Annotated in this window: 51 protein-coding genes and 1 pseudogene (1 of these 52 running past the window's edge); 20 read left to right on the top strand and 32 right to left on the bottom strand. The window is 71.5% G+C overall.

Translation table 11 applies throughout. The features are described from left to right. The 12 genes from shc to ACIRJR_RS34335 form a co-directional block, all read right to left on the bottom strand. Positions 1–713, bottom strand: partial view of a squalene--hopene cyclase gene (gene shc, locus ACIRJR_RS34390; protein ID WP_403788207.1) — the 5' end (the start) only. The gene continues 1,300 nt to the left of window position 1, outside the view; 713 of the gene's 2,013 nt are visible here — the first part of the coding sequence; the start codon lies at positions 711–713; its stop codon lies off the left edge, out of view. Between the two features lie 104 nt (positions 714–817). Continuing rightward, the gene (locus ACIRJR_RS34385; RefSeq protein WP_403788205.1) at positions 818–1,921 is read right to left on the bottom strand and encodes a polyprenyl synthetase family protein; all 1,104 of its coding nucleotides are present in this window, start codon (positions 1,919–1,921) and stop codon (positions 818–820) included. Further along, positions 1,918–3,306 carry a hydroxysqualene dehydroxylase HpnE gene (gene hpnE, locus ACIRJR_RS34380; RefSeq protein WP_403788203.1) on the bottom strand — a complete coding sequence of 463 codons (1,389 nt, stop codon included), beginning with the start codon at positions 3,304–3,306 and terminating at the stop codon, positions 1,918–1,920. The genes ACIRJR_RS34385 and hpnE overlap by 4 nt, the downstream gene beginning before the upstream one ends. A gap of 112 nt (positions 3,307–3,418) precedes the next feature. Next, entirely contained in the window at positions 3,419–4,339 is a 921-nt protein-coding gene (hpnD, locus tag ACIRJR_RS34375) for a presqualene diphosphate synthase HpnD (protein ID WP_403788201.1), read from the bottom strand. 29 nt (positions 4,340–4,368) lie between these two features. Then, positions 4,369–5,289 carry a squalene synthase HpnC gene (gene hpnC / locus ACIRJR_RS34370; RefSeq protein WP_403788199.1) on the bottom strand — a complete coding sequence of 307 codons (921 nt, stop codon included), beginning with the start codon at positions 5,287–5,289 and terminating at the stop codon, positions 4,369–4,371. Positions 5,290–5,709: 420 nt separating this feature from the next. Next, positions 5,710–6,495: an ABC transporter ATP-binding protein gene (locus ACIRJR_RS34365; protein ID WP_403788197.1), complete on the bottom strand. Its 786-nt coding sequence runs from the start codon at positions 6,493–6,495 to the stop codon at positions 5,710–5,712. Further along, positions 6,488–7,417, bottom strand: coding sequence for an ABC transporter permease (locus ACIRJR_RS34360; protein ID WP_403788195.1), 930 nt, complete (start codon positions 7,415–7,417; stop codon positions 6,488–6,490). The genes ACIRJR_RS34365 and ACIRJR_RS34360 overlap by 8 nt, the downstream gene beginning before the upstream one ends. 108 nt (positions 7,418–7,525) lie before the next feature. After that, positions 7,526–8,398, bottom strand: coding sequence for a glycosyltransferase family 2 protein (locus tag ACIRJR_RS34355; protein ID WP_403788193.1), 873 nt, complete (start codon positions 8,396–8,398; stop codon positions 7,526–7,528). Between the two features lie 8 nt (positions 8,399–8,406). Further along, positions 8,407–9,186 (bottom strand): CDP-alcohol phosphatidyltransferase family protein, encoded by a 780-nt coding sequence (locus tag ACIRJR_RS34350; RefSeq protein ID WP_403788191.1) that lies wholly within the window; start codon positions 9,184–9,186, stop codon positions 8,407–8,409. Next, the gene (locus ACIRJR_RS34345) at positions 9,164–10,225 is read right to left on the bottom strand and encodes an iron-containing alcohol dehydrogenase family protein (protein ID WP_403788189.1); all 1,062 of its coding nucleotides are present in this window, start codon (positions 10,223–10,225) and stop codon (positions 9,164–9,166) included. Before ACIRJR_RS34345 ends, ACIRJR_RS34350 begins: the two co-directional genes overlap by 23 nt. After that, positions 10,213–10,950 carry a sugar phosphate nucleotidyltransferase gene (locus tag ACIRJR_RS34340; protein WP_383574014.1) on the bottom strand — a complete coding sequence of 246 codons (738 nt, stop codon included), beginning with the start codon at positions 10,948–10,950 and terminating at the stop codon, positions 10,213–10,215. Before ACIRJR_RS34340 ends, ACIRJR_RS34345 begins: the two co-directional genes overlap by 13 nt. Beyond that, a complete protein-coding gene (locus ACIRJR_RS34335) occupies positions 10,947–12,701 on the bottom strand; it encodes a DUF5941 domain-containing protein (protein ID WP_403788187.1) in 1,755 nt (584 codons plus the stop codon). Before ACIRJR_RS34335 ends, ACIRJR_RS34340 begins: the two co-directional genes overlap by 4 nt. A gap of 303 nt (positions 12,702–13,004) precedes the next feature. On the opposite strand from ACIRJR_RS34335, the gene galE reads away from it, so the two are divergent. From galE to idi, 4 genes are all read left to right on the top strand, one after another. Beyond that, a complete protein-coding gene (gene galE / locus ACIRJR_RS34330) occupies positions 13,005–13,991 on the top strand; it encodes a UDP-glucose 4-epimerase GalE (RefSeq protein WP_403788185.1) in 987 nt (328 codons plus the stop codon). A 164-nt stretch (positions 13,992–14,155) separates the two neighbouring features. After that, the gene (locus tag ACIRJR_RS34325) at positions 14,156–15,097 is read left to right on the top strand and encodes a cation diffusion facilitator family transporter (RefSeq protein WP_403788182.1); all 942 of its coding nucleotides are present in this window, start codon (positions 14,156–14,158) and stop codon (positions 15,095–15,097) included. A 207-nt stretch (positions 15,098–15,304) separates the two neighbouring features. Beyond that, a complete protein-coding gene (locus ACIRJR_RS34320) occupies positions 15,305–16,549 on the top strand; it encodes a GNAT family N-acetyltransferase (RefSeq protein WP_403788180.1) in 1,245 nt (414 codons plus the stop codon). A 148-nt stretch (positions 16,550–16,697) separates the two neighbouring features. Then, positions 16,698–17,291, top strand: a complete 594-nt coding sequence (gene idi / locus ACIRJR_RS34315) for an isopentenyl-diphosphate Delta-isomerase (RefSeq protein WP_403788178.1) — start codon at positions 16,698–16,700, stop codon at positions 17,289–17,291. 24 nt (positions 17,292–17,315) lie between these two features. Here idi and ACIRJR_RS34310 read toward each other — a convergent pair whose 3' ends face one another. Further along, positions 17,316–17,771 carry an ATP-binding protein gene (locus ACIRJR_RS34310; protein WP_403788176.1) on the bottom strand — a complete coding sequence of 152 codons (456 nt, stop codon included), beginning with the start codon at positions 17,769–17,771 and terminating at the stop codon, positions 17,316–17,318. A gap of 148 nt (positions 17,772–17,919) precedes the next feature. Continuing rightward, complete coding sequence (locus ACIRJR_RS34305; RefSeq protein ID WP_403788174.1) at positions 17,920–18,534, bottom strand: HdeD family acid-resistance protein; 615 nt, start codon at positions 18,532–18,534, stop codon at positions 17,920–17,922. A 79-nt stretch (positions 18,535–18,613) separates the two neighbouring features. On the opposite strand from ACIRJR_RS34305, the gene ACIRJR_RS34300 reads away from it, so the two are divergent. After that, positions 18,614–19,414, top strand: coding sequence for an enoyl-CoA hydratase/isomerase family protein (locus ACIRJR_RS34300; protein WP_403788172.1), 801 nt, complete (start codon positions 18,614–18,616; stop codon positions 19,412–19,414). Here the strand turns inward: ACIRJR_RS34300 and ACIRJR_RS34295 are convergent. Further along, the gene (locus ACIRJR_RS34295) at positions 19,401–20,036 is read right to left on the bottom strand and encodes a DJ-1/PfpI family protein (protein ID WP_403788235.1); all 636 of its coding nucleotides are present in this window, start codon (positions 20,034–20,036) and stop codon (positions 19,401–19,403) included. The genes ACIRJR_RS34300 and ACIRJR_RS34295 overlap by 14 nt on opposite strands. A gap of 52 nt (positions 20,037–20,088) precedes the next feature. After that, the gene (locus ACIRJR_RS34290) at positions 20,089–21,045 is read right to left on the bottom strand and encodes a GlxA family transcriptional regulator (RefSeq protein WP_403788170.1); all 957 of its coding nucleotides are present in this window, start codon (positions 21,043–21,045) and stop codon (positions 20,089–20,091) included. 133 nt (positions 21,046–21,178) lie between these two features. On the opposite strand from ACIRJR_RS34290, the gene ACIRJR_RS34285 reads away from it, so the two are divergent. From ACIRJR_RS34285 to ACIRJR_RS34265, 5 genes and pseudogenes are all read left to right on the top strand, one after another. Further along, entirely contained in the window at positions 21,179–22,042 is an 864-nt protein-coding gene (locus tag ACIRJR_RS34285; RefSeq protein WP_403788168.1) for a hypothetical protein, read from the top strand. A 226-nt stretch (positions 22,043–22,268) separates the two neighbouring features. Then, positions 22,269–24,698: a helix-hairpin-helix domain-containing protein gene (locus ACIRJR_RS34280; RefSeq protein WP_403788166.1), complete on the top strand. Its 2,430-nt coding sequence runs from the start codon at positions 22,269–22,271 to the stop codon at positions 24,696–24,698. A gap of 537 nt (positions 24,699–25,235) precedes the next feature. Next, a complete protein-coding gene (locus ACIRJR_RS34275) occupies positions 25,236–26,228 on the top strand; it encodes a LacI family DNA-binding transcriptional regulator (protein ID WP_403788233.1) in 993 nt (330 codons plus the stop codon). A 180-nt stretch (positions 26,229–26,408) separates the two neighbouring features. After that, a pseudogene (locus ACIRJR_RS34270) lies at positions 26,409–26,951 on the top strand (RICIN domain-containing protein); the annotation flags it as partial. Then, complete coding sequence (locus ACIRJR_RS34265) at positions 26,925–27,722, top strand: pectate lyase (protein WP_403788231.1); 798 nt, start codon at positions 26,925–26,927, stop codon at positions 27,720–27,722. The pseudogene ACIRJR_RS34270 and the gene ACIRJR_RS34265, both read left to right, overlap by 27 nt. Positions 27,723–27,779: 57 nt before the next feature. Here ACIRJR_RS34265 and ACIRJR_RS34260 read toward each other — a convergent pair whose 3' ends face one another. Continuing rightward, positions 27,780–29,420, bottom strand: a complete 1,641-nt coding sequence (locus tag ACIRJR_RS34260) for an ABC-F family ATP-binding cassette domain-containing protein (protein ID WP_403788164.1) — start codon at positions 29,418–29,420, stop codon at positions 27,780–27,782. A 115-nt stretch (positions 29,421–29,535) separates the two neighbouring features. Between ACIRJR_RS34260 and ACIRJR_RS34255 the strand changes: the two genes are divergently transcribed. Next, entirely contained in the window at positions 29,536–30,459 is a 924-nt protein-coding gene (locus tag ACIRJR_RS34255; RefSeq protein ID WP_403788229.1) for an FAD-dependent oxidoreductase, read from the top strand. A 13-nt stretch (positions 30,460–30,472) separates the two neighbouring features. Here ACIRJR_RS34255 and ACIRJR_RS34250 read toward each other — a convergent pair whose 3' ends face one another. Continuing rightward, a complete protein-coding gene (locus ACIRJR_RS34250; protein ID WP_403788162.1) occupies positions 30,473–32,212 on the bottom strand; it encodes a BCCT family transporter in 1,740 nt (579 codons plus the stop codon). Positions 32,213–32,477: 265 nt separating this feature from the next. Between ACIRJR_RS34250 and ACIRJR_RS34245 the strand changes: the two genes are divergently transcribed. Next, positions 32,478–33,530, top strand: coding sequence for a LacI family DNA-binding transcriptional regulator (locus tag ACIRJR_RS34245; RefSeq protein WP_403788160.1), 1,053 nt, complete (start codon positions 32,478–32,480; stop codon positions 33,528–33,530). A gap of 54 nt (positions 33,531–33,584) precedes the next feature. Here the strand turns inward: ACIRJR_RS34245 and ACIRJR_RS34240 are convergent, their stop codons facing one another. After that, on the bottom strand, positions 33,585–34,469 hold the full coding sequence (locus tag ACIRJR_RS34240) for an oxygenase MpaB family protein (protein WP_403788158.1): 885 nt from the start codon (positions 34,467–34,469) through the stop codon (positions 33,585–33,587). A gap of 472 nt (positions 34,470–34,941) precedes the next feature. Between ACIRJR_RS34240 and ACIRJR_RS34235 the strand changes: the two genes are divergently transcribed. Then, positions 34,942–35,820 (top strand): oxygenase MpaB family protein, encoded by an 879-nt coding sequence (locus ACIRJR_RS34235; protein ID WP_403788156.1) that lies wholly within the window; start codon positions 34,942–34,944, stop codon positions 35,818–35,820. Next, complete coding sequence (locus ACIRJR_RS34230; RefSeq protein WP_403788154.1) at positions 35,817–37,256, top strand: aldehyde dehydrogenase family protein; 1,440 nt, start codon at positions 35,817–35,819, stop codon at positions 37,254–37,256. Before ACIRJR_RS34235 ends, ACIRJR_RS34230 begins: the two co-directional genes overlap by 4 nt. Before the next feature lie 6 nt (positions 37,257–37,262). On the opposite strand, the gene ACIRJR_RS34225 is transcribed toward ACIRJR_RS34230, so the two are convergent. Beyond that, positions 37,263–37,895 carry a TetR/AcrR family transcriptional regulator gene (locus ACIRJR_RS34225; protein WP_403788152.1) on the bottom strand — a complete coding sequence of 211 codons (633 nt, stop codon included), beginning with the start codon at positions 37,893–37,895 and terminating at the stop codon, positions 37,263–37,265. 107 nt (positions 37,896–38,002) lie between these two features. On the opposite strand from ACIRJR_RS34225, the gene ACIRJR_RS34220 reads away from it, so the two are divergent. After that, the gene (locus ACIRJR_RS34220; RefSeq protein WP_403788150.1) at positions 38,003–39,166 is read left to right on the top strand and encodes an acyl-CoA dehydrogenase family protein; all 1,164 of its coding nucleotides are present in this window, start codon (positions 38,003–38,005) and stop codon (positions 39,164–39,166) included. Between the two features lie 44 nt (positions 39,167–39,210). Here ACIRJR_RS34220 and ACIRJR_RS34215 read toward each other — a convergent pair whose 3' ends face one another. Both ACIRJR_RS34215 and ACIRJR_RS34210 read right to left on the bottom strand, forming a co-directional pair. After that, the gene (locus ACIRJR_RS34215; protein WP_403788148.1) at positions 39,211–39,687 is read right to left on the bottom strand and encodes a macro domain-containing protein; all 477 of its coding nucleotides are present in this window, start codon (positions 39,685–39,687) and stop codon (positions 39,211–39,213) included. A gap of 41 nt (positions 39,688–39,728) precedes the next feature. Continuing rightward, positions 39,729–41,549, bottom strand: a complete 1,821-nt coding sequence (locus ACIRJR_RS34210; RefSeq protein ID WP_403788146.1) for an AMP-dependent synthetase/ligase — start codon at positions 41,547–41,549, stop codon at positions 39,729–39,731. A gap of 176 nt (positions 41,550–41,725) precedes the next feature. On the opposite strand from ACIRJR_RS34210, the gene ACIRJR_RS34205 reads away from it, so the two are divergent. Next, entirely contained in the window at positions 41,726–42,466 is a 741-nt protein-coding gene (locus ACIRJR_RS34205; protein WP_403788144.1) for a MerR family transcriptional regulator, read from the top strand. Between the two features lie 21 nt (positions 42,467–42,487). On the opposite strand, the gene ACIRJR_RS34200 is transcribed toward ACIRJR_RS34205, so the two are convergent. Genes ACIRJR_RS34200 through ACIRJR_RS34180 form a run of 5 tightly spaced genes read right to left on the bottom strand, consistent with a single transcriptional unit; the run spans position 42,488 to position 49,271 of the window. Next, complete coding sequence (locus ACIRJR_RS34200) at positions 42,488–44,659, bottom strand: 3-hydroxyacyl-CoA dehydrogenase NAD-binding domain-containing protein (RefSeq protein WP_403788142.1); 2,172 nt, start codon at positions 44,657–44,659, stop codon at positions 42,488–42,490. Between the two features lie 31 nt (positions 44,660–44,690). Continuing rightward, positions 44,691–45,905, bottom strand: a complete 1,215-nt coding sequence (locus ACIRJR_RS34195) for an acetyl-CoA C-acetyltransferase (RefSeq protein WP_403788140.1) — start codon at positions 45,903–45,905, stop codon at positions 44,691–44,693. A 36-nt stretch (positions 45,906–45,941) separates the two neighbouring features. After that, positions 45,942–47,084, bottom strand: coding sequence for an acyl-CoA dehydrogenase family protein (locus ACIRJR_RS34190; protein WP_403788138.1), 1,143 nt, complete (start codon positions 47,082–47,084; stop codon positions 45,942–45,944). 1 nt (position 47,085) lies between these two features. After that, positions 47,086–48,120 carry an LLM class F420-dependent oxidoreductase gene (locus ACIRJR_RS34185; RefSeq protein ID WP_403788136.1) on the bottom strand — a complete coding sequence of 345 codons (1,035 nt, stop codon included), beginning with the start codon at positions 48,118–48,120 and terminating at the stop codon, positions 47,086–47,088. After that, positions 48,120–49,271 carry a CaiB/BaiF CoA transferase family protein gene (locus tag ACIRJR_RS34180; protein ID WP_403788134.1) on the bottom strand — a complete coding sequence of 384 codons (1,152 nt, stop codon included), beginning with the start codon at positions 49,269–49,271 and terminating at the stop codon, positions 48,120–48,122. The genes ACIRJR_RS34185 and ACIRJR_RS34180 overlap by 1 nt, the downstream gene beginning before the upstream one ends. 205 nt (positions 49,272–49,476) lie before the next feature. On the opposite strand from ACIRJR_RS34180, the gene ACIRJR_RS34175 reads away from it, so the two are divergent. Next, a complete protein-coding gene (locus tag ACIRJR_RS34175; protein ID WP_403788132.1) occupies positions 49,477–50,667 on the top strand; it encodes a saccharopine dehydrogenase family protein in 1,191 nt (396 codons plus the stop codon). Positions 50,668–50,694: 27 nt separating this feature from the next. Here the strand turns inward: ACIRJR_RS34175 and mmpA are convergent, their stop codons facing one another. Both mmpA and ACIRJR_RS34165 read right to left on the bottom strand, forming a co-directional pair. Continuing rightward, a complete protein-coding gene (mmpA, locus tag ACIRJR_RS34170; protein WP_403788130.1) occupies positions 50,695–50,841 on the bottom strand; it encodes a morphogenic membrane protein MmpA in 147 nt (48 codons plus the stop codon). A 158-nt stretch (positions 50,842–50,999) separates the two neighbouring features. Beyond that, on the bottom strand, positions 51,000–51,677 hold the full coding sequence (locus ACIRJR_RS34165) for an endonuclease V (protein ID WP_403788128.1): 678 nt from the start codon (positions 51,675–51,677) through the stop codon (positions 51,000–51,002). A 39-nt stretch (positions 51,678–51,716) separates the two neighbouring features. Between ACIRJR_RS34165 and ACIRJR_RS34160 the strand changes: the two genes are divergently transcribed. After that, positions 51,717–52,019 carry a YciI family protein gene (locus ACIRJR_RS34160; RefSeq protein WP_403788126.1) on the top strand — a complete coding sequence of 101 codons (303 nt, stop codon included), beginning with the start codon at positions 51,717–51,719 and terminating at the stop codon, positions 52,017–52,019. Positions 52,020–52,119: 100 nt separating this feature from the next. Here the strand turns inward: ACIRJR_RS34160 and ACIRJR_RS34155 are convergent, their stop codons facing one another. The 3 genes from ACIRJR_RS34155 to ACIRJR_RS34145 all read right to left on the bottom strand — a co-directional run bounded on the left by ACIRJR_RS34155 (position 52,120) and on the right by ACIRJR_RS34145 (position 54,276). Beyond that, the gene (locus ACIRJR_RS34155; RefSeq protein ID WP_403788124.1) at positions 52,120–52,407 is read right to left on the bottom strand and encodes a hypothetical protein; all 288 of its coding nucleotides are present in this window, start codon (positions 52,405–52,407) and stop codon (positions 52,120–52,122) included. A 65-nt stretch (positions 52,408–52,472) separates the two neighbouring features. Then, positions 52,473–53,093 (bottom strand): sugar O-acetyltransferase, encoded by a 621-nt coding sequence (locus ACIRJR_RS34150; RefSeq protein ID WP_403788122.1) that lies wholly within the window; start codon positions 53,091–53,093, stop codon positions 52,473–52,475. A gap of 97 nt (positions 53,094–53,190) precedes the next feature. Continuing rightward, positions 53,191–54,276, bottom strand: a complete 1,086-nt coding sequence (locus ACIRJR_RS34145) for a WD40/YVTN/BNR-like repeat-containing protein (RefSeq protein ID WP_403788120.1) — start codon at positions 54,274–54,276, stop codon at positions 53,191–53,193. A gap of 183 nt (positions 54,277–54,459) precedes the next feature. Here ACIRJR_RS34145 and ACIRJR_RS34140 point away from each other — a divergent pair, with 183 nt between their 5' ends. Both ACIRJR_RS34140 and ACIRJR_RS34135 read left to right on the top strand, forming a co-directional pair. Next, positions 54,460–54,876 (top strand): SsgA family sporulation/cell division regulator, encoded by a 417-nt coding sequence (locus tag ACIRJR_RS34140; protein WP_403788118.1) that lies wholly within the window; start codon positions 54,460–54,462, stop codon positions 54,874–54,876. Positions 54,877–55,279: 403 nt separating this feature from the next. Next, positions 55,280–56,257 carry an acyl-ACP desaturase gene (locus ACIRJR_RS34135; RefSeq protein ID WP_403788116.1) on the top strand — a complete coding sequence of 326 codons (978 nt, stop codon included), beginning with the start codon at positions 55,280–55,282 and terminating at the stop codon, positions 56,255–56,257. Positions 56,258–56,434: the final 177 nt, after the last annotated feature.

Raw genomic sequence — 56,434 nt, 5'->3', positions numbered from 1 at the left:
GCCGCGGGAGCGGTGGGCCTGGGCGGGTTGGGACAGGACGGGTCGGTGTGCAGTTCATCGAGGGCGAAGGGCGCCGGGCGCACGGGCCGCTTCGCGGACACGATGGTGAGCGGCACGATCGTCTGGCGTGCCCAGCATCCGAAGTCGTAGATGTTGAGAGGGACCCACTTCGGGAAGAACATCAGCTCGGGCGGGAGTTCCGGCAGGTCGGCCCACTTCCACCAGCCGAAGAGGGCCAGCCAGATGCGGGTGAAGACCCTGGACTCCGCGATGCCGCCCTGTTCTCTGACCCAGCCCGCGGCGCGGATCATGTGGGGGTCGTCGGGCCGGTCTCCGGCCAGCCGCAGGGCGACGTACGCCTCGATCGTGGCGGAGAGGTCGGGCGGCCCCTCGTAGAAGGTGTTCCAGGTGCCGTCGCCGAGCTGTTCGCCCCGGATGAAGCGGGCGGCGGCCTTGACGGTGTCCGGATCCTGGATGCCCAGGAACTGACGGAGGAGCAGGTCCTCCGCGTCCATGGTGACGTTGGTGGCGAGGTCGCCCTTCCACCAGCCCTGTTCGTCCTGTCTGCCGAGGAGGTGCTCCACCGAGCGCTCCGCGGCCAGCCGCGCGACGGCGAACATGTCGTCCGCGGTGGTGGTCGATTCGGTCGGATCGCTGGCCGAGGCTGCGCGGAGGTTCGCGGCCCCGGTGCTTCCGTCGGTCGTCGCTGTCATGGCTTCCCCTTCGTGCAGTTTGGTCCTCTGCTGTGCTGGGGTCTCCGTCGGCGGGCGCCCCGTGGGGCGCCCGCCGGCGACTGCGAGTCATATCTGGATGGTGATCATCTCTTTCGTACGACCACGAAGTCGGCGAGCTCGGTGAGCTGCGCCCGCACTCGTTCCGGCATGTCGACGCCGTGCAGCGCCTCGATGGCTACCGCGTGCTGACGGCGGGCTTCCTGGGCGGTCCACTCACGACCGCCCGCCTCCTCGATGAGCGCCGCACGCGCGGCGAACTCCTCTTCGGAGAAGCTGTCGAAGTCGCTGCTCCTGGCGTCGGCGGCGAGCAGTTCGCCCAGACGCTCCGAGGCCGGCCCGCCCGCGGCGAGCGCGGCCACGACGGGCAGTGACTTCTTGCGCTGGCGCAGGTCGCTCCAGGTCTGCTTGCCCGTGGACTCCGGGTCGCCCCAGATCCCGAGCAGGTCGTCGACCGCCTGGAAGGCGAGGCCGAGGTGGTAGCCGTACGCCTCCAGGACGTCGGCGGTACGGTCGTCGGCGCCGCCGAGGACGGCTCCGATGGAGACGGCGCAGGCGAGCAGGGCACCCGTCTTGTTGCCCTCCATCTCCAGGCACTCCTCGACGGTGACCCGCTCGCGGTGCTCGTAGGAGATGTCCTGGGCCTGACCGTCGATCAGCTTCCGGCTGGCCGTGGTCAGCCGGCGGGCCGCCCGGCCGGCCTCGACGGTGCCGAGCTCCAGCAGGATCTCGTTGGCCAGCGCGAAGAGCGCGTCGCCGACGAGGATCGCCTGGGCCGGTCCGTGCACCTTCCATACGGTGTCGCGGTGGCGGCGCTGCTCGTCGCCGTCCATCAGGTCGTCGTGCAGCAGCGAGAAGTTGTGCACGAGTTCGACAGCCACGGCGCCGGGGATCCCCGCCTCTGCCGGGGCTCCCGCCGCTTCCGCGGACAGCAGGGCGAGCGCGGGGCGGACGGCCTTGCCGCCGTCGCCGTCGGCGGGCCGGCCCTGGGCGTCGATCCAGCCGAAGTGGTAGGCCGCGACGGTGTCCATGGGCGGCGCGAGCCGTCCCACGGCAGCTCGCAGCACCGGCGCTGACAGGGCCCTTCCGCGCTCCAGAAGCGCGGTGACGTCCGCGGTGTCCACCACGGTGTCGTAAGCCGGATTCGCCGGGGTCACAGACTCTCCTCTTGTTCCGGTGGTACTGCTCATGCCGCCTCCTGCAGCGGATGTTCGTGGGGCCGGCCGAGGGCCTGGAGCGCGGCGTCCGCGGCGGTGAAGCCACTGCGGACGGCACCCTCCATCGTGGCGGGCCAGCCGGTGGCGGTCCATGCTCCCGCCAGGTTCAGCCCGGGGACGCGGGTGTGGGTGCCCGGCCTCAGGCGTCCCACGCCGGGCGTGGGGGCGAAGGTCGCGGTGCGTTCCCGGGTGACGAAGAAGTCGCGGATCCCGGCCCCTCGCGCCGCCGGGAGGAGCCGTTCGAGTTCGGGCACGTAGCGCTTGCGCAGCTCGGCGACGGGGAGGTCGATCTCGTCCTGTGCGGCGGACTGGGAGACCGCGAGGTACTGGCCGCCTCCCTGGAGACCGGAGGACTCCGTGCGGTCGAAGACCCACTGCACGGGCGACCCGAGCGCCGCGAAGAAGGGCCTGCGCAGCACCGTGCGGTCGTAGACGACATGGACGTTCAGGATCGGCGCGTCGGTGAGGTCGAGCAGCCGGCCGGGGTCGTCGAGCGCGCCTTCGGGGAGCAGCCGGTGGGTCTCGCCCTGGGGCACGGCGAGGACGACGGTGTCCGCCTCGATCGTCTCCCCGTCGGTCCCGACCGCCCAGCGGCCGTCCTCGGCGCGGGCGAGGGAGGTGACCCGGGTGCGCAGGTGGATCCCCACGCCCGCCGATTCGAGCGCCTTGCGGGCCAGGGTGTCGTGGAGGTCACCGAGGGGTACGGCGGCCCAGCCGATGTCGGCGGCACCGGGTTCGGAGAGGAGGCCCGTCTTGAAGACCTTCGCGGCCAGCGCCATGGAGGCGTTCGGTGCGGTGGCGTTGAGGGTGGCCACTCCGACGAGGTCCCAGAGGGCCTCGATGGTGCGGCGCGACTGCCCGTGGCGGCGTAGCCAGGTGGCGAAGTCGACGCCGTCCAGCGCGGGGTCGGCCGGGTCGAGACGGCCCAGCGCCAGGGCGGCGCGGGCCACACCGGCCTTCTCCGCGAGCGAGAGGTGCGGGTAGGCGGCGAGTCCGCCGGCCAGGTGCAGGGGTACGGGCAGCGCGGTGCGGCGCAGCCGTCCCAGCCTCGGCCCGGCGGGCCGGCCGACGTCGAGCACGGGCACGTCGAGGCGGTCCTGGAGAGGGGCGAGGTGAGCGCCCTCGATCCGGTCCAGGAACCAGCGGTAGCCCGTACAGCAGCGCAGGTAGACGTGCTGGCCGTTGTCGACGGAGAGGTCGCCGCGCCGGAAGGAGAAGGCGAGCCCGCCGAGCCGGGGGCGGCCTTCGAGCAGGGTCACGCCGAGCCCCGCGTCGGCGAGCCGCAGCGCAGCGGTGACACCCGCGAGGCCGCCGCCGACGACCACGGCACGGGAGGACCGAGGGCTCCGGCCGGTCATGCCTGCTCCCTTCGCCTTGTCGCCGCGGTCTTCTCTTCACGCCGCGACGTCGCAGACAGGGACGCACCGGGACGGCCGGAGGTTGCCCGCCCCGCGTGGATCGGACGCGTCATCAGACCCTCCCCCTGGCAGTCCGGCGGGAGATGTACCGCGCGTCGAGCCCCGACAGCCCCCGCACGGCAACGTACGCCTTCTCGTGGCCGGGCAGCGAGACCCTGCCGCGCAGGACCGCCTCGGGATCCCGTTCGATCCGGTCGAGGAGCCGCCGGTAGATGCCGGCCATGGCCGCCACGCAGGCACCGCTGCGCCGGTCCAGCATGGGAAGCAGCCGGTAGCCCTCGGCGAAGAGTGCCCGGGCGCGCCGGACCTCGAAGTGCACCAGGCCGGCGAAGTCCGCCCCGGGAGGCGGAGTGGCCCGCTGGAAACCGGCGGAGCAGCCGAACTTCGCGAGGTCGTCGGCGGGCAGGTAGGTGCGCCCGTTCCCCGCGTCCTCGCGGACGTCGCGCAGGATGTTGGTGAGCTGGAGTGCGAGGCCGAGCGTGTCGGCGTACTCCGCGGCCCGCTCCGCGCCGGGGGCGCCCGCCTCGGCCCCGAAGACGCCCAGGCTGAGGCGCCCGATGGCACCCGCGACACAGCGGCAGTACGTCTTCAGGTCGTCCCAGGTCTCGTACGTCGCGCCGCGGACGTCCATCAGCACGCCGTCGATGAGCTCGTCCAGGCCGCCGAGCGGGAGCGGGAAGCGGTGGGCGGCGTCGGTCAGCGCGACCGCGACCGGGTCGGTGTCGTCCTCGTCGACCTTGCCGTCCCGGATCCGGCCGAGCAGCTGCCGGGTGTCCTCCAGCCGGGCGTGCTTGGTCCCCGGATCCAGCTCGCCGTCGCCGATGTCGTCGACCCGACGGGAGAAGGCGTACAACGCCGACATGGCCTGCCGCTTCTCGTACGGCAGCAGTCGGATGCCGTACGCGAAGTTGCGGGCCTGCTGTCCGGTGACGGCCTCGCAGTAGCTGTACGCGGCCTGTACCGGTGCCGACATGTACGTCGTCTGTCCCTCCACGGTCCGGCTCACCCCTCTCTGTGCGCTCTTCGCAGGACGTCTCCCACTTCGCGCAGCAGTCTGGGCGCGGTGGGCTTGGGCGGTCCGGGCAGTACGTCGAAACCGGCGGCCGAGACGGCGCCGAGGGCGGCTCGCCCTCCGCCGACGAATCCGGCGAGCAGCAGCTTGAGCCGGCCGTGGACACTGCCCACAAGGGGGATGCCCTCGTCCAGCAGTTCGCGGGCGCGTTCCGCCTCGAACGCGATCAGTGCCCGTACCGCCGCGCCCGCGGACGGGGCGGCCAGGTCGGATTCGCCGACATGGAGACGGGCCATGTCCTCGGCGGGGAGATAGATCCGGTCGCGGCCGAGGTCCTCGGCGACGTCCTGGAGGTGTTCGGCGATCTGGAGCGCGGTGCAGACCGCGTCGGAACGGCGGATGCGTTCGGGGCTCGCGGTGCCGGTGATCTGCAGGACGAGCCGGCCGACCGGGTTGGCGGAGAGCTCGCAGTAGGCCAGCAGCTCGGCGTAGGTCCCGTAGCGACGGACCTTCTGGTCCTGCCGGTTGGCTTCGACGAGCCCGAGGAAGGGCTCGGGGGTGAGTGCGCAGCGCCGCACGGTGGGGCGCAGTACACGCATCAGGGGGTGGCGGGGGCCGTCACCCGTGGACGAGAAGACGCGGTGCAGGTCGGCTTCGAGGGCGTCCAGCAGGGCGAGCCGGTCCTCGGTCTGCCCGAGCTCGAGGCCGAGGTGGCGGGCGTCCCCGCCACCGGGGGCGAGGTCGCCGTCACCGATGTCGTCGACGAGGCGGGCGAAGCCGTAGACGGCCATCAGGTCGTCACGCCAGGCGCGGGGCAGGAAGAAGGGCGCCACGGGGAAATTCTCGTCGGCGGCCTTGCCGAGCGTGGCGGTCGTGGCGGCGTCGGCGGACACCTGCTGGGAACGGGTCACTGCGTACCGCCCGACGTGGGGACGGCGAAACCACGTCGGAGCTGGAGATTTTCCATCATTGCCGTCATATCTCCCGTTCTACACTGCCGACCCAAAACATCCCTTTTCGGACACGCCGCCCGTCCGGCCGAGTGCGGTATGCACACAACAGGCGATATGTCGGGGCGTATCGCCCCACAGTGCCGCGAATCAGTACCGTGCCAGCTTACGTTGTACAGCTCACAGCGCCGCGCCGGGGTGCGGCACGCGTCGACGCGACGTTCCGGCCGCCGTCAACCTTCCCCGGACTCGGGGCAATTGACGTCATCCGCCGGGAGGAGATCCCCCCTGGAGGCCCTGCGGGCCGTTCCCTCCGGCCGGCCCCGCACGCCGCAGGGCCCCCGCCACCGGGCTCCGGCGGGGGCCACACGCGCACGACGGCTACTTGCCGGTCTCCCTCTCGTAGGCCTTCAGCACCTCTTCGGTGGGCCCGTCCATCAGGAGCTCGCCCTTCTCCAGCCACAGCACCCGGTCGCAGGTGTCCCGGATGGTCTTGTTGTTGTGGCTGACCAGGAAGACGGTGCCTGCCTCCTTGCGCAGCTCGCGGATCCGCTCCTCGGAGCGGACCCGGAACTTGCGGTCGCCGGTGGCCAGCGCCTCGTCGATCATGAGGACGTCATGGTTCTTGGCGGCCGCGATCGAGAAGCGCAGACGGGCCGCCATGCCGGACGAGTACGTCCGCATCGGCAGCGTGATGAAGTCGCCCTTCTCGTTGATCCCGGAGAAGTCCACGATGTCCTGGTAGCGCGCCCGGATCTCCTCCCGGCTCATGCCCATCGCGAGTCCGCCGAGCACGACGTTGCGCTCACCCGTCAGGTCACTCATCAGCGCGGCGTTGACGCCGAGCAGCGACGGCTGGCCGTCCGTGTACACCTTGCCGTGCTCGGTCGGCAGCAGGCCGGCGATGGCCCGCAGCAGGGTCGACTTGCCCGAACCGTTGGTACCGATGAGGCCGATCGCCTGCCCGCGGTAGGCGGTGAAGGAGACGCCCCGCACCGCGTGCACCTTGCGCACACCGCGGGGCTCCCCCTTGCCGCGGCGCATGATCCGGCTCAGGGCAGCTGTGGCGCTGCCCTTCCCCCCGCCCGTGCCGTTGACCCGGTACACGATGTGCACGTCGTCCGCGATCACGGTGGGAATGTGTCCCTGGGACGTTTCCTCAGCCACGGCCGTACCGTTCCTCTGCCTTCCAGAAGTACACGAAGCCCAGCACGCCCACCACGAGCGACCAGGCGAGTCCGACGGCCCAGACGTGCTGCGGCAGGTTCTCCGAGCCGTAGCCGTCGATCAGGGCGAAGCGGACCAGGTCCATGTAGATGGCCGCCGGGTTGTACTGCAGCACGTCGGCGATCCACTGCGGCTTGTCCTCCAGCATCACGGGGATGGAGAACATGACGCCCGAGGCGTACATCCAGGTACGCATGACGAACGGCATCAGCTGGGCGAGGTCCGGGGTCTTGCTGCCCAGCCGGGCCATGACGAGCGCCAGGCCGGTGTTGAAGAGGAACTGCATGGCCAGCGCCGGGATCACGAGCAGCCAGGAGAGTCCCGGATAGCTGCCGAAGCCGATGGCCACGGCCACCAGCACGATCATCGAGAACAACAGCTGCTGGAGCTGCTGCAGCGAGAACGAGATGGGCAGCGAGGCCCGGGGGAAGTGCAGCGCGCGGACCAGACCGAGGTTGCCCGCGATCGAGCGGACCCCTGCCATGACCGAGCTCTGGGTGAAGGTGAAGACGAAGACCCCGGTCACCAGGAACGGGATGTAGACCTCATGGCTCATGCCCCGGCTGGTGCCGAGGATCACGCCGAAGATCAGGAAGTAGACGAAGGCGTTCAGCAGCGGTGTGGCCACCTGCCACAGCTGGCCGAGCTTCGCCTGGCTGTACTGCGCGGTCAGCTTGGCCCGCGAGAACGCCAGGATGAAATGCCGGCGGCCCCAGAGCTGCCGGATGTACGCGAACAGCCCGGGCCGGGCGCCGCTCACCGTAAGGCCGTACTTGTCGGCCAGCCGGGACGCGCTCAGTCCCTCGTCGGCGGACGGCGGGCTGCTCAGCGCAATCCCGCCGTCGTGGGTCGTGTCACTCACAGGTAAGAACTCTCGTCTTCACGATGCGCAGCCGGTCGCGGGCGCGGCCGAGGCGGACAGGATCCCCGTACGAAACGAATACGGCTCATGGTCTCAGAGGTGAGCCTCTCAGATCACCGGCGGCCGGCCCAGTCTGGTCAGCCGCCATACCGTACGCCACCTCATGGGGCGCCGGGGTCCGCAGGGCTTGGTCCAGCCTTCCCGGAAACCTCCGAACCATGCCCTGAGCGCGGGCAGCGAGGGCCTGCGGACCAGGGTGAGGAGCAGCCAGACCCCGACGTAGAGGGGCACCAGCGGCGTGGGCAGGTTGCGGCGGGCGAGCCAGACGCGGTTGCGGGCCACCATGCGGTGGTAGACCGCGTGGCGCGAGGGCGCGGTGGTGGGGTGGTTGAGCACCATGTCCGCGCGGTAGTCGATCATCCAGCCCGCGTCCAGGGCACGCCACGCGAGGTCGGTCTCCTCGTGCGCGTAGAAGAACTCGCCGGGGAGCGGGCCGGCCTCGGCGATCACCTGGCTGCGCACCGCGTTCGCGCCGCCGAGGAACGTCGTGACACGGGACGAGCGCATCGGGTCGGAGGCACGCAGCCGCGGCACGTGCCGTCGCTGGGTGACGCCGGTGTCCGGGTCCGCGATGCGGAAGGTGATGATCCCGAGCGCCGGGTCCGCGTCGAACGCCTGTCGGCAGAGCTCGGCGGTGTCGGTGTTCGGCAGGTACCCGTCGTCGTCGAGGAAGAGCAGGGCGTCCACGTCGGCCCCGGACGGACCGAACGCCTCGATGCCGACGTTGCGGCCGCCCGGGATGCCCAGGTTCTCGGGCAGCTCGACGGTCCGTACGCCAGGCGGGACGTCGGGGACCGGGGCGCCGTTGCCGACGACGACCACCTCGATGCGGTCGCCCTCCTGCCTGGCGACCGAGTCGAGAAGGGCACGCAGTTCTTCGGGGCGGTTGCCCATGGTGATGATGACCGCGCCGAGTTTCATGGGAGAGCTCACTTCAGCCTGCTGGACGCCAGGATCGACACCAGGTGCAGGACGGTCTGGAGAAGGGCGATGCCGGCCATGACCGCGACCGCGAGCCGGCTGAAGAAGAGGTCGTCCCTGACCACGTCGAGCACGGCCACCACCAGGATCACGAACGACGCCTCGATACCGAGGATGAGCCGGTGGAACTTGAGCGCACCGGCAGCACGGCGGGCGAACGCCATCCCGGAGGAACGGGGCTCGGACGCGGCCTCCTTGACGGGCGGCAGCCCGCCCTGGTGGCGCGCGACGCCGACGAGGTCGGTCTCCGACTTGATCAGGATGGCGCCCAGCGCGGCGAGCGTTCCCAGGAACGCCCACAGCCAGTCGATCCGGCCCGTGCCCCACAGGTCCGCGGCACGCAGGCCGAAGCCGACCAGCACCGCCGCGTCACACAGATAGGCGGCCACCCGGTCCAGATAGACCCCGGCCAGCGAGTACTGCTTCTTCCAGCGGGCGACCTCACCGTCGACGCAGTCGAACAGCAGGTAGAGCTGGACGGCGAGGACCCCGAGCAGGGCGCCCGGGATGCCCGGCACGAGGAGGGCCGGGGCCGCGAGCACACCCGCGACGGTCATCACGTAGGTCAGCTGGTTGGGCGTGACCTTGGTGGTCACCAGGCGCCGGGTGATGCGCAGCGAGATCTCGCGCATGTAGAGCCGACCCGCCCAGTGCTCGCCGCTGCGCCGGTCCTTCACACCCGGGGGGTGCACGACCGGGCGGAGTTCAGCTATGGATGGCTTTTGCATAGTCGGCGTACGCGTCCCTGATCTGGTCGGTGGACAGGTTGAGGTGTTCCAGGATCGTGAAGCGTCCCGGGCGCGTCTGCGGGGCGTACTCGACGGCCCGCACGAATTCCTCGGCGGTGAAGCCGATCTCGTCGGGCAGCACCGGCAGCCCGTGGCGCCGCAGTACGGAGGCCATGAGAAGCGACTCCTCGCGGGCCCCCCGCAGGTGCATGGCGAAGCAGGCGCCGAGGCCGACCTGCTCGCCGTGGCTGGCCGCGCGCTTCGGGTACAGCAGGTCGAAGGCGTGGTTGATCTCGTGGCATCCGCCCGAGGCCGGCCGTGAGTCCCCCGCGATCGACATGGAGATGCCGGTCAGGACGAGGCCTTCCGCGAGCACCTTGAGGAAGGCGTCGTCGCCGATCCCGCCGGGGTGGCGCAGGACCGCCTCGCCCGCCTGCCGGGCCATGGCCGCCGCGAGACCGTCGATGTCCTCGCCGCGCACCTCGTGCGCGAGCTCCCAGTCGGCGACGCAGGAGATGTTGGAGACCGCGTCGCCGATGCCCGAGCGCACGTAGCGTGCGGGCGCCTCGCGGATCACATCGAGGTCGATGACCACGGCGATCGGGGTGGGGACCCCGTAGGAGCCCCGCCCGTTGTCGTTGTCCAGCGTCGCGACCGGGGAGCAGAGCCCGTCGTGGGACAGGTTCGTCGCGACGGCGACCAGGGGCATGCCCACACGCGCCGCGGCGTACTTCGCCACGTCGATGATCTTGCCGCCGCCGAGGCCGACCACGGCGTCGTAGCGGTTGCCCTTGATGCCGTCGGCGAGCCGCACCGCGGAGTCGATCGTGCCGTCGGTGACCGGGTACCAGTCGGCACCCGGCAGCACCGGGGCGAGCCGCTCGCGCAGGGCGCGCCCGGACCCCCCGCTGATCGCGACGGCGAGCTTGCCCGACGCGGAGATCCGCTGGTCGGCCAGGAGGCCGGCCAGATCGTCCATCGCGCCACGCCGGATGTCCACGACGACCGGGGACGGGATGAGCCGGGTCAGTACAGGCACGCGATCTCCCTGCCCCTGGCGAGGTCGTCGTGGTTGTCGATCTCGACCCACGTCACCTCGCCGATGGGGGCGACGTCGACCGTGAATCCGCGGTTGACGAGCTCCTGGTAGCCGTCCTCGTAGTAGAGGTCGGGGTCGCGCTCGAAGGTGGTCCTCAGGGCGTCGGCGAGCTCTTCGGCGGCCTCGGGCTCGATCAGCGTGACGCCGATGTACTCGCCGGTCGCGGTGGCCGGGTCCATCAGCTTGGTGATCCGGCGGACGCCCTTGCCGTCCTCGGTGATGACCTTCATCTCCTCGTCGGCGAGGGTCTTCACCGTGTCGAGGGCGAGGATGATCTTCTGGCCCTTGCCACGCGCGTCCAGGAGGGTCTTCTCGACGGAGACCGGGTGCACGGTGTCGCCGTTGGCGAGGATGACGCCCTTCTTCAGGACCTCACGCGCGCACCAGAGGGAGTAGGCGTTGTTCCACTCCTCGGCCTTGTCGTTGTCGATCAGCGTCAGCGTCACGCCGTACGTGGCCTCGAACTCCGCCTTGCGGGCGTAGACCGCCTCCTTGCGGTAGCCGACGACGACCGCGACCTCGGTGAGCCCGACCTCGGCGAAGTTGGCCAGCGTCAGGTCCAGGACCGTCTTCTCGCCGTCCACCGGCACCAGGGCCTTGGGCAGCGTGTCCGTGTAGGGACGCAGACGGCGTCCGGCACCGGCAGCCAGTACGAGGCCGATCATGCGAGTTCTCCTTCGTCGTGTACGGCGGGGGCCGAGGAGGACACCCAGAAGCGGATGGACTCCACGAGCACCACCAGAGCCACGGCGGCCGCGAGCGCGGTCAGAGCCGTGGTGAAACCTGAACCATGGATCAGTACGGCGGCGAGAACGGCGACGACCAGGGTCCGGCCCTCGTGCCCGCCGATGGTGCGGACCAGCCACTGGGGCGGCGCCCCGGTGCCGCCCCGGATGCGGTACACCGTGTCGTAGTGATGGTAGGCGACAGCCGAAACCAGGCCGAATGCCGCGGGAACGGCATGCGGTATGTCACTGCGGGCCGCCAGCACCAGGACCGTGCAGTACTCCGCGGCACGGAAGACCGGAGGGACGAGCCAGTCGAGCGCGCCCTTGAGCGGCCGCGACACGGCGAGGCCGGAGACGGCCGCGTACACCACCGCCGCTCCCACGGTCAGCCAGCCGCCGTAGGGGGCGAACAGTGCCGCAGCGACCATCACCAGAGCACCGGCGAGTGCCAGGAGCGGCGCCGTGAAGCCTCCGCCGGGGCGCCGGAGCACACCGGCGACGGCCTGGGCGAGCGGACCGGAGTCGGCCAGGTCGGCCAGTGCCCGGGCGGCGCGGTCGGTGCGCTGCGCCTTGCGGGTCAGCGAGCGCAGCAGCCGGCCGGCCGTCGTGTAGCAGGCGGCCAGCGCGCAGCCGACGAGCAGGGCGTAGAAGACGATCCGAGGCGTGGTCACGGCGGTGAGCACGGCGATCATGGCCCAGCGCTCGCCGATGGGCAGGACTATCATCCGGCGCAGCCAGACCGTCCAGCCGACACTGTCGAGCTTGTCGGAGAGCGCGGCGGTGGGGCTCGTGTTGGACACCGCGTCGTGGTTCGCCTCGTTGAACGAGAAGTCGATGACATGGCGGCACGCCTGCAGCACCATCGCGCCGAGCGCGAGGACCCATACGTCATCACCGCCGCGGGCGGCGCCGAGGGCGAGGCCCGCGTAGTACGCGTACTCCTTGGCCCGGTCGAACGTGGCGTCCAGCCAGGCGCCCATCGTCGAGTACTGGAGCGAGTACCGGGCGAGCTGCCCGTCGGTGCAGTCCAGGACGAAGGAGAGGAGCAGGAGCACCCCGGCCGCGACATAGCCGCCGCGGGTACCGGTCGCCGCGCTGCCGGCCGCGATCAGCGCGGTGATCAGCGAGGCGGTGGTCACCTGGTTCGGGGTGAGCCCCCGGCGGGCGCACCAGCGGGCGATGTAGCGGGAGTAGGGGCTGATGAAGTACGTGGTGAAGAAGCCGTCGTGGGCCTTCACCGCGCTGCGCAGGCGCACGGCCTCGTCGTCGACGGCGGCCACGGCCGCCAGGGCGGCGGTCCGCTCCTCCGGCCCCGTGGGCACGGAAGCCGCGAGCGAACCGAGCACGGGGCGCTGCACCGGGGTGCCCTCCGCGTCCAGTGCCACGGCCAGCCGGCCGGGCACCGTGCGTTCCTCGGTGACGGGTCCGGCACCATGAGGCGCGACAGGGCTCCCCGTGCCGACGGCGGCCACGGCCCGCCGCAGGGCACGGAGCAGGGCGGGACGCGCCTCGGGCTGCGCGGTGAGCGCCCCGGGGATCGAGGCGGCGGCGAAGCGGGGGTCGGTGAGTCCTAGCCTGAGGGCATGGACGTGGCCGACGAAGCGGGGGTCCACGAGCGCGACGCGTCTGCTCGCGGGGACTGCCGCGAGCAGCTCGGCGGCCTCGGTGGCGTCAGCTGCGGCAGTCACCTCGAAGCCGAGTGACCGCAGATCGTCCTCGAGCGACGATCCGGGTACCGGCGCACCGGTGAGGATGGCGGTCGACAGACGAACTCACTCCTTGGTGCTGACGGGAACGGCGCGCGGACATGAGGCCGGAAGTGGACCGGCGGCGCGTCGGCTGAGGCTATCGGATGAACGGAAGACCGAGTTCACCGCCCGTTTGTGCTCCGTTCGGGCGAATAAGCCATCATGCGGCGCCGTTCGCGATCATCATCGTCGATCAACACCTCGACCCACAAACCGCGTCCGGACTGCGCATAAGCTGGCGGGATGACGTGGTTGATCACAGGCGGGGCCGGATACATCGGGGCACATGTGGCGAAGGCCATGACGGCTGCCGGGGAGCGGGTCGTCGTCCTCGACGACCTCTCGACGGGTATCGAGGAGCGGCTGCCCGCGGGCATCACCCTGGTGCGGGGCTCGGCCTCCGACCGCGGGGTGGTGGACCGGGTCCTGGCGGAGCACTCCGTTTCGGGTGTGGTGCATCTCGCGGCGAAGAAGCAGGTCGGCGAGTCCGTCGAGAAGCCGCTGCTCTACTACCGGGAGAACGTGGCCGGGCTCGCGGCACTGCTGGAGGCCGTGGTCGCGGCCGGGGTCAAGCGCTTCCTCCTCTCCTCGTCGGCAGCGGTCTACGGCGTCCCCGACGTGGAACTCATCACGGAGGAGACCCCGTGCGCGCCGATCAGCCCGTACGGCGAGACCAAGCTCGCCGGGGAGTGGATGGTCCGCGCGACGGGCCGGGCGCACGGCATCTCGACGGCCTGTCTGCGGTACTTCAACGTGGCGGGGGCGGCCGAGCCGGAACTGGCCGACACGGGTGTCTTCAACGTCGTCCCGATGTTCTTCGACCGGCTGACACGGGGGGAGGCCCCGCGGATCTTCGGTGACGACTACCCGACACCGGACGGCACCTGCGTACGCGACTACATCCATGTCGCCGACCTGGCGGACGCGCACCTCGCCGTAGCCCGGAGGATGAGCGAGGGAGCGGGCGGCGGCGACCTCACCGTGAACATCGGCCGCGGCGAGGGCGTCTCCGTACGGCGGATCGCCGAGCTGGTGGCCGAGGTCACCGGTCTTCCCGCGGAGCCGGTGATCGAGCCGCGCAGGCCGGGGGACGCCGCCCGGGCGGTCGCGTCGGCCTCCCGGATGACCGACGAGCTGGGCTGGAAGGCCCGCCGCGGGATGCGCGAGATGGTGCGCTCGGCATGGGACGGCTGGTGCCTGCGCCACCCCGGAGCTCGCGTCGAGCAGTGAGGGACCACCCCCGGCAGCGTTCTGACCTGCGATCGTTTCCGCAGGTCAGAGCACATGACAACGGTGTTCAGTGCCGTGTTGCCCGCTACCCCTCCCCCGTAGTTCACTGGCCGCACCGGGCGAGGTGCGTCCGAGCCTGAACCACACGTATCGGAGGCGTTCTCATGGGGGCTGGCCACGATCACGGGCACACGCACGGAGGGCCTCCCCCGACGGGGACGGCCGCCGCCGCGTACCGGGGGCGGCTCCGGGTCGCCCTGGGCATCACGCTCGGCGTCATGGTCATGGAGATCGTCGGCGGACTCCTCGCCGACTCGCTCGCCCTGATCGCGGACGCGGCCCACATGGCGACCGACGCCCTGGGTCTGGGCATGGCCCTGCTGGCCATCCACTTCGCCAACAGGCCGGCGGGTCCCAACCGCACCTTCGGTTACGCCCGGGCCGAGATCCTCGCCGCGCTGGCCAACTGCCTGCTGCTGCTCGGCGTCGGCGGCTACCTGGTGTTCGAGGCCGTCGAACGCTTCATCACTCCCGCCGAGACCAGGGGCGGCCTGGCCATCGCGTTCGCCGCCGTCGGGCTGGTGGCCAACGTGGTCTCGCTCTCCCTGCTGATGCGCGGGCAGCGGGACAGCCTCAACGTGCGGGGCGCCTATCTCGAGGTCGTCGCGGACACGCTCGGCTCGATGACCGTCCTCGTCTCCGCGGGCATCATCATGGCCACCGGCTGGCAGGCCGCCGACCCCATCGCCTCGCTGCTGATCGGCCTGATGATCGTCCCCCGCACGGTGAAGCTCCTGCGGGAGACGCTCGACGTGCTGCTGGAGTCGGCCCCGAAGGGCGTCGACATGGACGACGTACGCGCCCACATCACGGCCCTGCCGGGCGTGCTGGACGTCCACGACCTGCACGCCTGGACGATCACCTCCGGCATGCCGGTCCTCTCCGCCCATGTGGTCGTGCACCAGGAGATGCTGGACTCGATCGGCCACGAGAAGCTCCTGCACGATCTGCAGGGCTGCCTGGGCCACCACTTCGACGTCGAGCACTGCACCTTCCAGCTGGAGCCCAGCGGGCACGCGGAACACGAGGCGCGGCTCTGCCACTGAGGGCCCGGGAGCCCGGTGCTAGGGTCTGGTCGTGTCTCCGGTCCGGAGCCCGTCGAAGTGAGAAGGAGCTGAGGGTGATGACTGTCCAGACGACGGCTGCCCCGTGCAGCAAGCGGTCCTTCCTCGCCTTCCGGGTCACCGGCTGACCGCTCGGCGCTCTTCACCTCGCCGTGCCGGCCGGGGCCCTCGCATCCAAGGGTTTCCACGTTGACCGAGCACATGTACGACGCTTTCTTCGCACCGCACGACGGACTTCCCCGGCAGAGCCCGGGCTCCGACTCCACCACCCGGCGGCTGCTCTCCCTCGCGGGTCCGCTGCCGCCCCGCCCCCGCGTCCTGGACCTGGGCCGCGGCCCGGGCAGGGCCTCGCTGCTGCTCGCCGCGGAGGCGGGCGCCGAGGTGACCGCGGTCGACCTCCACCAGCCCTTCCTCGACGAGCTCGCGAAGGCCGCCGAGGCCCGCGGGCTGGGAGAGCGGATCCGTACGGTCAGGGCCGGCATGACCGACCTCACGGAGCCCGAATTCGCCGACGGGTCGTTCGACCTGGTCTGGGCCGAGGGCTCCGCCTGCGTCATCGGCTTCGACACCGCCGTACGGGACTGGCGGCGGCTGCTCGCCCCGGGCGGCTCGATGGTCGTCACCGAGTGCGTCCGGACGACGGACGCGCCGTCGGCGGGGGCGCGTGCCTTCCAGGAGCGGCGCGCGGCGCTGCGCTCCTCCGTCGCGGAGAACACCGCGGCGGCGGTGGAGGCGGGCTGCCATGTGGTGGGGGTGCTGACGCGGCCCGGCAGCGACTGGGTCGAGTGCGGTGTCCCGCCGGCCGGGCGGGCCGACCCGTCGGCCCCCGGCATGCCCGAGGCGCTCTCGGCCGCCCACGAGGAGCTGGAGGTCCGCCGCCACGGCGCGGAGTACGGCTTCGCCGGTTATGCGCTGCGCCCCTTCGACGCCCGCTGGCGGACCCGTCCCGAGACGGCGGCCGACCGGGAGGCGGTGCACGATGTCGTCGCGGCCGCATTCCCGACCCGGGAGGAGGCCGGCCTGGTCGAAGCCCTGCGCACCGACCCCGGCGCCTGGCTGCCCGGCCTGTCGTACGTGGCCGAGGCCCCTGACGGCTCCGTCGCGGCACATGCGCTGCTGACCCGCTGCCGGGTCGGTGACGCTCCCGCGCTCGCGCTGGCCCCCGTGGCGACCGCGCCGGGTCACCAGCGCGGGGGCGCCGGGCGCGCGGTGGTCAGGGCGGTGCTGGACTCCGCGCGGCTGCGCGGGGAGTCACTCGTCCTGGTGCTCGGACATCCGGAGTACTACCCGGTCTTCGGCTTCGTGCCGGCGTCGCGGTTCGGGATCAGGCCGGGCTTCGAGGTTCCCGACGAGGCGATGATGGCGCTGATCCTGGACGATTCCGTGCCGGTTCCGCAGGGAATGATCCACTACCCGGCGGCCTTCGGAGTCTGACGCGGTGTCCGTCCTGCCGTGCCCCGCGGGGCACGGCAGGACGGACATGCCAGCACCCGAAGTGCGGACAAGCGGCTTTTGTACGGCAGACTTGACCGCACTCGAGGGGTCCGGCGCACGAGGCCGGGAACCAAAGCGAAGGATGGGTATGCCGACCACACCAGCCACCGCGGCGCACAGCTCGTCGAACGGCACAGCAGACGCGATCATGCTCGAACTGGTCGACGAGAGCGGCACCACCATCGGCACAGCGGAGAAGCTCGCCGCTCACCAGGCCCCCGGCCAGCTCCACCGGGCGTTCTCCGTCTTCCTCTTCGACGAGCAGGGACGGCTGCTGCTGCAGCGCCGCGCACTCGGCAAGTACCACTCCCCCGGCGTGTGGTCGAACACCTGCTGCGGCCATCCCTACCCGGGAGAGGCTCCGTTCGCGGCCGCCGCGCGGCGTACGTACGAGGAGCTCGGCGTCTCGCCCTCGCTGCTCGCCGCGGCGGGCACGGTCCGCTACAACCACCCCGATCCGGTGTCGGGCCTGGTGGAGCAGGAGTTCAACCACCTGTTCGTCGGGATGGTGCAGGAACAGCTGCGGCCGGACGAGGAGGAAGTCGGTGAGACGGCTTTCGTGACCGCCGGTGAGCTCGCGGAGCGTCATGCCGCCGCGCCCTTCTCGGCGTGGTTCATGACCGTGCTGGACTCCGCACGGCCCGCGATCAGGGAGCTGACGGGTCCGTCTGCGGGCTGGTGAGGCCCGTACGCCGCGCAGGGGCGGTCAGAGCTGCGTCTTCAGGGGCAGCGCCGCCCAGATGATCTTTCCGCCGCCCGCGGTGTGCTCCACGTCGCAGGTGCCGCCGGCCTCGGCGGTGATCTCCCGTACCAGGAGCAGCCCGCGCCCGCCGGTCTGCGCGTAGTCGGTGACCAGCGCCGTCGGGCGGTAGGGGTGGTTGTCCTCGACGGAGACCCTGATCCATTCCGCGCCGATGGCCACCTCGACCGCCAGTTCGGGCGAGAGCAGCGCCGCGTGCCGGACGGCGTTGGTGACCAGCTCCGACACGATCAGGAGCAGGCCCTGGAGGACGTCGTCCTCGACGGGTACGCCCTGCCGGGCGATCAGGTCCCGTACGGCGTGCCGGGCCTGCGGCACCGAGACGTCGAGGGCGGGGGCGGTGAAGCGCCACACTCCCTCGTACGGCACTGGATGGGCCGGAACGCTCCCGCGGCTCTCCATAGACCGGCACCCGCTCTCGACTCGCACATCACTGACCATCGAGTAATGAGTGTCGGGAAGAGTGTGGTCCGGACCGCAGCTCTGACCGCAAGTGGTCGGTTCTCGATGCAATGTGATCGAGTGGGTATGGCGGCGTCAGGTGATTGGACTACTTCTCACCTTCTTGAGGCGTCATCTGGTCCGTCACCAGACTGACGACGCGTCGGCCTCCCACCCCGACGGCGATCAGACCGAGCCCGTCGAACAGCAGGGCAAGCGAGAAGAAGCACCCGAACACGTAGAGGCTGCTGTGCGGCCAGTCGACGAGCACCAGCACGCCCAGGAGCAGTCCGAAGGCCCCCTGCAGCAGGGTCCAGCCGAACTGGGGCCCGCGCACGACGACACTGCCCACCAGCCGGAACACTCCCCCGGTGAGGAAGAGGAGCGCGGCGAACATCGTCAGCGCCTCGGCCGTGCCCACCGGATTCCTGATGACGACGACACCGGCCGCGATGTTCAGCGCGGCCACCACCACACCCAGCCAGAAGTACGGGGTACCGCGGGCCTGGACCGCGTGGAGGAGGCCGACGAGTCCGCCGACGAGCAGCAGCCAGCCGAAGAGGATCATCGAGGTGAGGGTGGCCACGCCGGTGTAGACGAGGCCGACGAGCCCCGCGACGACCAGCAGCGCTCCGAGCAGGGCCAGCACGCCGAAACCGCGGCTGAGCTTCCTGCCCTCGGTCGTGGGCCGGGGCTCCTTGCCCTCGGTCGTGGGTCCGGCCATCGACAGCTCCTCACGGTGCGTGCCCGCTTTCGACCCCTTCTTGATCATAGGTTCGGGCCGTGCGGATAGCATCCGGCGCATGGACCTCAGGGAGCAGACGGCACGGACGGATCCGCGGCTGGAGCACGCGGTCGTGGACGGCATCGCCACCGTCGTCATCAGCAACCCCGCGAAGCGCAACGCCATGACCGCCGGCATGTGGCAGGCGCTGCCTCCGCTGCTGGAGGAGCTGGCCGCCGACCCCGGCGTGCGGCTCCTCGTGCTCACCGGCGCCGGTGACACGTTCTGCGCAGGTGCGGACATCGGCTCTCTGCGGGGCCCGGGAGGACGGCCGCAGGCACTCGCCGTCGAGGCGGAGGAGGCCCTGGCCGCGTTCCCCCTCCCGACGCTGGCGGCCGTACGCGGATACTGCGTGGGCGGCGGCAGCCAGCTGGCGGCGGCGTGCGACCTGCGGTTCGCCGAGGAGGGCGCCTCCTTCGGGGTCACGCCGGCCAAACTCGGGATCGTGTACCCCTCGTCCTCGACGCGTCGGCTGGTCGCGCTGGTGGGCCCCGCCCAGGCGAAGTACCTGCTGTTCTCCGGCGAGCTGATCGGCACGGACCGCGCCCTGCGGGCGGGGCTGGTGGACGAGGTCCTGCCCGTGGGCGGGCTGGAGGAGCGGGTGCTCTCGTTCGCGCGGATCCTGGCGTCGCGCTCCCGACTGACGCAGGCCGCGGCCAAGGAGTTCGCCGACGGACGTGAGGACCGGGACGCGTACTGGTCGCGCCAGGCGGACGGCAGTGGGGACACCGCCGAGGGGGTGGCCGCCTTCCTGGAGCGCCGCGCTCCGCGTTTCACCTGGCACACGGGGTCAGCCGGGACCGTGCCTACGTCAGGATGAACCGGCTCTTCGCCCGCCACTCCTCGACCACGGCCGCGGACGCCTTCCGTGGTGATCCGCTGTCGTAGGGCGGCTGGGGGTCGTACTCGGTCAGCAGCTGGACGGTCCGCGCGTACTCGTCACCGGCGATCCTCCCGAGGAGGGTGAGGCCCATGTCGATACCGGCGGAGACTCCGGCGGCCGTGACGTACTTGCCGTCGAGGACGACCCGCTCCTCGGCCGGTTCGGCTCCGTAGGTCCTCAGGACGTCGAGGGCGAGCCAGTGCGAGGTGGCGCGCCGGCCGGTGAGCAGTCCGGCGGCGGCGAGCAGGAGGGAGCCGGTGCACACGGAGGTCGTCCAGGTGCTGGTGGCATCGGCCGTCCGCAGCCAGTCGAGCAGGACCCCGTTGTCCATCTGGTCGCTCTGTCCGGGGCCGCCCGGCACGATGACCAGGTCGGGGGCGGGTACGTCGGCGAGCGTACGGTCGGCGACGAGCGAGAGGCTGCCCCGGTCGTTGCGCACGGGGCCCGTCCGTTCGGCGACGAGGACGGTCTGGGCCCCGGGGAGCCGGTTGAGCATCTCGTAGGGGCCGACCGCGTCGAGCGCGGTGAAACGGTCGAAGAGCACGATGGCGATCCGCATGGGTGTCATCTCACGATCTGTAGGGTCGTTGCGGGCAGGAAGAGCACGCCGGTCACAGGGACGGGGCGCGGAAGCGGCGCCGGTATTCGGCGGGCGCCGTGCCCAGGGCTCTGACGAAGGCGCGGCGCATCGCCTCCGGGGTGCCGTAGCCACTGGCACGGGAGATCCCGGCGACGTCACCGGTGGTGTCCTCCAGCAGCCGGCGCGCCTGTTCGAGGCGTACGCGCTCGACGTATCTGCCAGGGGTCAGGCCCGTCTCGGCCTGGAAGGCGCGGGCGAAGTGGCGGGGCGAAAGCCTGGCCCGGGCGGCGAGCGCCTCCACCGAGAGGTCCGCGTCCGGGTGCTCGGTGACCCAGTGCTGTACGTCGCGGAGGGGCTCGCGGACAGCGGTCTGGGCGGTGAGCTGGGCGCTGAACTGCGCCTGGTTGCCGGGTCGTCTCAGGAAGACGACGAGGTGGCGGGCGACGGAGAGGGCCACCTCCCGGCCGTGATCCTCCTCGACCAGGGCGAGCGCGAGGTCGATGCCGGCCGTGACACCCGCGGACGTGGCCAGTCGGCCGTCGCGCACGAAGATCGGGTCCGGGTCGACCCGTACGGCGGGATGGTCGCGGGCGAGCCTCTCGCAGACGGACCAGTGCGTGGTCACCCGGTGACCGTCGAGCTGGCCCGCCGCGGCCAGGAGCAGCGCACCGGTGCAGACCGAGACCAGTCGCCGGGCCGACGGGGCGTGCACACGGAGCCAGTCGACCAGTGCGGGGTCGGGCGTCCGCGTGCCCGAGCCGCCCGGCACGAGGAGCAGGTCGGGTGGCGCGGCGTCGGCGAGAGTCCCGTCCGGGACGAGGCCGAGGCCGCTGGAGCAGCGGACCGGTGCGCCGTCCAGGGATGCGGTGCGCAGGACGTAGGAGACCCCGGGAAAGCGGGAGGCGCCGGCGAAGACCTCCACGGGGCCGCTGACGTCGAGGCTCTGGACGCCGTCGAAGAGCACGACGAGCACGGATCGCTGCTTCATGGGGGCAATCCTGCGCGGCGGGGCCGATGGCAGCAATGACGAGTTCCCCACCTTTCCTGCCACGCCGCCGTGTGGCCCGCAGACTGCCGCCCCGGAGTCACCTCACGTACCAACCAGTCGGTAACGTGCGGGCATGAGCACTCTTGAGCCCCGCGCCGGGCGCCGCTGCCACAACGCACTCAACCCGCTGCACTCCTGCGTCTACTTCTCCCCCGACCTCGGCAAGGAGTTCGGGGAGCTGGGCCTCGACGACTCGAGCCGCGTCTACTTCGCCGCCCGGGGCGCCGCCCTGGGGGCGGCCGGAGCCGGCACCGTCACCTCGACCTTCTACAACTTCAACCACGACCTCGTGGCCCGCCATCTGCCCGCCGTCTGGTCGGACGTCACCCCCGCGGCGGCCCTCGACGCGCGCCTCCGGGCGGCCGACTCGACGCTGCGCCGGGTGCTGGGCGAGGAGACCCTCGCCTCCCCGGAGATGGCCGAGGCCGCCGAGCTGGCCCTGCGCGCCGCCGAGGCGTGCACGCGCCACGCCCGGCCGCTGTACGCCGCGCACGCGGACCTTCCGGTGCCGGAGCAGACGCATCTGGCGTACTGGCACGCGGCGACGCTGCTGCGCGAACACCGCGGCGACGGGCACCTGGCCGCACTGCTCTCGGCCGGCCTGGACCCGTTGGAGGCCCTGGTCAGCCACACCGCCACCGGCAAGGGGATGGCACCCCGGTGGATCCTGGCCACCCGCGGCTGGCGGCGCGCGGACTGGGACGCCGCGGTGGAGCGGCTGCGTGGCCGGGGTCTGCTGGACGCCGAGGGCGAGCTGACCGACGCGGGCACCGCGCTCAGGGCGGACCTGGAGGAGGCGACGGACCGGATGGACGCCGCGCCGTACGAGCACCTGGGCGCCGACGGCGTGGCCCGGCTCACCGAGCTCGGCCGCGGTTTCCTGTTCACGGCGGCCTCCGCGGGGGCGTTCCCCGACGATCTGCTCGGCAAGGGCTGAACGCCCGGGGGCGCGGGAGCGGCGGGACCGGCCGGGCGGTAGGTACGTCCTGCGAAGGAGGCACACCGTGTTCCGTACGGCAGGACGCCGGGGCCCTGATCGACGAGGTCACGCGACACGGCCCCCGGCAACCCGGCACAATGCAGGCGAAGGGGCCCACCCGGGTGTGGACCACCCCAGTGGCACAGCCAGCACAGCCAGTACGAGAAGGCGAGTCGGTAAAACCGTGACGACGTCCATCGAAGGCAGGATCGCCGAGGAGCTCGGCGTACGTGAGCGTCAGGTGAAGGCGGCCGTCGACCTGCTCGACAGCGGGTCGACCGTGCCGTTCATCGCGCGCTACCGCAAGGAAGCGACCGAGATGCTCGACGACGCGCAACTGCGCACGCTCGAGGAACGGCTGCGGTACCTGCGGGAGCTCGAGGACCGCCGCGCGGCGGTCCTCGATTCCGTACGTGAACAGGGCAAGCTCGACGCGGCCCTGGAGGCGCAGATCCGGGCAGCCGACACCAAGGCGCGACTGGAGGACATCTACCTGCCCTTCAAGCCGAAGCGCCGTACGAAGGCGCAGATCGCGCGTGAGGCGGGGCTGGAACCCCTGGCCGAGGGGCTGCTCACCGACCCGTCCGTCGACCCGGCCGTCGCCGCCGCGGCGTTCGTGGACGCCGGCAGGGGTGTAGCGGATCCGGCGGCCGCCCTGGAGGGCGCCCGGTCGATCCTCGCCGAGCGCTTCTCGGAGGACGCCGACCTGACGGGCGAACTGCGCGAACGCATGTGGTCGCGCGGCAGGGTCGTCGCGAAGGTACGGGACGGCAAGGAGGAGGCGGGCGCGAAGTTCGCCGACTACTTCGATTTCGCCGAGCCGTTCACCGCGCTTCCCTCGCATCGGATCCTGGCGATGCTCCGGGGCGAGAAGGAGGACGTGCTCGACCTGGTCCTGGAGCCTGAGGAGCCCTCCGGGCAGCCTGGGCCCTCCTCCTACGAGAACATGATCGCGCGCCGGTTCGGTGTGGCGGACCGCGGCCGGCCGGGGGACAAATGGCTCGGCGACACGGTGCGCTGGGCCTGGCGGACCAGGATCCTGGTGCATCTCGGGATCGATCTGCGGCTGCGGCTGCGCACCGCCGCGGAGGACGAGGCCGTGCGTGTCTTCGCCTCCAACCTGCGCGACCTGCTGCTCGCAGCACCGGCCGGAACCCGGGCGACCCTGGGGCTCGACCCCGGTTTCCGTACCGGTGTGAAGGTGGCCGTGGTGGACTCGACCGGCAAGGTCGTCGCCACGGACGTCATCCACCCGCACGTGCCGGCGAACAAGTGGGACCGGTCGCTGGCCACGCTGGAGCGTCTGGCCAAGGAGCACCAGGTCGACCTGATCGCGATCGGGAACGGCACGGCCTCCCGCGAGACCGACAAGCTCGCGGGTGAGCTGTGCGACGCGCACCCGGAGCTGAAGCTCACCAAGGTGATGGTGTCGGAGGCGGGCGCCTCGGTGTACTCGGCGTCGGCGTTCGCCTCGCAGGAACTCCCCGACATGGACGTGTCGTTGCGCGGCGCCGTCTCGATCGCGCGTCGGCTGCAGGACCCGCTGGCCGAGCTCGTGAAGATCGACCCGAAGTCGATCGGTGTCGGCCAGTACCAGCACGACCTGTCCGAGGTGAAGCTCTCACGCTCCCTGGACGCGGTGGTCGAGGACTGCGTGAACGGCGTCGGAGTCGATGTCAACACGGCCTCTGCCCCGCTGCTCTCACGGGTGTCGGGCATCGGGTCCGGGCTGGCCGAGAACATCGTGTCCCACCGCGACGCGAACGGCCCCTTCCGCTCCCGCCGGGCGCTCAAGGACGTGGCGCGGCTGGGTCCGAAGGCATACGAACAGTGCGCGGGCTTCCTCCGGATCCGGGGCGGCGACGACCCCCTGGACGCGTCGAGCGTGCACCCGGAGGCGTACCCCGTGGTGCGCACGATGGCCAAGCGGACGGGCGGCGACGTCGCGGCCCTGATCGGCAACGCGGACACTCTCCGGTCGCTGCGGCCGGACGATTTCGTGGACGAGAAGTTCGGTCTGCCGACGGTCACGGACATCCTCAGGGAGCTGGAGAAGCCGGGCCGCGACCCCCGGCCCGCCTTCCGGACGGCCACGTTCAAGGAGGGCGTCGAGAAGCTCGGCGACCTGGCTCCCGGGATGGTGCTGGAGGGGGTCGTCACGAACGTGGCGGCGTTCGGCGCGTTCGTGGACGTCGGTGTCCACCAGGACGGGCTCGTCCATGTCTCGGCGATGTCGCGGACGTTCGTCAAGGACCCGAGGGACGTCGTGAAGCCGGGTGACATCGTCAAGGTGAAGGTCATGGAGGTCGACATCCCGCGCAAGCGGGTCTCGCTGACCCTGCGGCTCGACGACGAGGCCACGGCCGGGCAGGGCGGCGGGCAGCAGGGCCCCAAGCGCGAACGGAGCGCACAGGGCGGCGGCGAGCGGCCTCCGCGACAGCGGCAGGGTCAGGACAGCCGTCAGGGCGGGCAGCGGCGCGACAAGCGCGGGGCCGGAAGCAGCGGAGGCGGTGCGCCCCGCACTTCCGCGGCTCCGGCCAACAGCGCGATGGCCGACGCGCTGCGGCGCGCGGGGCTGACGGGTGGATCCGAGCAGGGCGGCGCCAGGCGCTGAGGCAGTCGTGCGGGCGGACGGGGTGTCCCCCTGTCCGCCCGCCGTCGTTCCCGCGGCCGATCCCCCGTCGTTCCGCCATTTCCGTGCGGAGCGTCTCGCGCCTGCGGGACACAACACCTTTACGTGGAACGAGTGTTGCGCGAAGCATTGACATGCTCAGGACGCACCAGCACCCTGAGTGCCAGCCCGGGATGCAACCGGTTGCATCGCACTGGTTGCGTCCCGGCAGCAAGAGCCGCACACCGGAGGCATGAGACCTCCTTCCCGCACGCTGCCTCGACTCCTTGGCGGAGAGGACTTCCGATGTCCGGTACGAGACGAAGACCCGCCCGCGCCACACCGGCCCCGGCACCGGCATCCGCCCGCGCCTGGGCCGCCCCGGCCCCCTGATGCACCCACTGTTGTGCAACCGGTTGCAGAACACCGGGTCACGACCGGTCACGCCCCGGCGGACCCGTGTGCAGCGGGTGCCGGCGGGGGTACGTTCGGGACAGGCGGCCGGCGCCGCAGGGCGGGCAAGGGGAACCAACCGTGGCGATGACCATCCGTGATGTCGCAGAGGCCGCGGGGGTTCACACCTCCACCGTCTCGCGGGCCTTCTCGGCCTCCCACCTGGTGAAGCGGGAGACCCGGGACCGGGTCCTGGCCGTCGCCGCCGAACTGGGCTACCAGCCGAACGAGACCGCACGGGCACTGACCACCGGCCGCACCCGGAATCTCGGCCTGATCGTCTCGGACATCGCCAACCCGTTCTATCCGCCACTCATCAAGGCGGCTCAGTCGTACGCCCGTGTCCGCGGCTACCAGGTCTTCGTGGCGGACACCGACGAGGACGTCCAGGTGGAGGAGGAGCTGATCCGCACCCTGTCCCGCCAGGTCGACGGCGTGGTCCTGGTCAGCCCCCGGCTGGCCAACGACGTCATCGCCCGGCTGGGCGGGGATCTCCCCTTCGTCATGGTCAACCGCCGGGTGGCCGGGCTCTCCGCCGTCCTGATGGACGTCGCACACGGCGCCGCCCTCGCGGTGGAACACCTCGCCGGACTGGGGCACCGCCACCTGACCCTGGCCGGCGGCCCCCGCGGTTCGTGGACCAGCGCGGAGATGCGCCGGGCCGCGGGCAGAGCGGCCGCGGCCAGGGGGATCCGGCTCGACGTGCTCGGCCCGAACGCACCGACCCAGCAGGGCGGGATCGCGGCGGCGGACGCCGTGCTGAGAACGGGCGCCACCGGCGTGATCGCCTACAACGACCTGGTCGCCATCGGACTCGTCGAAGCCCTGGACGACCGGGGCGTACGGGTCCCACGCGACCTCAGCGTGATCGGCGTGGACGACACCGTGGCCGGGCGGCTGAACCGTCCGCGGCTGACCACGGTCGCCATGCCGACCGCTCAGGCGGGGCGGACGGCGGTCGATCTCCTGATCCAGACGGTCGAGACGGAGGCCCCCGAACCCGCCACGGCGCAGACCACGCTGGCCACCTCGCTGGTCGTCAGGGACTCCACCGCAGCCCCGGCACAACAGGCCGACTGATCGTCCGTACCACCTTGTTGACCGCTCGATTCGGGTGTCGTACCGTCACCACTGTTCGCATACAAGAACTTGGTTCAGGATACGGAATCTTGCTTCCAGGGCCGGGACCAGCCTTCACCACCGCACCAACCACTGACAGGTGCCTGCGGAGGACGCCGCAGGCGGTGAAAGGAATAGCCAGTGCGTACTGAGAATCAGCACGTCAGGAGACGCGGCGGCCGTGCGGCCGCCACTCTCGTCGCCGTGGTCTCACTCCTCGCGGCGGGCCTCACCGCGCTCTTCGCGGCCGGATCGGCCTCGGCAGCCCCGGCCGCGGGCTCGTACAGCCTGGCGAACGCTGCCAGCGGTCTGTGTCTGGGCGTACCGGGCTCGAGCACCTCCGCGGGGACACAGCTCGCACAGAGCGCCTGCAACGGTGCCGCCAACCAGACCTGGAAGCTCACCGCGTCGGGCAGCGGCTACACCCTGGCCGCCGCGAACAGCGCCAAGTGCGCCGGCGTGCGGGACGCCTCCACCAGCGCCGGCAAGGCCGTGGAGCAGCAGAACTGCAGCGGCGCGGCCACGCAGGTGTGGACCCTGACCGCGGTCAGCGGCAGCACCTACCGCGTCGTCAACGGCAACGGCGGCAAGTGCCTGAACGTGAAGGACAGCTCGACGGCCTCCGGCGCCCTGGTGCAGCAGAACTCCTGCGACTCGGTGAGCAGCAAGAGCTGGACCTTCACCGCCTCGGGCACCGTTCCCACGGACCCGCCGACCGACCCGACGGACCCGCCGACCGACCCCACCGACCCGCCCACGGACCGGCCGTCGTGGCCGACGGCCAACGGCAGCCAGGCGGTCTCCTCGACCATGAAGGTCTCGGGGACGTACGACGGCGGCATGAAGCGGCTGTACGGCAGTGGTGACCTCGGCAGCGGTGGTCAGGACGAGGACCAGCCCGCACTGATCGAACTGGCGGACGGCGCCACCCTGCAGAACGTCATCCTCGGCGCCCCGGCGGCCGACGGTGTGCACTGCTCGGGTGCGTGCACCATCAAGAACGTCTGGTGGGAGGACGTGGGCGAGGACGCCGCGACCTTCCGCGGCAGTTCCTCCTCGACGGTCCGCACGGTCGACGGCGGCGGTGCCAGGCTCGCGGAGGACAAGGTCCTCCAGCACAACGGAGCCGGGACCTTGATCGTCAAGAACTTCCAGGTCGACGACTTCGGGAAGCTGGTCCGTTCGTGCGGCAACTGCTCCACGCAGTACGGCCGGCACATCCAGCTCCAGAACATCTGGGCGACCACCCCCGGCGACTCGCTGGTCGGCATCAACACCAACTACGGCGACACGGCGCGGTTCTCCGACATCACCATCTACGACGACGGCGGTCGCGACCTGGACGTCTGCGTCAAGTACAAGGGCACGACGAGCGGCGAACCCAGCAAGATCGGTACGGGCGCCGACGGCAAGAACTGTATCTACTCCTCGTCCGACATCACTTACGTCGACTGAGGCACACCGCCCGCACGCACCTGCCCGTCCCGGTCTCCGGGGCGGGCAGGTGCCGTGTCAGCCGGCCTCCGTGACCTTGCCGTCCGCCACCTCGACCCGGCGGGTCGTACGGACCGCCTCCAGCATCCGCCGGTCGTGCGTGACCAGGAGCAGCGTCCCCGTGTACGCCTCCAGCGCCGACTCCAGCTGTTCGATGGCCGGAAGGTCCAGGTGGTTCGTCGGCTCGTCCAGGACCAGCAGGTTGACTCCCCTGCCCTGGAGGAGGGCGAGTCCCGCCCGGGTGCGCTCGCCTGGCGAGAGCGTGGTGGCGGGCCGCAGCACATGGCCGGCGCGCAGGCCGAACTTGGCCAGCAGGGTGCGCACCTCGGCGGGCTCCGTGTCGGGGACGGCGGCACAGAAGGCGTCCAGCAGGCTCTCCGTACCGTGGAACAGCTTGCGGGCCTGGTCGACCTCGCCCACCACGACGCCCGCGCCGAGCGAGGCGTGGCCCGCGTCGAGCGGCAGCCTGCCGAGCAGAGCGGCGAGCAGGGTGGACTTGCCTGCTCCGTTGGCGCCGGTGATGGCGACCCGGTCCGCCCAGTCGACCTGCAGGGTCGCCGGACCGAAGGAGAAGCCGCCGCGGAGCACCGCGGCATCGCGCAGTGTGGCCACGACCGAGCCGGAGCGCGGTGCGGAGGCGATCTCCATCCGCAGGTCCCACTCCTTGCGGGGCTCCTCGACCACGTCGAGGCGCTCGATCATGCGCTGTGTCTGCTTGGCCTTCGCGGCCTGCTTCTCGCTGGCTTCGCTGCGGAACTTACGGCCGATCTTGTCGTTGTCGGTGGCCTTTCGGCGGGCGTTCTTGACGCCCTTGTCCATCCAGCCGCGCTGCATCTGGGCCCGGCCCTCGAGCGCGGAGCGCTTGTCGGCGTACTCCTCGAACTCCTCGCGGGCATGCGTACGCGCGCGTTCGCGCTCCTCCAGGTAGGAGGCGTAGCCGCCGCCGTAGAGGTTGATCTGCTGCTGGGCGAGATCCAGCTCCAGGACCTTGGTGACCGTGCGCATCAGGAACTCGCGGTCATGGCTGACCACGACCGTGCCCGCCCGCAGTCCGGACACGAAACGCTCCAGGCGCTCCAGGCCGTCGAGGTCCAGGTCGTTGGTGGGCTCGTCGAGCAGGAAGACGTCGTAGCGCGAGAGCAGCAGCGAGGCCAGGCCGGCGCGGGCCGCCTGACCGCCGGAGAGGGCGGTCATCGGGAGGTCGAGGCCGACGGTCAGGCCGAGGTCGGCGGCGACCTCCTCGGCACGTTCGTCCAGGTCGGCCCCGCCGAGAGCGAGCCAGCGCTCCAGCGTCTCGGAGTACGCGTCGTCCGCCCCGGGGGCTCCGTCGACCAGGGCCTGGGTCGCGGCGTCCATCGAGGTCTGTGCGTCGGCGACGCCGGTGCGGCGGGCGAGGAATTCCCGTACGGACTCCCCCTCGCGGCGCTCGGGCTCCTGCGGGAGGTGCCCGACGGTGGCGGTGGGAGGGGAGAGGCGCAGCTCGCCCTCCTCCGGCCGGTCGAGCCCGGCGAGCAGGCGGAGGAGTGAGGATTTGCCCGCGCCGTTGGCTCCGACGAGACCGATCACGTCGCCGGGCGCGACCACGAGGTCGAGTCCCGCGAAGAGTGTGCGGTCGCCGTGCCCCGCGGCGAGTTCCTTGGCGACGAGAGTGGCAGTCATCAGGGTGACGATCCTAACGACTCCCGGGCGCCGTCCTCGCCCGGGACCTCGGATGCAACCATGGCCCGTCCGTCCCACGGCGGGGCGGGACCGTACGGAGACAGGGGTGAGCGCGGTGGCGGACGCGATCGTGGTGGGTGGCGGGGTCAGCGGGCTGACCACGGCGTTGCTGCTGGCGGAGCGCGGCCTGCGCGTGCGGGTCTGGTCCAGGGACGCGGCCTCGGCGACGACGTCGGCCGTTGCCGGCGCCCTGTGGTGGCCGTACCGGATCGAGCCCGCTGCGCTGGTCGGCACGTGGGCGCTGGAGACCCTCCGGGTGTACGAGGAGCTGTCGGCGGACCCCGGGCGGACCGGTGTGCGCATGGTCGCCGGGGTGCACGGGGACGAGCGCCTGTCGGCGCTGGGCCCGTGGGCCCGCCGGCTGGAGGGCGCGTCCGAAACGGCCGAAGGGCTGCGGGTGACCCTTCCGCTGATCGACATGCCGGCCCACCTGCGCTGGCTGGAGGGCCGGCTGGCCGAGGCCGGGGGCTCGGTCGAGCGGCGTGCGGTGAACGGCTTCGCCGAGGCGGCCGCCGAGGCACCGGTGGTGGTCAACTGCACCGGGCTCGGCGCACGCGAGCTGGTCCCGGATCCCGGCGTGCGGCCGGTCCGGGGCCAGCTCGTGGTGGTGGAGAACCCCGGCATCGACGAGTGGTTCACCCAAGCGGATCCCGCGTCGAGCGCCACGACGTACTTCTTTCCGCAGCCGGGCGGGCTGGTGCTGGGCGGCACGGCCGAGGCGGACGACGCGCGGACGGAGCCCGATCCGCGTACGGCCGAGGAGATCGTGGCGCGTTGCGCGCGGGTGCGGCCCGAGATCGCGGGAGCGCGTGTCACGGGCCACCGGGTGGGGTTGCGGCCGGCCCGGGACGCCGGGGTGCGGATCGAGGCGGAGCCGCTCCCCGGCGGCGGTCTGCTGGTGCACAACTACGGCCATGGAGGTGCCGGAGTGACGGTGGCCCGGGGCTGTGCGCGGGCCGCGGCACAGTTGGTGGGCTGAGCCGCGGCTCAGGTCAGGCCCGGGGGTCTTCCTTGTGCCGTTCGTCGGAGGTGACCTCCGCGGGCCCGGGACCGATCCGGATCTCGAAGTCCCCGTCGTACTTCGCGTGCCCCTGGATGACCGCTGACTCGACGGCCTCCACACCGAACTCCCTGCGGACGATCATCGGGTCCTGGCGCAGGTCCCTCATCAGGGACACGCACATGCCGATCATGACGATGGTGAACGGCGCGGCCACGAGGATGGTCAGATTCTGCAGCCCCGCCAGCGCGTCGCCCTGGCCGTCACCGATGAGCAGCATGACGGCGGCCACGGCGCCGGTGACGACGCCCCAGAAGATCACGACCCACTTGGCCGGTTCGAGGACGCCCTTCTGGGAGAGCGTGCCCATGACGATCGACGCGGCGTCGGCCCCCGAGACGAAGAAGATCCCGACCAGGACCATCACCAGGATGCTCATGAGGGTGGCGACCGGGAACTGCTGCAGGACACCGAAGAGCTGCGCCTCCGGGGTGTCACCCACGTCGTCGAGCCGGCCCGCCTCCTCCAGCCGGATCGCGGAACCGCCGAACACGGCGAACCAGATCAGGCTGACCGTGCTGGGGACCAGGATGACGCCGCCGACGAACTGACGGATCGTCCGGCCGCGGCTGATCCTCGCGATGAACATGCCGACGAAGGGCGTCCAGGAGATCCACCACGCCCAGTAGAAGACCGTCCAGCTGGCGAGCCAGTCGGCCACGGCGCCTTCCCCGGTGGCCTCGGTACGTCCGGCGAGCTGGGCGAGGTCACCGAAGTACGCGGCGATGGACGTCGGCAGCAGGTCGAGCACGATGATCGTCGGCCCCGCGATGAAGACGAAGACCACCAGGATCAGGGCGAGCACCATGTTGATGTTGGACAGCCACTGGATGCCCTTCTCGACGCCGGAGACCGCGGAGGCGACGAAGGCGACCGTCAGCACAGCGATGATGGCCACGAGGAGGCCGGTGCCGGTCTTCTCCATCCAGTTGAGCTCCTGGAAGCCGCTGCCGATCTGGAGCGCGCCGAGCCCGAGCGAGGCCGCGGAGCCGAAGAGGGTCGCGAAGATGGCGAGGATGTCGATGATCCGGCCGGCCGTCCCGTGGGCGCGCTTCTCCCCGATGAGCGGGACGAAGACGGAGCTGATCGTCTGCCTGCGGTGCCGGCGGTAGGCGCTGTACGCGATGGCGAGCCCCACGACCGCGTAGATGGCCCAGGGGTGCAGGGTCCAGTGGAAGAGGGTGGTGGCCATCGCCGTCTGCATCGCCTCGGCGGCGTCCTCCGGGCGGGTCCCCGGCGGCGGGTCGACGAAGTGCGCCAGCGGCTCACTGACGCCGTAGAACATCAGGCCGATCCCCATGCCGGCGCTGAACATCATCGCGACCCAGGAGACGGTGCGGAATTCGGGCTTCTCCCCCTCCTGCCCGAGTGAGATGTTCCCGTAGCGGCTGATCGCGAGCCAGAGCGCGAAGACCACGAAACCGGAGGCCGCCAGCATGAAGGCCCAGCCGCCGTTGTGGATGAGGCCGTTGAGCAGTGTGCTGGAGGCGCTCTCCAGCGAGTCGGTGGCCGTGGCGCCCCAGACCACGAAGGCGACGGTGAGCACCGCCGTGACGCCGAAGACCACCCGGTCGGTCGTGGGGCGCCGGCCATGGAGCGGCTCGGCGGGTAGCTCGGCCGTGACGGGGAGATAGTCCCCCCGCCCGCCGGTTCCCTGCTCGTCGTGTGACACAGATGGCACCTTTCACGCAGTGCGAAATTTCGCTCTCCGTAGGCAGTACCACACGCGGAGTGCATCTGGCGGGACCAACAAGCCCTTCCCCGTTGACCGCATATGCAGCGATATGCACCGTCTCGCCGAGGTGATGGCCGTCCACCCGCCGGGACAGGGCGGTTAGGCTGACGGCGTTCGCGCCGAACCCGCCGGTCCGCCCGCGCCGAACCCGCCAGTTCCAGCCGTTCCCCGACGGGGCGCGCGTGCACGAGGAGCGACACCCTTGCTCGACCCGACCACCGACCCACAGCCTGACGCCCGGCCCACCCTGGAGGCCGTGGCCGCCCGCGCCGGTGTGTCCAGGGCGACGGCCTCCCGTGTCGTCAACGGCGGCGCGGGGGTGCGGCAGCCCTTGGTGGACCAGGTGCGCAAGGCGGTCGACGAACTCGGCTACATCCCGAACCACGCGGCACGGACACTGGTCACCCGGCGCAACGGGGCGGTGGCCGTGATCATCGACGAGCCCGAGTTCCGGATCTTCTCCGACCCGTTCTTCTCACGCCAGATCCGAGGGATCAGCCGCGAGCTCAACGCCCACGACGCGCAGCTGGTCCTGCTCCTGGTGGAGGGCAGCGGCGACTTCGACCGGGTCACCCGCTATCTGGCCGGTGGCCATGTGGACGGCGTGCTCGCCTTCTCGCTGCACACCGACGACGAACTGCCCGCGATCATCCGGCGGTTCCGCGTCCCGACGGTCTACGGCGGCCGGCCGGAACACCCCGCGGCGGAAACCGGGGACGCGCCGCAGGTGCCGTACGTCGACTGCGACAACCGCGGCGGCGCCCGTGAAGCCGTACGTCATCTCGTCTCGCTCGGCCGGCGGCGCATCGCGCACATCGCCGGCCCCCGCGACCAGACGTCGGCGCTCGACAGGATCGGCGGCTACCACGACGTGCTGCCGGACGCCGGCGGGGACCTGATGGCCGAGGGGGACTTCACCGCGGAGGGCGGGGCACGGGCCATGGGTGAGCTGCTGGACGCCCGCCCCGACCTGGACGCGGTCTTCGTGGCCAACGACATGATGGCCTCCGGTGCGCTGCGAGTGCTGCGCGAGAGGGGCGTCCGGGTGCCGGAGGACGTGGCCGTGGTCGGATTCGACGACATGGCGTCGGTGGCGGAGGCCACCGAACCGCCGCTGACGACGATCCGTCAGGACGTGGAAGGAATGGGCCGGCTCATGGTGCGGCTGCTGATGGAGCGCCTGAACAGCGGCACGGGGGCCCGGCCCGAGTCCGTGATCACCCCGACCGAGCTGATCCGCCGGGCCTCGGCCTGAGCCCGTCACGGCCGCAGGCGCGCCCGCGGCCCTCGGGCCTCGGGCCCACCCCGGTCACCGCGCGCCGGGTGCCGCTCCCAGCCGTCCCCGGCCCGCTCGCCACTCCGCCCGCGCCCTCCTGGCCCGCGGCAGATAGCGCAGCCGCTCCGGCAGCAGCGGTACGGTACGCCGCACCACGGCGCCGAGGCGCCGCAGGCTCCGCTCCTGCTCCGGGGTCCAGTCGAGCCCGAGCGCTTCCCGGGCGTCCGGCGGCATCAGCCCGACGGTGATGAAGGCGCGGAAACGGGCCAGCGGCGGGAGGAGCACCGGCCACAGCGCCTTCAGGAGCAGCCGCAGGAGGAAGGGCCCCCGGTCAGGTGGCGGCACGCGGGTGTCGGCCGCCACCAGCTCCCGCACGACGACGGTCGCCTCCACCTCGTCGGCGAGCATCGTGCGGTAGTAGGGCCAGAACTCCTCGATCGTCTGCGGCATGTCCCGGTCGTGGATGCCCAGGATCCGGCCGACCTGGAGCCACTCCCGGTACAGGGCGCGCTCCTGGGCGTCGGTGAGGGGGCGGACCAGATAGCGGGACGCGTGCTGGTAGACGGGGAAGCCGGTGGCGTGCACCCACGCGTAGTTCGCGGGCGTGAGCGCGTGGTAGCGGCGGCCCCGGGTGTCGGTGCCCTGGATGGTGCGGTGCAGCCTCCGGAGCCTGCGCCCCTCCTCCGCGGCCTCTGCTCCCCCGTACACCCAGAGCTGGAGCGAGCTCAGGGAGCGCTCGCCTCGCCCCCAGGGATCCGTGCGGAACACCGAGTGGTCGTCCACACCGGCGCCGACCGCGGGGTGGGCGACCTGGAGGGTGAGGGCGGCGGGCAGCATCAGCAGGCCGCGGATGTCGCCCGCGAGGCTCCACAGGACGCCGCCCGGCGGGGGCGGTGAGGGCTCTCCTGCGCTGGCCATGCGGGTGCTCCCAGGGGTCGGCGGGCGCCCGGACCGTTGGGGCCCGTGTGTGTTCCAGTATGCGATCCCCCCGAGGGGGCCTTCACCTCGCCGGTGCGGCGGGGTGTGGTCCGGCGGGGCGGGGTCCACACCTCGTCGCCGTGGGTGAGGTGCCCGTCGGTGACCCGCCAGTGGTGCGGGTGACCGGTCAGCCGCCGGGTTCGGCGCCCGTGCGCACCCCTTGCTCGAATCTGTGTCGGCACGGTTGACGCACCTCGTGAAACAAGTCAATAGTATTTGTAACTTTGACTCTCATGAGGGGGAGAGGTCCTCGCATGCCCGATGCGGCAGGGGAGTCGAGCCCTGCGGGCCGACCGGGCCCGCGTCGGCTCCGGCTGTGTCCACCGCACCGGCCTCACCGCGAACCCTGCCCGGAGAGACCCCGTCCCCGCCACAAGAGACCCCGTCCCCGCCACAGAGGAGGTCGCACATCATGGGCCGCTACAGCCGACTGCGCGAGATCCGCCGGATGGATCCCGCCCGAGACTGCGCCGAGATACTCCGGCTGATGTCCCAGTACGAGTTCCCCTGGGACTACCGGCAGGGCGTCGGTGTCGCGTTCCTGCGCGACTACGGCGTGCCGCGCATCTCCGTACTGCTCGACCGCACCCAGGAGTTCGAGCGCGACGGCCAGAAGCGCTACGACGACACCGTCCTGTTCGGGTACGAGATGGCCGCCGAGGGATTCGATTCGGAGCGGGCCCGTGCCGCGGCGCGCCATCTCAACCGGATCCACGGCAGGTACCGCATCCCGAACGAGGACTACCTCTACGTGCTGGCCACCACCGTCGTCGGCCCCAAACGCTGGATCGACCGCTTCGGGTGGCGGCCCCTGTGCGCCCAGGAGACGGCCGCACTGGCAGAGGTGGGTCGGCGGATGGCCGCCATGATGGGCATCGAGGGTGCTCCAGGCACCTACGAGGAGTTCGAAAGGCTGCTCGACTCCTACGAGGCGCGGATGTTCGCGTACGACCCGGCGAACCACCGTGTCGCCAACGCCACCTTCCGCGTCATGGCCGCGTGGTACCCGGCCCCGCTGCGCCCCCTGGTCGGCAGGCTCTCCCTCGCGCTGCTGGACGAGCCGTTACTGCGGGCGCTGGGCTTCCCGGCGCAGCCCCGCTGGGTGCGCGAGGCCGCAGTCCGCGTGGTGCGCGCCCGGTCGCGCGGCGTACGCCTGTTGCCGGCCAGGCCCCGGTGCCTGCCCTCCCGCCCACGGCCGCGCAGCTACCCCTTCGGATACCGGCTCGACGATCTCGGTCCACACTGGGCGCGAAGCCGTCCGCTGGAGCCCCTCCCCCTGGAGAAGTCATGACGACCCGGACCGACCGCCCGGAGAACAGCCTCGACGACATCCGCGCCGCCGTGGCGCGGGCCAGGAGCGCCGGCCGGAGCTGGGCCGCGCTCGGGCCACGCGAGCGGCGTGCGGCTCTGCTGCGATGGAAGCGCCGACTGGCGGCCCGAACCGACGAGTTCGCGGAGGTGATCGCGGCGGAGACGGGGAAACCGGTCCGTGACGCGCGCTCCGAGGTGCTGCTCACGCTGGTCCATCTGGACTGGGCCGCGCGCAACGCCCACCGCGTGCTGGGCCGGCGACGGGTGCGCTCCGGCCTGCTGTCGGTCCATCAGCGGTCGCTGCTGGCCTACCGTCCCCTCGGGGTGATCGGAGTCATCGGCCCGTGGAACTACCCGCTCTACACGCCGATGGGCTCGATCGGCTACGCCCTCGCGGCGGGAAACGCCGTGGTGTTCAAGCCGTCCGAACTCACCCCGGAGGTGGGGGTCCTGCTGGCCCGGAGCTTCGGGGAAGCCGTCCCGGACCACGCGGACCTGCTGCGGACGGTCACCGGCCCGGGAGCCACCGGAGCCGCTCTGGCAGGTGCGGACGGACCGTCCGGCGTGGACAAGGTCGCCTTCACGGGCTCGCCCGGCACCGCCCGCAAGGTCGCGGCCGCCTGCGCGGCCACGCTCACCCCGCTGCTCGCCGAGTGCGGGGGCAAGGACGCGGTGCTGGTCGCGGCGGACGCCGATCTGGACGCGGCGGCCGACGCGATCGTGTGGGGCGCGATGAGCAACGCCGGCCAGACCTGCGCCGGCGTGGAGCGGGTGTACGCCGAGGCCTCGGTGCACGAGGACCTGTGCGCGCGCATCGTGAGCAGGGCGCGGGCGCTGACGCCCGGTGACACGTACGGCGCCCTCACCCTGCCGACCCAGCTGGCCGTGGTGCAACGCCACGTGAAGCAGGCGCTGGCCGACGGCGGCAGCGCCGAGCTGGGCGGTCCCGGCTCACTGCGGGACCGGGTGGCCGGTCCGGTGGTGCTGTCGGGCGTACCGGAGGACTCGCCGGCGGTGACGGAGGAGACGTTCGGCCCGGTCGTCGTGGTGAACCCGGTGCGGGACATGGACGAGGCGGTGGAGCGGGCCAACGCCTCGGCGTACTCGCTGGGCGCCTCCGTGTTCACCCGTTCCGCGGCGGCCGGACTCGCGGTGGCCGAACGCCTCGGTTCCGGAGCGGTGTCGGTGAACTCGGTGCTCGGCTTCGCCGCGATCCCCTCCCTGCCCTTCGGCGGCGCCGGGGAGTCGGGGTACGGGCGGATCCACGGCGAGGAGGGGCTGCGCGCCTTCGCGGTTCCCCGCTCCGTCACCGTACGGCGGTTCGCGCCGGCGGTGGACCTGACCTCCTTCGCCACGCCCCGGGAGAAGGTCGCCAGGGCGGTCGAGCTCGGCAGGAAGCTGCACGCCCGGTTCTGACGGCCGTCACCCGGCGCTGAGGAGCGGCACCAGATAGCGGCGGGCGAAGGCGCCCACCTGCTCGTCGTCGTCCAGCTCGAAGGAGCTCACCGGGTTGAGGAGGAAGGAGACGGTGATCCGCACCATCAGCTCGGCGACCGGTGTCGGATCCGTCTCCGGCCGCCCTTCGGCACGCTGCGCGAGGCGGAGCCGGTCCGACAGGTACTCCCGCATGGCGAGGAAGGCCGGGCCGCTCTCCAGGGTGAGGAAGGGGAGCATGATCTCCGGCTCCAGCCTCAGCAGCCCGCCCACCAGCGGGTGTTCACGGATGTGCCTGAGTACGGCGACGAAACCGGCGACGAGCCGGTCCTCCATGGTGGGCAGGGCGGCGACCGCCTGGTCCACGTCGACGACGAACCGGCGGTACTCACGCAGCAGACAGGCGGAGACCAGGCTGTCCTTGTTACCGATGCGCCGGTACACGGTGACCCGGGAGACCTTGGCGCGCTTGGCCACGTCGTCGACGGTCGAGCGGCGCAGCCCGAAGGTCATGAACTGCTCACGCGCCGCGTCCAGGATCTGCTCGCTCAGCGCGTCGGACGGCGGCGTCTCGACGAGCGCCCTGGCCAGCAGTGCCTCGTTGGTACCCGGTGCCGCCATGAGCCCTCCCCGTTCGGTGCGACCACTCAACCATACCGACCGTGCAACAACGTCACCTCATGTGTCTCTTTGTATCTCCTGCTCGGCATCCCCTTCGGAGGTATCCCTTGTCGACCACCCATGTCCTCCCCCGGTCACTCTCCGCGGAGCAACGGGACTTCGCCACGGCCGTGCGGGACTTCGCCCGCCGCGAGTGCGGTACGCGTGAGCAGCGCGACGCGCTGGCGGCGGAGGCGGGCGGGCCCCACGCCCCGTCGGTCTACGCCCGGCTGGCCGGGCTCGGCTGGCTCGGTGTGTGTCTGCCCGAGGCGTACGGCGGCGCGGGCGGCGGGATGACGGATGCCTGTCTGTTCCTGCGGGAGACGGCGCGCGGTCTCGTGCCGGCGGGCGGGTTCATCACCTCGGTGATCACGGCGAAGGCCTACGAGCGATTCGGCAGTGAGGCGCAGTGCGAGGCGGCGATCGGGGGCGCGGTGGCCGGACGGGTGCTGTCCGTCGCGATGTCGGAACCGGACGCCGGCTCGGACGTGGCGGCGCTGCGGTGCGGCGCCGAACGCACCCCGGACGGCGGCTGGCTGGTCAACGGTCACAAGACATGGATCTCCAACGCGCATCTGGCCGAGCACATCCTGCTGGTGGCCAGGACCGGCAGCGGCGGGGCGAAGCACGAGGGGCTGACCATGTTCCACGTCCCGGCCGGCACGGCCGGGATCGACATCCGGCAGATCGAGACGCTGGGCGGCCGCGAGGTCAACGACGTCTTCCTCACCGATGTCCGGCTGCCGGCGGACGCCGTGGTCGGCACGGCCGACCACGCGTGGCCCCAGCTGATGGCCGGCCTCGACGCCGAACGGCTCTTCCTGGCCGCGAACATGCTGGGCCTGGCGGAGCGGATCCTGGACGACACCGTCGCGTACGTGCGGGGGCGCGAGCAGTTCGGCCGTCCGGTCGGCTCGTTCCAGGCGCTGCGGCACCGGCTGGCCGACCTGGCGACGGAGATCGAGTGCGCGCGGCTGCTCGTCTTCGACGTGGCGGCGGCCTGCGACGCCGAACCGCAGAAGCGGTTCTCCCGCGAGGCGTCCATGGCGAAGCTCAAGGCGACCGAGACTGCCAAGCACGCGGCGCTGGAAGGCATGCAGATGATGGGCGGCTACGGCTACGCCACCGAGTACGACATGCAGCGGCATCTGCGGGCGGCGGTGGTGTCCACGGTGTACGGCGGCACGAGCGAGATCCAGCGCGACATCATCGGCAGGAGCTACGGCCTCTGAGGGCTCCTCGGGCGGCCCTCTTCCGTAGGGCCTCCGGGCGGCCCTCATCCGTAGTCGTAGACCGTCACGTCGAGCCCACGGCCCACCAGCCGCTCGGTGATCAGGGGTTCGACCCTGGACCAGGAGCAGCCCGCGAGGCCGCAGCCGATCCTGGGCATGTGGACCGAGGCGCCGAGCTCCACCGCCCGCACGGCCACCTTCCGCAGTCCCTCGTCGATCGCCTCGTAGCGCACCGGCACGCCCTTGCTGCCGGTGCGCATACCCCGCTGGCCCACGACGTTGGCCACCCATATGTACTGGCCGGCCCGGACGAACTGCACGGCTCCCAGCGCGAAGTCGTTGCCCGAACGCTCCCTGTGCCACCGGCGGTAGGCGGCTTCCGGCTCGGACCAGCGGCGGGACAGGGCGACGACGAAGCCCTTGCCCCAGCCACCCAGGTCGTTGCAGACGTGCACGATCAGCTTGACGCCCTTGCCCTGCGGAGCGGTGGCGTCCCCCCGTACATACGTGATCCCCGGCATGCCCCCACCGTACGGACCGCCACTGACAGCGGCCCCGTCGCTCAGGCCCCGTCCTCCGCGTACAACGCGTCGAGCATCGCGCCGTACCGTTCGCGGATCACCCCGCGGCGGAGCTTCAGTGAAGGCGTGAGCTCGCCTGTCTCCGGGCCCCACTCCCGCGTCAGCAGCCGGTAGCGCTTGATCTGTTCGGTGCGGTTCAGCCGGGCGTTTGCGGCCTCGACCGCCCGGGCGATCTCCTCCTGGACCTCGTGGTGGGCGAGCGGGTCCCCCTCGATGCCGCGGGCCGCCGCCCAGGCCGGGGCCGTCTCGGAGTCGAGGACGAGCAGTGCCACCAGATACGAGCGCCCGTCACCGTGGACGAGGGCCTGGCCGATCAGCGGGTGTTCCTTGAGCGTGTTCTCGACGAGGGCCGGGGAGACGTTCTTGCCGGTCGAGGTGATGATCATCTCCTTCTTGCGGTCGGTGAGCCAGAGATAGCCGTCGTCGTCGACCCGGCCGATGTCCCCCGTGGGGAACCAGCCGTCCTCGTCGAGCGCCCCGTCCACGGTGCCGTCGGCCCGCAGGTAGCCGGCGAACACCGTTGCGCCGCGGACCAGGATCTCGCCGTCGTCGGCGATCCGGAGTTCCAGGCCCTCCAGCGGGCGCCCCACCGAACCGAGCCGGAAGGCCGACGGGCTGTTGGTGGTGAACACGCCGACGGTCTCGGTGAGTCCCCAGGCGTCCATGACGACGATCCCGAACCCCGCCCAGAACCGCACCACGTCGAGCGGCATCGGCGCGGAGGCGCTGGCCGTCCACACCAGCCGCTCGAAGCCCGCCAGTGACAGGACGGGGTCCAGGACGGTCTCCTTGGCCGCCCTGTACGCGGCCTCCAGCCCGGCGGACGGCTGCTCGCCGCGCTCCCGGCAGGACACGTGCTCACGGGCCGTCGCGTTCGCGGCCTCGACGGCGGTCCGCTGTTCCTCCGGCAGCCCCGCCAGGGCGGCCCGCACGGACGCGGCGAGCTTCTCCCACACCCGGGGCACCCCGAAGAACTGGGCGGGGTGCAGGGCGCGCGCCGTGACCGCGACGGCCGCGGTGTCCGCGCAGAGGTGGACGTGCGAGGCCCGGAAGACCGGCAGGTAGATGCCCAGCATCCGTTCCGCGATGTGCGCGAAGGGGAGGTAGCAGATGTGCTCCACGTGGTCGGGAAGCTCCACCACCCGGTCCAGGGCGAGTGCGTTGGACACGACGCCGCGGTGGGTGATCGGGACGGCCTTCGGATCGCCCGTGGTGCCCGAGGTGTAGACGACGGTCAGCGGGTCCTGGGCGCGGATCTCCCGCCACGCCTTGTCGAAGGCCTCCTCGCTCCGCAGCCGCTCCCCCGTCCCGCGCAGCGCACGGTAGGACCTGTGCGGTCCCGCGTCCGCCGGCTCCACGACCACGAGTGCCTCCAGCGGTACGGTGGCGTCCGCCAGCAGGGGCTCCCAGCGCTCCAGCTCCGCGGCGCCCTCGACGATCGCGAACCTGGCACGGCTGTGGCGCGCGATGTGGGCGATCTGGCCGGGGGCCGCGGTCCCGTACACCGAGACGGGGACGGCTCCGAGGTGGGTGAGGGCCAGGTCGCTGAGCCAGTGCTCGGGCCGGTTGCCCATCATCATGAGGACCTGTCCGCCGCGTTCCGCCCCGAGGGCGCCGTAGGCGGCGGCGAGCACGGCCGTCTCGTGGCGCACCTCGCGCCAGGTGAGGGTGGTCCGTCCGCCGCCGGCCGCGTCCTGCCAGGAGAGGGCGGGGAGATCTCCGTGGTCCTCGGCGTTGCGCAGCAGCAGGGCGGGGAGTGTGAGTTGATCGGGCCCGGTGGGAAGTCGCAGGATCGTGGTCACGGCCGCCTCCTGTCCGTTCGGCCGGACCGTGCGGTCCGTACCGGTGGTGGGACTGCGCTTCGATGGTGCCGGACACTTTCACAACAGTGGTGAGACAGCAATACTGTTGCACCTGATCGGTACACAGGCCCGGCACGGGCCCGAGCCCGGCACGGGCCCGGCGACGAGGAGTGGACATGGCGACCGGGACGGACGAACCGACGCTGACCGTCGACGAACTGGCGGCGCGCGCGGGGGTCACCGTGCGCACCGTGCGCTTCTACAGCACCAGGGGCCTCCTGCCGCCCCCGGTGATCGGACCCCGGCGGGTCGGGCACTACGGGCACGGCCATCTCTCCCGGCTGGCCCTGATCGAGGAGCTCCAGCACCAGGGCATGACGCTGGCCGCCATCGAGCGCTACCTCCAGCAGCTGCCTCCGGACCTGAGCGCGCAGGACCTGGCGATCCACCGCGCGCTGGTGGCGTCCTGGGCCCCGGACTCGGCCGAGGACATGGAGCGCGCCGAGCTGGAGCGGCGCGCGGGCCGGCCCCTCAGCGAGCAGGACGTCGACCGGCTCGCGGCCATGGGCGTGCTGGAGCGGCCCGGGACGCCCGGGAGCCCCTTCATGGTGGACCCGGGTCTGCTGCGGCTCGGGGTGGAGCTCCTGGAGGTGCCCATCGCGCACGAGACGATCCTGGCCGCGCGCACGGTCCTGCTGGAGCACACCCGCTCGGCCGCCCACGAGCTGACCCGGCTGTTCCGGGACGAGGTGTGGAACCCCTACCGGGAGCGGGAGTCCGACCCGGAGCACGTGAAGGCGATGAAGTCGCTCTCCGCCCACATGCAGCCGATGGTGCTGCAAGCCCTGCTCACGGCCTTCCAGCGGTCGCTGAAGGAGGAGCTGCGGGCCGCGTTCACCGCCGGGGAGAGGGAGTGAGCACGGCCCGCGGGGGCGCCGTCAGTCGTGGAAGGTCTCGCCCTTCTCCGCCTTCTCCAGCAGGAGCGCGGACGGCAGGAAGCGGTCGCCGTAGCGCTCCGCCAACTGCCGGGCGCGTGCCACGAAGCCGGGCAGGCCGCCTTCGTACCCGTTGATGTACTGGAGCACACCGCCGGTCCACGCGGGGAAGCCGATGCCCATGATGGAGCCGATGTTGGCGTCGGCGACGGTCATGAGGACGTTCTCCTCCAGGCAGCGGACGCTGTCCAGGGCCTCGGAGAAGAGCATCCGCTCCTTCATGTCCTCGAACGGGATCTCGGTCCCCGGCTTCGTGAAGTGCTCGCGGAGCCCGGGCCACAGCAGGCCCCGCCCGCCGTCCTCGCCGTACTCGTAGAAGCCCGCTCCCCCGCTGCGGCCGGGCCGCCCGAACTCGTCGACCATCCGGTCGATGACCGCGTCCGCGGGGTGGGTGGCCCAGGTGCCGCCCGCCTCCTCGACGGCGCGCCGGGTCTCGTCGCGGATCCTGCGCGGCAGGGTGAGCGTGAGCTCGTCCATGAGGGAGAGCACCTTGGCCGGGTAGCCGGCCTGCGCCGCCGCCTGCTCGACCGACGCGGGCTCGACACCCTCGCCGACCATCGCGACGCCTTCGTTGATGAAGTGGCCGATGACCCGCGAGGTGAAGAAGCCGCGCGAGTCGTTGACGACGATCGGGGTCTTCTTGATCCGGCGCACCAGGTCGAAGGCGCGGGCGAGGGCCTCGTCCCCGGTCTTCTCGCCCTTGATGATCTCGACGAGCGGCATCTTGTCCACGGGCGAGAAGAAGTGCAGCCCGATGAAGTCCGCCGGCCGCTCCACTCCCTCGGCGAGCACGGTGATCGGCAGCGTCGAGGTGTTGGAACAGAGCAGCGCGTCGGGCTCGATGACGCCCTGGATCTCCTGGAACACCTTGTGCTTGAGCGCGGTGTCCTCGAACACCGCCTCGATCACGGCGTCGCAGCCCGCCAGGGCGGCCGGGTCGCCGGTCGGGGTGATGCGGGCCAGCACCTCGTCCCGCTTCGCCTCGGTCGTACGGCCCCGGGAGAGCGCCTTGGCGAGGAGCTTCTCGCTGTACGCCTTGCCCTTGGCGGCGGCCTCGGTGGAGACGTCCTTCAGGACGACGTCGATGCCGGCGCGGGCACAGGAGTAGGCGATGCCCGCGCCCATCATGCCGGCGCCGAGAACCGCCACCTTGCGGACCTGGCGCTCCTCGACGCCGTCCGGGCGGCTGGCTCCGGAGTTGACGGCCTGGAGGTCGAAGAAGAACGCCTGGATCATGTTCTTCGCGACCTGGCCGGTGACCAGCTCGGTGAAGTAGCGCGCCTCGATGGCCTGCGCGGTCTCGAAGTCGACCTGGGAGCCTTCGACCGCCGCGGCCATGATGTTGCGGGGCGCGGGCATGGGCGCGCCCGCGAGCTGCTTCTTCAGGTTGGCCGGGAAGGCCGGCAGGTTGGCCGCGAACCTCGGGTTCGACGGGGTGCCGCCGGGGATGCGGTAGCCCTTGACGTCCCAGGGCTGCTGCGACTCGGGGTGGGTGTCGATGAAGGCGCGGGCCTTCTCGAGCATCTCCTCGCGCGTCGCGGCGACCTCGTGGACGAGGCCGTTCTCCAGCGCCCGCGCCGGCGTGTACTGGGTGCCCTGGAGGAGGACCTTCAGCAGGGCGTCGGCGATGCCCATCAGCCGTACGATACGGGTGACTCCGCCACCGGCGGGCAGCAGGCCGAGGGTCACCTCGGGCAGGCCGATCCGGGAGCCGGGGGCGTCCAGGGCGACGCGGTGGTGGGCGGCGAGCGCGATCTCGTAACCGCCTCCGAGCGCGGCGCCGTTGAGCGCGGCGACGACGGGCTTGCCGAGGGTCTCGATGCGGCGGAGCGACCTCTTGATCGAGGTCCCGGCGTCGAACGCGTCCTGGGCGTTCTCCGGACCGATCCGGATCATGTCCTTGAGGTCGCCGCCCGCGAAGAAGGTCTTCTTGGCGGAGGTGTAGACGATGCCGCGGATGGAGTCCTTCTCGGCCTCGGCGCGGTCGGCGACGGCCGCGATGGAGTCGCGGAACGCCTGGTTCATGGTGTTGGCGGACTGGTTGGGGTCGTCGAGTACGAGGGTGACGACGCCGGTCTCGTCCTGTTCCCAGCGAATGGTCGTGCTCTCGGTCATTTGCTTGTCTTCTCCGTAGGAAGGGGAACGGTCAGAGACGCTCGACGACGGTGGCGACACCCATGCCGCCGCCGACGCAGAGGGTGGCGAGGCCGTAGCGCTTGTCCTGGCGCTCCAGTTCGTCGATGAGAGTGCCGAGGATCATCGCGCCGGTCGCGCCCAGCGGATGTCCGAGCGCGATGGCGCCGCCGTTGACGTTGACCTTGTCGAGGCTCAGGCCCATGTCCTTGACGAAGCGCAGGACGACTCCGGCGAAGGCCTCGTTGATCTCGACGAGGTCGATGTCGTCGATGGTGAGTCCGGCCTTGGCCAGCGCCTTGCGCGTGGCGGGGGCTGGGCCGGTGAGCATGATGGTCGGCTCGGATCCCGAGACGGCCGCGGAGACGATCCGGGCGCGCGGGGTGAGGCCGAAGCGCTCGCCGGTCTCCTTGGACCCGATCGCGACGAGGGCGGCACCGTCCACGATGCCGGAGGAGTTGCCGGCGTGGTGGACGTGGTCGATCCTCTCGACCCAGTGGTACTTCTGGAGGGCCACGGCGTCGAAGCCGCCCATCTCGCCGATCGTGGCGAACGAGGGCTTGAGCGAGGCGAGGGAGTCGGCGGTGGTGCCGGGGCGCATGTGCTCGTCGTGGTCGAGGACGAGCAGGCCGTTCCGGTCCCGCACGGGGACGACGGAGCGAGCGAAGCGCTCCTCCTTCCAGGCGACGGCGGCTCGCTCCTGGGACAGGGCGGCGTACTCGTCCACGTCGCGGCGGGAGAAGCCCTCGATGGTGGCGATGAGGTCGGCGCCGATTCCCTGCGGGGCGAAGCCGGTCTCGAAACTGGTCATCGGGTCCATGGCCCAGGCACCGCCGTCGGAGCCCATCGGCACCCGGGACATCGACTCGACACCGCCTGCGAGGACGAGGTCCTCCCACCCCGAACGGACCTTCGCGGCTGCCAGGTTGACGGCTTCGAGGCCCGACGCGCAGAAGCGGTTCTCCTGTACGCCCGCGACGGAGTCCGGGAGTCCGGCGGCGATCGCGGCGATCCGGGCGATGTCGGAGCCCTGGTCACCGAGCGGGCTGACGACACCGAGCACGATGTCGTCGATGGCGGCAGGGTCGAGGCCGGGGAACCGGTCCCTGATCTCGTGGATGAGGCCGACGACGAGGTCGATCGGCTTGGTGCCGTGCAGGGCTCCGTTGGCCTTGCCGCGGCCGCGCGGCGTGCGGATCGCGTCGTAGACGTACGCTTCGGTACTCAAGACAGCAGCCTTTCGGGGTGGTTGTGCAACGGGAGGTCAGGCGAGCAGCGAACGGCCGATGATCTCCTTCATGATCTCGGTCGTCCCGCCGTAGATGGTCTGGATACGGCCGTCGGTGAATGCCTTGGCGACCCGGTACTCCGTCATGTATCCGTATCCGCCGTGGAGTTGGAGGCAGCGGTCGGCGACCCGCTTCTGCAGCTCGGTGGCCCACCACTTGGCCATGGAGGCGTGGACGGCATCGAGGGTGCCCTCGGAGTGGTCCATGATGCAGCGGTCGAGGAAGGCGCGGGTGACGGCGCACTCGGTGGCCATCTCGGCGATCTCGAAGCGGATGTGCTGGAGCTTGGAGAGCGGGCGCCCGAAGGCCTCACGCTCCTTGACGTACTGGGTGGTGATCTCCAGGAGGTGTTCGGCGGCGGCGATGCCGGCGACCGCTATGCCCATCCGCTCCTGGGCCAGATTGGTCATGAGGTGGATGAAGGCGCCGTCGAGCTCGCCGAGGAGGTTCTCCTTGGGGACGCGTACGTCGTCGAAGAACAGCTCGGCGGTGTCCTGTGACTTCTGACCGATCTTGTCCAGGTTGCGGCCCCGCTCGAAGCCCTCGGCGCCGCGCTCGACGACGAGGAGCGAGAGGCCCTTCGCTCCGCCCTCCGGCGAGGTCTTCGCGACGACGATCACCAGATCGGCGAGGATGCCGTTGGAGATGAACGTCTTGGAGCCGTTGAGGAGCCAGTGGTCGCCCTTGTCCTCGGCGGCGGTCCGGATGCCCTGGAGGTCGGAGCCCGCTCCGGGTTCCGTCATCGCGATGGCCGTGATGATCGCGCCGCTGCAGAAGCCGGGGAGCCACCGCCGCTTCTGCTCCTCGGTGGCGAGTCCGGTGAGGTAGGGGCCGATGATGTCGTTGTGCAGGCCGAGCGCCAGCCCGGAGACACCGGCCCGGGTGAACTCCTCGGCGAGCACGGCGCTGTAGCGGAAGTCGGCGTTGCCCCCGCCTCCGTACTCCTCGGGAACGGCGAGGCCGAGCAGCCCCTGGCGTCCGGCCGCGAGCCACGCCTCCCGCGAGACGATGCCGTCCTGCTCCCACTGTTCGTAGTGCGGGAGCACCTCCTTGGACAGGAAGGTGCGGACGGTCTCGCGGAACGCGTCGTGCTCCTCGGTGAAGATCTGCCGCTGCACTTCAAGCCCCCTGGAGCCAGTTCTTGACGGTGGAGATCAGCCGTGCCGGCTCCGGGCCGACAGGCGTCACGTTGAGCATGGTGACCCCGGCCTCGCGGAAGGCGTCGAGGCGGTCCCGCACGTACCCCTCGGGGCCGCAGAGCGTCATGAGCTCGCAGAATTCGTCCGGTACGGCGGCCTCGGCCTCCCGCTTCCTCCCGGAGAGGTAGAGCTCCTGGATGGTGGCGGCCTCCTTCTCGTAGCCGTAGGCGACGGCGAGGTCGTTGTAGAAGTTCTTGCCCGGCGCGCCCATGCCGCCGACGTAGAGCGCGATCTGCGGGCGGGCGAGGTCCCGGACGGCCGCCGCGTCGTCCCCGATGGCGAGCAGCCCGCCGGCGACGGTCCGCAGCGGGCCGAGCGCCGGGTCACGCTTCGCCGCGCCCTCGGCCAGGGCCGTGCCCCAGACCTGCTGGGCCTTCTCCGGGATGTAGAGGGTGGGCAGCCAGCCGTCGGCGATCTCCGCGGTCAGCCGGACGTTGGCGGGGCCGAGGGAGGCGACGTAGAGGGGGATCGTGTCGCGGACCGGCCGGGTGAGGATCTTCAGCGGCTTGCCGAGCTTGCCGCCCTTCTCCTTCGGCAGCGGCATGTCGGTGATGCCGTGGTGGTCGATGACCTCACGGCGCCAGATGCGGCGGCAGAGCTCGACGGTCTCGCGGGTCCGGCCGAGAGGCCTGTCGTACGGCTTGCCGTGCCAGCCCTCCACGACCTGCGGGCCCGAGGCGCCGAGTCCCAGCAGGGCGCGTCCGCCGGACACCGCGTCGAGCCCGGCGCCGGTCTGGGCGATGAGGGCGGGGGTGCGGGAGTAGACGTTGAGGATCGCCGCGCCGATCTTCATTCGCTCGGTGCGGGCGGCGAGGTATCCCATGAGGGTGGGTGAGTCGAAGCCGTACGCCTCGGCGACCCAGACGGCGTCGAGGCCGGCCGACTCGAGGGCGGCGACCTCGTCGCACGCGGCGCGCGGGTCGCCCGCGTAGTCCAGCGGCAGGGAGAGTTCCATCAGCCGGTCGTTTCCTTCCCGGTGGTCGGCAGGCCCGGCAGGTCCCAGTCGGCCGCGACGGACTCGGTGTCCGCGCCGGGCAGCGCGGGTGCGGTGCGCACGGAGACGGGGGTCGCGGAGAAGCGGGGAGCGGGGGCGGGCTGGGTGAGGCCGCTGTGCTCCACGTAGGTGGAACGGGCGGCGAGGTGCGGGTGGCGGGGTGCCTCACGGAGCGAGAGGACGGGGGCCACGCAGGCGTCCGTCCCCTCGAAGATCTCGGTCCACTCGGCGCGTGTGCGGGTACTGAAGCGGTCGGAGACGAGGGCGCGCAACTCCTCCCAGCGTCCGAAGTCGTTGCGGTCGGGGGCCTCGTCCCCGATGCCGAGGAGCGCGGCGAACTCCTCGTAGAAGCGGGGCTCCAGGGCTCCGACCGCCATGTAGCCGCCGTCCGAGGTCTCGTAGGAGCCGTAGAAGGGACAGCCGCCGTCGAGGAGGTTGGTGCCGCGCCGGTCCTGCCAGCTGCCGGCCGCCAGCATGCCGTGGATCATCGTGGCGAGATGGGCGGCGCCGTCGACCACGGCGGCGTCGACGACCTGTCCGGTCCCGCCCGGCGTACGGGCGTGCTGGAGGGCGGCGAGCACGCCGACGACCAGGTAGAGGGAGCCGCCCGCGTAGTCGCCGACCAGGTTGGCGGGCACGGTGGGCGGTTCGCCGGATCTCCCGATCATGGACAGGGTGCCGCTGAGGGCGATGTAGCCGATGTCGTGTCCTGCCCGGTCGGCCAGCGGCCCGTCCTGGCCCCAGCCGGTCATCCGCCCGTAGACGAGTCGCGGATTGCGCTCCAGGCAGGCGTCGGGGCCCACCCCCAGGCGCTCGGCGACACCCGGGCGGTAGCCCTCGATCAGGACGTCGGCGCGCTCGACGAGGTCGAGGACCTGCCCGGCACCGTCCTCGGCCTTGAGATCGACGAGGACCGAGCGCTTGTTGCGGTTGGTGAGGTCGAACGCCGGCTCGATACCGATCACCGAACCTCCCGGCCGGTCGACGCGCACCACGTCGGCGCCGAGGTCGGCGAGGAGCATCGCGGCGAACGGCCCCGGGCCGATGCCCGCCAGTTCGACGACGCGCACCCCGGTCAGGGGGCCCTGGGACCCGTGTCCTGTCGTTGCCATCAAGCCCCCAGCGGTGTGACACAACTGATGTAACATCGATGATGCTAAGAACGGACCACGCTCCGCACAACCCTTTTGGCCGAGCAAGCGCTTAGTTCTTTCCCCTGGATCCTCTCTCACCGGAGCCCGCCCGGCCGCACGGCACCACGAACACCTCCGCTACCCTCTGCCTCCCAGATCGGCGCCGGCGTCCTCGGAGGCACTCATGAACAGGCAGAACGGGGCAGAACGCCCTTATGACGTCGTCCTTTTCGGAGCCACCGGCTTCGTGGGGGCGCTCACGGCCGAATATCTGGCCGCCCACGCGCCGGAAGGCTGTCGTTGGGCCCTGGCCGGGCGGAGCCGCGGCAAGCTGGAGGAGCTGCGCGACCGTCTCGCCGCGCAGCACCCGCGCTGCTCGGACCTGCCCCTCCTGACGGCCGACGCGGACGACGCGGACGCCCTGCGGACACTCGCCGAGTCCTCGCACGTGGTGGCGTCGACGGTCGGCCCGTACGTCTGGTACGGCGAGAAGCTGGTCGCGGCCTGCGCGGAGGCGGGGACGGACTACACGGACCTCACGGGCGAGGCCGAGTTCGTCGACAGGATGTTCCTGGAGCACGACGGCCGGGCCCGGGAGACGGGGGCCCGCCTCGTGCACGCCTGCGGCTTCGACTCCGTGCCGCACGACCTCGGCGCCTACTTCACCGTCCAGCAGCTCCCCGAGGACGTACCGCTGACCGTCGACGGCTATGTCCGCACCAACGCCGTCTTCTCCGGTGGCACCTTCGCCTCGGCGCTCACCGCCCTGGGCCGCGGCCCGCAGATGCTGCGGGCCGCGAAGGAACGCCGGCTGCACGAGCCCCGCCTGGTGGCCCGCCGGGCCCGCGCACCGCAGGGCTCACCGCACTTCAGCCCGGAGACCGGCACCTGGGCACTGCCTTTGCCGACCCTGGACCCCCGCGTCGTGGAGCGGTCCGCCCGGGCACTGGAGCGCTACGGTCCCGACTTCCGCTACCGGCACTTCGCCTCGGTCAAGCACCTGCCGATGGCTCTCGGCGGCACGGCGGCCGTGACCCTGCTCGCGGGCGCCGCCCAGATCCCCGCCGCGCGTGACTGGCTCTCGGCCCGGGTGGAACCGGGCACGGGCCCCGGCGAGCAGCGCAGGAGGCGCAGCTGGTTCACGGTCCGCTTCGTCGGGGAGGGCGGCGGACGGCGGGTCTTCACCGAGGTGTCGGGCGGCGACCCGGGCTACGACGAGACGGCGAAGATGCTGGCCGAGGCGGCTCTGGCGCTCGCCCTCGACGATCTGCCGGCGACGTCGGGTCAGGTCACGACGGCGGTGGCGATGGGCGATGCGCTGCTGGAGCGGCTGACGGCGGCCGGGCTGCGATTCCGGGTGGCGGCGGTGCGCTGACCCCCTGGGGCCGGCGTCCCGACCGGGTCAGAACATCCAGGCCGCCAGCGTGACGACCATGGACACGGTCCAGGCTCCTCCTGCGAGGACGCCCAGGGTCATGCCCACGGCGACGCCGCGCTGGGAAAGACGTACGGTTCCGGTGCTCATCCGAGGTGCGTGGTGGTCGATCATGTGTACCAGCCTGCCCTCGATGTTCGACGAACAACATCCGTACATGTACTCAGTTCGCAACAGACCCGGCCTCGGTACAGAGCCTGACGTCCAGCCGTCGTCAAACTCCTGCCCGAGTACGCGCGCCCGCCCGGCGCCGTCGCGGTGCGGGACTCCGATCAGCCGATCGCTTCCCTCAGGGCGGACCGGCACAAGGCGTCCGCCCTGCGTGTGGTCTCCGGCTGGCGGAAGTCCCGGGCCAGCGCGAGCGTCTGCGCGCAGGCGTTGTCCAGGCCGGTGCGGTGGCCGACGGAGACGAAGACGGGCTTCGTGCCGTCCTGCGTGCGCAGGGCACGGCCCACTTCCTCGTCCCCGTCCATCAGCGGGGTGAAGTCACCGCGCCGGGGGCCGGGCTGCTCGTAGTGGAAGGTGAAGGGGTTCTTCGCGACACCGATGACCTGCAGCCCGGTGAGGACGCCGAGGTGACTGGCGAGCCCGAACCTGCGCGGGTGGGCACGACCGTAGCCGTCGCAGACGACGAGCCCCGGCTCCACAGGCAGGCCCTCCAACGCGGCCATGACGGCCGGGATCTCCCGGAAGGCGAGGAGCCCGGGGACGTACGGAAACGTCACCCGGCCCTCGGCGGTGGCCTCGGCGATCACCTCCAGGGTCGCCGAGTCCAGGACGACGGCCGCCGCGACGACCAGGTCGCGCTCGTCGTCGTAGGCGACGTCGACCCCCGTCACCCGGCCGGTTCCGGGTGGCGGACCGGGCTCGTCCAGGACCACGCGCGTGCGCAACTCGGCCTGTACGGCGCGGGCTTCCGCCTCGTCGGCGGGCATCCGGAAAGTCGTCATGGCGGGTCAGTCTAGGCAGCGGCCGGTAGCCTGGCGATCATGTTCGTTCTCGAGTTGACCTACACCGCACCGGTCGAGCACGTCGACGCCCTCATGACGGAGCACGTCGCCTGGCTGGACACGCAGTACGCGGCCGGGGTGTTCGTCGCCTCCGGACGCAAGAACCCACGCGACGGCGGTGTGATCCTGGCCGTCGGGGAGGACCGTGGCGAGATCGAGGAGATCGCGGCCTCCGACCCCTTCGCGGCGCACGGGGTGTGTGCCTACCGGATCACGGAGTTCCTCGCGACGAAGACCTCGGAGGCGCTCGCGCCGTACCGGCAGCAGCTGCCGGGCCAGTAGCAGTGCCGGCCGGGGCCCGCCAGGCCGTGCCGGGGCGCCGCGCGGGAGGATCTCCGGCCGCGTGGTGCGGGCGCGGCCCCTGCCCCGTGTCGGACCGGGCTCAGCCGAGACCACGATGGGCGGCCCACAACGCCCCGGCACGGCCGGCGGCGCTGTCGATCAGGGCCGCCAGTTCGGGTCTGTCCGGAACGGGGAACGAGACGTATGCGCCCCGGCCACCGCCGGCCGGCCGGCCGTATGCCTTCGCGGCGAGGCGGCCGTCCGGGAGGAGGCGGACGTTGAGTGTGGTCAGCGTGAATGCCTCACCGCGTCGGGTGTCCGTCCAGCGGAGCACCTCCGGGATCGTGACATTGACGGCCAGAGCACTCACTTCCAGGTCGCCGCTCATGGACGGATGTTCTCACGCGAGTCGCCGCGGGCGGCCACCACCGAGTCGTGCGGCGGGAGTTCGCATCACGGCTCGCCGCCGTTCCGGGGCCCGGCCGCACGTGCGGTGAGGTCCTCGTCCGTGATGGGGCGGACCACCCGGCACGGCGTTCCGAGCGCGACACTCATCGGGGGAATGCTGCGGCTGACGACACTGCCGGCACCGATGACCGACCCGTATCCGATGCGGACGCCCGGCAGGACCACCACATTGCTGCCGATCCACACCTTGTCCTCGATGTCGATCGGCTCGGAGAACCGCCCGAAGTCGGCGCGTCTCGCGGGATGGACCGGGTGTCCCGTGGTTGTCAGTGTCACGCTGGGAGCGATCATCACGTCGTTGCCGATGCGGATGTCCACGTCGTCGACGAACGTCAGGTTGACGTTGCCGAAGAAGTCGTCGCCCAGGTGGACGTTGCTGCCGAACGCCGCGTGGAACGGCGGTAGCAGCGCCGTACGTTCGCCGACCGAGCCGAGGATCTCGACGAGCAGCGAACGGCGCATGTCCGTGCGGCTCGGGGGCGTCCGGTTGTATTCGAAGATCTGATCCGCGCGGCGCCGAGGGGCCAGGAAGGCCGCCTCCGACTCGGTGTAGACGAGGCCCTTGGCGATCCTGCCCAGAACGTCCTCATGGTCGGCATCCGTCACAGCTGGAGGCTCCCTTCGTGCACAGGTGCGTGATGTGCTGATGTGCGTGATGTGCGTGACGGGCGTGACGGGCGCGATGTGCGTGACCCGCTCGCCGCTACCGCAGCCGCGCGACCCGCCCCTGCTCGCCCGAGGCCCAGCACCCGCCGTCCGAGGCGCAGTCGACCGTGTCGTACGAGCCGGTGTCCACGGTCCGCCAGGTGCGCCCGCCGTCCCGGGTGACATCCGTGCCGGTCGGGCCCACGGCGAGTGCGGACGCCCTGCTGTGCGGCAGCCAGGCCACACCGGAGCGGTAGGCGGGCGGCGGGGTGGCCGCACCCTGCCAGCTCCTGCCGCCGTCCCGGGTGACGGAGGCGGCGTCCGGCGACGCCTGGTCCGCGCGGTAGTCGCCGCCCACCGCGATGCCGTGCGCGCGGTCGCGGAAGGCGAGCCCGAACACGCCGCGCGCCGGGTCACCCGCCGGGATCGGCGAGGCGGCCTGCGTCCAGGTCAGACCGCGGTCCCCCGAGTGCAGCACCCGGGCGGTCGCCGCGCCGCCGGTGGCGAGCCAGACGTCCTTGGCGCCCACGCTGACGAGGCACTGGCCGCTCGCCGCGAAACCGGCCTCGCCGGGCTGCGCGGCGGGCATCCCGGCATCGGGCAGCACCCGCCAGCTCCGGCCGCCGTCGGAGGTGGAGAGGATACGGAACCTCCCGTCCACCGGGTCGCTCATGGCGAGCCCGTGACGGCTGTCGAAGAACGTCAGACAGTCGTAGAAGGCCCGGGCGTCGGCGTTGCGGAAGGACTCGGCCCAGGTCACGCCACCGTCCTCGGTACGGAAGACCCGGGAGGCTTCGCCCTCGCCGATGGCCAGGGCGACCGCCCGCTGCCGGTCGAACGCCTCGATGTCACGGAACTCCAGTCCGGAAGCACCGGTTGGCGAGACGTCGCGCCAGTGGCGCCCACCGTCCGTGGTGCGCAGCACCGTGCCCCCGGAACCCGCCACCCAGGCGGCGTCGCGGCCGACGGCGGCAAGGCCGCGGAAACGCGCGTCCGTTCCCGTCGTGGTGAGCGCCCACTCCGGCTCCCTGTACCGGTGCCCGGCCTGCGCGGCGTGCGCGGTCGGCGCGGCCAGTGCGGCGGTCACCGCCGCGCCGCAGAGTCCCAGTGCCATCAGCCGTCTCGTCTTCCCCATGGCCCTCATGGCGCTGGAAGCTAACCCACCCGTGGACCGCCGTCCAGGGTGCGCCGCGCGAAACGGGGCAGTTGATCAGAGGGGGGCGGCGCGGTGACGCAGCTCACGCCGCCCGCGAGTGCACGGATGGAGGCGTTCCGTCGTCTACTCCAATGCCGGGAACCGTTCGTCCGAGGCGAGAGGGAGCAGGTCTTGTCCAGCGTTATCGAGCAGTCCGTGCAGGCCCGTATGGTCGCGTCCGCACCGCGTATGGAGACCCTGCCCGCCACTCTGCACTACGACCGCAGGGATCCCTTCGCCGTCCGCATGGCGTTTCCCGGGCCGGCGACCCTCGAAGGCACCGAGGTGTCCTGGGAGTTCTCCCGCGAGCTGCTCTCCACCGGAATGGACGGGCCGGCCGGGGTCGGCGACGTGCGGGTCCGGCCGTTCGGATACGACCGTACGGTGCTGGAGTTCCACGCCGTGGAGGGCATCGCCATGGTGCACGTCCGCACATCGGAACTGCGCCGCTTCCTGAAGCGGGCGCAGGAACTGGTCCCGGTGGGCGACGAGTACCGCTTCATGGACCTGGACGGTGACCTCACCGACCTGCTGGGCGGGTCCGCCTGAACCCTGTCCTGCCGATCCCTCCCGTCTGCCGCTCCCGCCGGTCCCGCCCGGTACCTCCCGTCTGCCGCTCCTGCCGGTCCTGCCGGTCCTGAGCAGGTGCGCCTGAATCCGGCTCCGTCCCGACGCGCACCGCTCGCCCGCCCTGCCCGCGGTCGCCGGGAGCCACCCGGTGACCGCCTACGGACGCGGGCTGACTCCAGGACATCGCCCCTGGTCAGCTGCCGGGAACCGAGGCGGCAGACGTCCGACTTGCCCCTCTACGTACGCCACTGACCTGCTCTTATGACACAGGGTGAGCGCATACCGCGACGACAGGGCTTGGCTATGGCCTTACCGCCGCCTTAACCTACGGTCACGTAACCTACGAAGCCGTAGGTAATTCTCCCGTCCCCAGGAGCCCCCCGTGACGATCACCTCTCCCCAACTCGGCAGTTCGAAGGCGTGGACAGACGCCCAGCTGCTGTACGCACTGGAAGAGGTGGTGGAGAAGGAACTCAACCGCCATCTCAAGGTCGCCAAGGACTGGATGCCCCACGAGTACGTACCGTTCTCCGACGGCCGGAACTTCCCCGGCGTCTTCGAGGACGGCGAGGCGTGGGAGACCGGCCAGTCCAAGGTCACCGACATCGGCCGGATCGCGCTCGTCGTGAATCTGCTGACCGAGGACAACCTCCCCAGCTACCACCACGAGATCGCCTCCCTGTTCGGCCGCGACGGCGCCTGGGGCACCTGGGTGCACCGCTGGACCGCCGAGGAGGGCCGGCACGGCATCGTGATGCGCGACTACCTGCTCACCTCACGCGCCGTGGACCCGGACAAACTGGAGCAGTTCCGCATGGCGCACATGGCGGAGGGCTTCGAGTCCGACAACCGCCACTCCATGCTGCACTCCGTCGCGTACGTCGCGTTCCAGGAGCTCGCGACCCGCGTCTCGCACCGCAACACCGGCCACCAGTCGGGCGACCCTGTCTGCGACCGGATGCTGGCCCGCATCGCGACCGACGAGAACCTGCACATGGTCTTCTACCGCAACCTGCTCGGTGCGGCCTTCGACCTCGCACCGGACCTCACGATGCAGTCCGTGCGGGACGTCGTCGTCAACTTCCGGATGCCCGGACACGGCATGCCCGGATTCGAGCGGGCGGCCGCGCAGATGGCGATCGGCGAGATCTACAACATGCGCATCCATCACGACGACGTGATCCAGCCCGTCCTGCGCTACCTGAAGGTCCTCGACATCGACGGGCTCGGCCCCGAGGGCCTCAAGGCGCAGGAGGAGCTCGGGCTGTACATGAACGGCCTGGACAGCGAGGCGTCCAAGTTCGACGAGAAGCTGGCGGCGCGCAAGGCCCGCCTGGCGGCCCGGGCCGCCCAGGGCTGATCCCTCCCCATCCCCCCTGGCACGGCTCGGGATCCGCTCCCCGATCCGTGCCGGGCAGTGGGGGGGGGGGGGGGGGGGGGGGGGGGGGGCGGCCGCCCCGGGACGCCCGCCCGACCAAAGCAACGAGCGACACGAAATATGAAAGAATACGATGAAGAACCACAAAAACGAGAAAAA

This window comes from Streptomyces sp. NPDC102402 (genome assembly GCF_044765765.1).
In the GTDB taxonomy this organism is placed as follows: Bacteria; Actinomycetota; Actinomycetes; order Streptomycetales; family Streptomycetaceae; genus Streptomyces.
This window is presented reverse-complemented; position numbering and strand designations above follow the sequence as displayed.

What these genes read in the sequence shown, in the direction of transcription:
- ACIRJR_RS34385 (WP_403788205.1), bottom strand. Translation starts at nt 1,921, where the DNA reads ATGAGCAGTACCACCGGAACAAGAGGAGAGTCTGTGACCCCGGCGAAT.
- hpnE (WP_403788203.1), bottom strand. Translation starts at nt 3,306, where the DNA reads ATGACCGGCCGGAGCCCTCGGTCCTCCCGTGCCGTGGTCGTCGGCGGC.
- hpnD (WP_403788201.1), bottom strand. Translation starts at nt 4,339, where the DNA reads ATGTCGGCACCGGTACAGGCCGCGTACAGCTACTGCGAGGCCGTCACC.
- ACIRJR_RS34355 (WP_403788193.1), bottom strand. Translation starts at nt 8,398, where the DNA reads ATGAAACTCGGCGCGGTCATCATCACCATGGGCAACCGCCCCGAAGAA.
- ACIRJR_RS34350 (WP_403788191.1), bottom strand. Translation starts at nt 9,186, where the DNA reads ATGCAAAAGCCATCCATAGCTGAACTCCGCCCGGTCGTGCACCCCCCG.
- ACIRJR_RS34340 (WP_383574014.1), bottom strand. Translation starts at nt 10,950, where the DNA reads ATGATCGGCCTCGTACTGGCTGCCGGTGCCGGACGCCGTCTGCGTCCC.
- galE (WP_403788185.1), top strand. Translation starts at nt 13,005, where the DNA reads ATGACGTGGTTGATCACAGGCGGGGCCGGATACATCGGGGCACATGTG.
- ACIRJR_RS34325 (WP_403788182.1), top strand. Translation starts at nt 14,156, where the DNA reads ATGGGGGCTGGCCACGATCACGGGCACACGCACGGAGGGCCTCCCCCG.
- idi (WP_403788178.1), top strand. Translation starts at nt 16,698, where the DNA reads ATGCCGACCACACCAGCCACCGCGGCGCACAGCTCGTCGAACGGCACA.
- ACIRJR_RS34310 (WP_403788176.1), bottom strand. Translation starts at nt 17,771, where the DNA reads ATGGAGAGCCGCGGGAGCGTTCCGGCCCATCCAGTGCCGTACGAGGGA.
- ACIRJR_RS34305 (WP_403788174.1), bottom strand. Translation starts at nt 18,534, where the DNA reads ATGGCCGGACCCACGACCGAGGGCAAGGAGCCCCGGCCCACGACCGAG.
- ACIRJR_RS34300 (WP_403788172.1), top strand. Translation starts at nt 18,614, where the DNA reads ATGGACCTCAGGGAGCAGACGGCACGGACGGATCCGCGGCTGGAGCAC.
- ACIRJR_RS34295 (WP_403788235.1), bottom strand. Translation starts at nt 20,036, where the DNA reads ATGCGGATCGCCATCGTGCTCTTCGACCGTTTCACCGCGCTCGACGCG.
- ACIRJR_RS34290 (WP_403788170.1), bottom strand. Translation starts at nt 21,045, where the DNA reads ATGAAGCAGCGATCCGTGCTCGTCGTGCTCTTCGACGGCGTCCAGAGC.
- ACIRJR_RS34285 (WP_403788168.1), top strand. Translation starts at nt 21,179, where the DNA reads ATGAGCACTCTTGAGCCCCGCGCCGGGCGCCGCTGCCACAACGCACTC.
- ACIRJR_RS34275 (WP_403788233.1), top strand. Translation starts at nt 25,236, where the DNA reads ATGACCATCCGTGATGTCGCAGAGGCCGCGGGGGTTCACACCTCCACC.
- ACIRJR_RS34260 (WP_403788164.1), bottom strand. Translation starts at nt 29,420, where the DNA reads ATGACTGCCACTCTCGTCGCCAAGGAACTCGCCGCGGGGCACGGCGAC.
- ACIRJR_RS34240 (WP_403788158.1), bottom strand. Translation starts at nt 34,469, where the DNA reads ATGGCCAGCGCAGGAGAGCCCTCACCGCCCCCGCCGGGCGGCGTCCTG.
- ACIRJR_RS34235 (WP_403788156.1), top strand. Translation starts at nt 34,942, where the DNA reads ATGGGCCGCTACAGCCGACTGCGCGAGATCCGCCGGATGGATCCCGCC.
- ACIRJR_RS34230 (WP_403788154.1), top strand. Translation starts at nt 35,817, where the DNA reads ATGACGACCCGGACCGACCGCCCGGAGAACAGCCTCGACGACATCCGC.
- ACIRJR_RS34225 (WP_403788152.1), bottom strand. Translation starts at nt 37,895, where the DNA reads ATGGCGGCACCGGGTACCAACGAGGCACTGCTGGCCAGGGCGCTCGTC.
- ACIRJR_RS34215 (WP_403788148.1), bottom strand. Translation starts at nt 39,687, where the DNA reads ATGCCGGGGATCACGTATGTACGGGGGGACGCCACCGCTCCGCAGGGC.
- ACIRJR_RS34205 (WP_403788144.1), top strand. Translation starts at nt 41,726, where the DNA reads ATGGCGACCGGGACGGACGAACCGACGCTGACCGTCGACGAACTGGCG.
- ACIRJR_RS34200 (WP_403788142.1), bottom strand. Translation starts at nt 44,659, where the DNA reads ATGACCGAGAGCACGACCATTCGCTGGGAACAGGACGAGACCGGCGTC.
- ACIRJR_RS34185 (WP_403788136.1), bottom strand. Translation starts at nt 48,120, where the DNA reads ATGGAACTCTCCCTGCCGCTGGACTACGCGGGCGACCCGCGCGCCGCG.
- ACIRJR_RS34180 (WP_403788134.1), bottom strand. Translation starts at nt 49,271, where the DNA reads ATGGCAACGACAGGACACGGGTCCCAGGGCCCCCTGACCGGGGTGCGC.
- ACIRJR_RS34175 (WP_403788132.1), top strand. Translation starts at nt 49,477, where the DNA reads ATGAACAGGCAGAACGGGGCAGAACGCCCTTATGACGTCGTCCTTTTC.
- mmpA (WP_403788130.1), bottom strand. Translation starts at nt 50,841, where the DNA reads ATGATCGACCACCACGCACCTCGGATGAGCACCGGAACCGTACGTCTT.
- ACIRJR_RS34165 (WP_403788128.1), bottom strand. Translation starts at nt 51,677, where the DNA reads ATGACGACTTTCCGGATGCCCGCCGACGAGGCGGAAGCCCGCGCCGTA.
- ACIRJR_RS34160 (WP_403788126.1), top strand. Translation starts at nt 51,717, where the DNA reads ATGTTCGTTCTCGAGTTGACCTACACCGCACCGGTCGAGCACGTCGAC.
- ACIRJR_RS34155 (WP_403788124.1), bottom strand. Translation starts at nt 52,407, where the DNA reads ATGAGCGGCGACCTGGAAGTGAGTGCTCTGGCCGTCAATGTCACGATC.
- ACIRJR_RS34145 (WP_403788120.1), bottom strand. Translation starts at nt 54,276, where the DNA reads ATGAGGGCCATGGGGAAGACGAGACGGCTGATGGCACTGGGACTCTGC.